The sequence below is a fragment of the Hymenobacter frigidus genome, assembly GCF_014640435.1.
Classification (GTDB): Bacteria; Bacteroidota; Bacteroidia; order Cytophagales; family Hymenobacteraceae; genus Hymenobacter; species Hymenobacter frigidus.
The window spans coordinates 1-49,970 of sequence record NZ_BMGY01000034.1; the positions used below are offsets into that span (position 1 = coordinate 1).

Below are 49,970 nucleotides of genomic sequence, written 5' to 3' on the forward strand. Positions count from 1 at the left end.
AGTAGCCCGACGAAAAAAGCGCCGACCTGCCGGCCGACGCTTTTTCAAAACTTGGGTAAGGACAAGGCCGCAAGGTGTGAGGTTTTTTGCTGGCCAACAACTCGGCCGGGTTTTCCGTTAGGGAAGAAACAAACTCTTCTATTTTCCTGCAAAACCCATGAAAGACGACAAAGGCAAAGTCATTTTCTCGCTCATCGCCGGAGCCACCGCCGGCATCGTGGCCGGCCTACTACTCGCTCCCGAAACCGGCGACGACACCCGTTCCAACCTGCGTAAGTCGGCTTCCAAGTGGGGCGGCGACCTCAGCAAACTGGTGAAGGACACCCTAGCCAAAGTGCAGGGACTCGATGCGGGCCATACCAACCCCGATGCCGACGTGAGCGAAGACAAACAAGCCGCCGACCGCCTGCTGGAAGGCTTGGGTGCCGGCACGCCCTCCACGGCCCACACCCACAGCCAGGACAACCCCGATTACGATGGTTTTGGCGACGACACCCGCCACCAGCCCAAGCTGTAAATCCAAGATAAAAAATATTCGCTTTGACGTAACCTACCAGTAGTACAAACGTATAGGACCTCACAACCGACTTGAAAGAAGGCCGAAACGTATTGTCAGTAAAATTGCCGGTCGTAGGAGCTTCTACTGAAATTGGTCAAACAACTCAGTAGCAAAATCAGACGGTCCCATCGCAAGCTTCTGAGAAAGTCAGCGGTTTGAAGGGTAGGAAGGTTGTAAAAAAGAAAAGCCCCGCACGATATTTCGTGTGGGGCTTTTCGATTTTTAACCGCTGGTCAATTTTTGACGCCTGTCATTTCCATCTGTCATCCTGAGCTTGCGAAGGACCTTATCACTGCTGAACGATTATGTTCCAACCTGATAAGGTCCTTCGCAAGCTCAGGATGACAGATGGAGGCTACAAGCAGCCGCTACTACTTTTCCTCTGTCTTCTCTTTCTGCACAGTCTCCGGCTTCATCTGCGGGAAGAACAGCACGTCCTGAATGGAGTGCGAGTTAGTCATAATCATGCTCAGGCGGTCGATGCCAATGCCCAGGCCGGCTGTGGGCGGCATGCCGTACTCCAGGGCGCGCAGGAAGTCCTCGTCTAGTACCATGGCCTCGGTATCGCCACGCTTGCCCAGTTCCAATTGGTCCTCGAAGCGTTGGCGCTGGTCGATGGGGTCGTTGAGCTCCGAGAAAGCGTTGCAGATTTCCTTGCCGTTGCAGACGGCCTCGAACCGTTCCACCAGGCCGGGCTGGTCGCGGTGCTTCTTGGCCAGCGGCGACATCTCCACCGGGTAATCAGTGATGAAGGTGGGCTGAATCAACTTGGGCTCTACGTGCTCGCCAAATATTTCGTCGATGATTTTGGATTTGCCCATGCTGGGGTCCAGCTTCACGTGCAGCTCCTGGGCGGTTTCGCGCAGGGCAGCTTCATCCATCTCACCAATGGCCTTGCCGGTGTATTTCTCGATGGCCTCGAACATGGTGTAGCGCTGCCAGGGCCGCTGGAAGTTAATAAGGTTAGCCCCTACCTGTACTTCGGTCTGGCCGTGCAGCGCCATGGCCACGCGCTCCACCATTTCCTCCACCAGGTCCATCATCCAGTTGTAGTCCTTGTAGGCCACGTACAGCTCCATTTGGGTGAACTCCGGATTATGAAAGCGCGACATGCCCTCGTTGCGGAAGTCCTTGCTGAATTCGTACACGCCATCGAACCCGCCCACGATGAGGCGCTTTAGGTACAGCTCGTTGGCGATGCGCAGGTACAGCGTCATGTCCAGCGTGTTGTGGTGCGTGGTAAAGGGCCGGGCCGCCGCGCCACCGTACAGCGGCTGCAGAATCGGGGTTTCGACCTCCAGGTAGCCTTTGTCATTCAGGAAGTTGCGCATCGACTGCACCAGCTGGGTGCGTTTGATGAACGTGTCGCGCACCTGCGGATTCACGGCCAGGTCCACGTAGCGCTGGCGGTAGCGCTGCTCGGGGTCGGTGAAGGCGTCGTAGGTTACTATTTCGCCGGTTACTTCGTCCTTTTGGGTTTTCACCACGGGCAGGGGGCGCAGGGCTTTGGCCAGCAGCTTCAACTCCGTGACGTGGATGGACGTTTCGCCCACCTGCGTCTTGAATACGCGGCCTTTCACGCCGATAAAGTCGCCCAAATCGAGCAGCTTCTTAAATACCACGTTATATAGCGTCTTGTCCTCGCCGGGGCAAATTTCGTCGCGGTTCACATACAGCTGAACGCGGCCTGACGTGTCCATCAGCTCCGCGAACGAGGCCTTGCCCATCACTCGCGACGACATTAGCCGCCCCGCCAGCGTCACTTCCTGGAAGTTATTCAGCTCCGGGTGGTAGTTGTCCTGAATCTCCTTGGCGTAAAACGTCACGTCGAACAGCTCCGACGGGTAGGGGTCAATACCCAGCTTTTCCAACTCTTCGAGTTTGTGGCGCCGCTGCTGTTCCTGTTCGCTTAAGTGTTGCATATAATAGGACCACGGATTTGGCCGGATTTCTCGATTTCCACAGATTTTGTGGCCGATTCCTCCTGTCAAATCAGCTTCTTCGCCGAGCCAAGAAGTGCATGGTAAATGAGAAGTGAGCCGCAAAAGTACGGCACGAAAAAGCCGCTCCGAAATGGGAGCGGCTTTGCAATCATAAAACCCAAATAATCCGGGCAAATTGGCGGGCCGTACCGCTACGCAATGGTGGGGGCACTACGCAGCCATGCGGTACTGCGGGGCCTCGGCGTTGAGGGCCGGAGCCGAGGGCGGCGTAGGCGCCAATACCGGCTCGACGCGGGTGCGCAGGCGCTCTTGCACAAAGCCCGCCTGCAGGTGTAGCGGCAACTCAGCCACTAGCTGGCGGTAGCGCTCCAGGCCCAGGGCTTTGGCCACGTAGGTTTCGTGCACGCCATTGAGGTAGCTCACAATGTTCAGCAACGAACCATGAAACAGGCGGAAGTCGATATCAGCCTCCACATAGCGCTCAATCTCGCGGCTGGTCTGCGAGATGCGCAGGCGACCCAACAGGTCGAAGATGGTGGTATAGCCCAAGCGCCAGGTAATCTGCTGCCAGTGCGCAGCGGTCCACTTGTCCAGCGGCCGGCCAGTTTTCTGGCTGCGAATGGCCGTGTTGGGGTTGGTCTGCACTTGGGCGCGGGTCCACTGCGCCTTCATCTTGCGGGTAGTGCGCAGAAACTGGCCAATCTGGGCCTGGGCATCAATCTCCTTGCTGGCGATGTGCAGCCCGGCTTTGTAGCCAGCCAGCGGCAAGCGGTGAATACTGAAGTCACCGTACGCCCCAGCCGCGTAAAACGACACCGGGCGCGGGTAGGCATTCTTCACCACCAACCGTCCTACCTCGCGGCGGATAAGCTGGCTGTTGCTGCTGCGCACGCCCGTGGTGTATAGGAAGGCCTGCATACCCGATAGAATGGCGTGGTAGGCCTGCGGAAACGTCCAGTGCAGGGCGTTGCGCAGGAAGTTCTCGTCGCCCAGTTCCGCCGTAGCGCGCAGCGCGTACTCCGTGCTCCAGCTAGTGTGCAGCAGCCTGGTGAGCGCGGCCACGTCACCGTCGTTCAGTTCAGCCGTGTGGTTGCGGAAAAACGGCAGGTTCTGCAAGCCACCCAGCACGTCATCATTTTCCTGAATGTGGTAGTTGATAGCAAAGAAATAGTTGAGAAAAACCTGCGCCGGAATAGACTTGCGCCAGGTTTCGTCAGCCAATTTCTGCTGTTGCTCATCGGCGATATTGGCTACCGACGGGTTGAGCGGGATAATGCGGGTTTCCTCTTGAGTCGTCATGCTAAGTAAACAGCAATAGACGGGCTTTTAGTTGCCTGAATACTAAATTTGTTGTCAATTTTCATGTATCATATTTCATTGTTTATAAAGTAGTTATGACGGTTATGGAATTGCATTTGTAAAATAAAAATTAACCAGGATTTACTAATGGGTTTGTCACGCTGCAAAAGTTACAAAAAAAGCCCCCGCACCGGAAGGTGCGGGGGCCCTGGCCAACGCTTTGAAGCAGTTATTAATTCTTCAGCTCATCCTGAATCACGGCTACGGCTTCGCCGATAGTTATGTCCTTCTTCAGGCTTTTGGTGAAGCGGGCAGCCCGGTTCATCTTCACCGTGTCGCCACCCAGGGCGCGTACATCGGCAGCCAGGGGGGAGAAAGCCAAGGCAGTGCTGGTTTTCTGAGCCTCTTCGTAGCGGTCCGAAATTACTTTGGCTTGCTGCTGCTCCGCCCGATAGGCACTCAGCTTGAGCGAAACGGTGGTTTCATCCTTGCGCTTGCGCATGCTCTTCACCATCTCATCCATCACTTTGAAGCTAGGATTGGTGGCAATACGGGCCTTGCTGCTGGCGCGTAGTTTATCAAGCGCCGGAGCGGCATCCCAGGTCCGGTAGCGGGCAGGCTGAATCTCATCCCACTTCAGGGGGTAGTCCTGCTCTTTCTCGCCTTGGTCGAGGTAGGAGTAAAGGTCGGGCACCACAATATCCGAAACAACGCCCTTGAATTGGGTGGAGCCGCCGTTGACGCGGTAGAATTTCTGGGTAGTGAGCTTCAGCGAGCCAATCGGCTTGATGCTGTTCAGTTCCGAAGGCAACGCTTCGTCGAGGTCGAGGATGCGCTGTACCGTGCCCTTGCCGTAGGTGCTGGTTGAGCCCATTACCACGCCGCGGTGGTAGTCCTGAATGGCAGCCGCCAGAATCTCGGAAGCTGAGGCGCTGTACTTGTTCACCAGCACCACCAGCGGGCCGCTGTATTGCACGCGTGGGTCGTTATCGGTCAGCACGTTGGTGCGGCCCTGGCCGTCGCGCACCTGCACCATTGGGCCGCTGCCCATAAACAGGCCGGCCATCGACACGGCATCGCCGAGCGAGCCACCACCGTTGAAGCGCAGGTCCATCACAATGCCCTTCACACCCTCGGCATTGAGCTTGGCCAGCTCCTTTTTCACGTCGTCGGAAGAACTCCGGCCGCCGTTGTCGTTGAAATCCGCATAAAAGCCAGGCAGGCGCAGGTAGCCAATTTTCTGGCCCTTGTCCATGATTACGGATGACTGAGCGTACTTCTCATCTACCACCACCACATCGCGAATAATGGGAATAACCTTGGTGCTGCCGTCGGGCTTCTTCACTGTAAGACGAACCTCCGAGCCTTTTTTGCCGCGAATCAGTGTGACCGCCTTCGCTGTGTGCCAGCCTTCAATACTGACCGGCTCGGCCGCGCCCTGAGCTACGCGCAACAGCGCATCGCCCTTCTTCAACTCGCCCTGACGCGCCGAAGCTGAACCGGGCATGATGTCATCGACGTAAATCAGGCCATCTTTCTCGCGCAGCGTAGCTCCAATACCCTCGAAGCGGCCGGTCATCTCGTAGTCGAAATCCTCTTTGGCTTTGGGCGCGAAATACTCGGTATGCGGGTCGTAGGTGTTGGCAATGGTGTTGGCGTAAGTCGCCAGCCGCTCATTAGCATCGGTCTCATTGATTTCGTCAAACTGCTCGTCGTAGTATTTCAGCACGCGCTTGCGGGCTTCGGCCTCCATCTGGGCAGGTGTGCGGGTGGGTTCGGCAGCAGTGGGCGCTTCGGTATTGGCGGCGCTGGGCGCGGCAGTAGCAGTGCTGGGCTTGGTATCTTTTTTGGCTTTCTCTTGCGCTTCCATCATTTCCGATACCCGGCTCAGGGTTTCGTACTTCATCAATTTGCGCCACAACTCACGCTGAGCAGCCTTGTCAGCCGGAAAGGCGGCCTTCTCAAAATCCGTCTGAAATGACTCGTCAACGGTGAAGTCGAAAGGTTTGGCTAGAATCTCGCGATAGAGGCCCTGCATTTCCTTGGTGCGTTCAGCCATCAGCTTGGTGCTGAGGTCGAGAAACTCGTGTGAGCCGCTTTTCACTTCGTCATCAATGCGCGTTTGGTACTGGCGCAGCTGTTCAATATCTGAGGTTAGCAAGAACTGCTTGCGGTAATCGAGGTGCTTCACATACAAGTCGAATACGCGCTTGGAAAAAACGTCGTCAATTTTTTCGGGTTGGTAATGTGCCTGCGTGAGGCCTTCCATCATAGTGCCAATCAGTACCTGGTCTTTGCTCGGCACGGCCGAATTGGTTCGGTGCAGCAAGCGGTAAGATGCCAGAACGAACACGGCTGCTACCAAAAAGGCATACAGACCAACTTTCAAGCGTGGGAATGACATCAGCGAAAAATATTATAGCAGGGATGAAAATCAAATATACGGCTTGGGGAAGGCATATTAAGCCCAGCCTGTCTACGTCAAAAACGTCACTATGGGTAAAATAAGTGCCCGCAGTAGCGAACCGTTTCTCAAGCGTTTCAGCCAAGGAAAAAGCCGAGCAGAAAGGGCACTACGTAGTAACAAAAAAAACCTCTCCCGGTTGGGAGAGGTTTTTTCGTAGTCACTCAGACTAAGACCTGACGGGCAGGCTAATATTTGTAAATCTTGTCGCCGCTGTGGCGACGGAACTCATCTTCGAAGTATTTAGCATCTTCGGCGTTGCGGGGCTTCACACCCATCACAATGCCGCCGCCCTTAATGCCACTTTCGTACTCGGTAGCGTGCTCCTCGGGGATGCCCGAGCCTACCAGGGCACCCACCAAGCCGCCCGTGAGACCACCTGCACCTGCACCGGCCAGTGCGGCTGCCAGCGGACCAGCGATAATCAGGCCCAAGCCGGGCAGGGCTACTGAAGTACCAATGGCGGCAATAGCACCAATGATGGCACCGGCGGTGCCGCCAATGGCCGAGCCTACGCCTGCGCCTTCCATGGCCTTATCGCCGAGGTCGGTGTCGGGCGTGTCATCACCAAAATGAGTCTTGCGGGTTTCGTCCGACATGAGCAGGTTCACGTCGTCTTTGCCATAGCCGCGCGAATGCAGCGACTCGTAGGCTTTCTCGGCGCTGTTGCGGTCGCGAAACATGCCGCTCATGCTACCACCATCGCGGTAAGGCTGGCCAGATACGGCGTGGGCCGCGCTGTCGGCAGTGTTCTGTACGCCATCAACGGCGCGACCTGCTACGGCACCGGGGGTGCCAGCAATTGCACCACCTTTAGCCGTCGCGCTGAAGTCATCACTATCAGCTGAATTGGTCGGCGAAGCACCCGTGCCAGCGTTGTAGCTAGTGCCTTCGTTGCTCAGGCCAGTGCTGTTGCCCATACCGGTACCAGTGTTGCTGGTACCATAGTTGGCGCCAGCGCCAGTACCGGAATTTTGCGGGTTGTTCGAATCGTTGGTATTCATGGGATGGAAAGAGAAGTGTGGATAAGAAGCCAACCTACAGGCTGGCTACAATCCTTAACGGTGCACGCTTAGTGGAGGTTACACTGCCACTTCGATTCCCGTCATTCTCCGTATTTACCACAAAGTCCCGGGTCGTTGTCGGACTTTATCCCAAATTACTCAGGCAAACTTTTGAAAATTAGGCTCGTCGCACCAGAAAGCTCGGCAGTCGCGAACAAGGTTTTTCATAAACTCTTCATCCTGCTTGAGAGTACGCCATTCACCCATGCCCATTTTTTCGCACAGCTTATAGAAGTTGTCGCCCTGGCCTTTGGAGCCCTGCACCTTCACCAAGGCACTCAGCGGGGGGCGGCCGGCTTCGTGTTCGGTCATCGAAATTTCGGCCAGCATCTCATTGAGCCGGGACTTTTCGTGGGAAATTTCCAGATTCAACCCCAGTTCAGCTTCCTGCACCAGCGTGAGGTAGCTTACAGTACCGGTTTGCAACCGGGAATAGCGAATTAAGTACGTGCGGATACGACCAGTCATGGCAGGGTTACAAGTGAGCTAAAAACCGTTTTGGGGGCTGAAAATTAGCAAATTTTGGCTGGACAGCACAGCTTATCCGCCGCGCCGCCGCTAGAAATTTCAACCTTTTGGGCGTACTCTCCACCATAATCGTTCCGAAAATTTTGCCGCCCAGAAATTGAATGTGCGGCAGAGTTGATTTCGGGGCGGTTTTGAGTGTGAGATGCGAGTTTCAAGGGGGTAAAATTAGCGCCCCTGCCGCCGCCGTATTTCTTTCTGAATCAGCAAAAATTCCCGGCTACTCTGGCCGGCGATGGCAGTGTTTTCATCGGCTCGGCGCAGAAGGTAGGGCATCACGGCGGCCACGGGGCCGTAGGGCAGGTACTTGGCGGTATTGTAGCCGGCGTTGGCGAGGTTGTAGGTGAGGTTGTCGCTCATCCCGTAGAGTTGGGCAAACCACACGCGCGGGTCGCTGGGGGCAATGTGGGCCTCCTGCATGAGTTGGGTAAGCAGTAAGGAGCTGGCTTCATTGTGCGTGCCGGCGCAGGTGCTGATGCGGTCGATGTGCTGCACGCAATAGCGCAGGGCTTCTTCGTAAAGGTCGTCGGTGGCCTGCTTGGTGGGGTTAATGGGGTTTTGCTGGCCGCGCTGCTTGGCTACGCGGGCCTCTTTTTCCATATAAGCGCCCCGTACCAGCTTCACACCAAAGTAGTAGCCGGTTTCGGTGGCCGTTTGGTGGGCGGTTTTGAGGGCTTTGAGCCGGTCGTGGCGGTAGAGTTGGTAGGTGTTCCAGACAATGGCTTTTTCCTGATTGTACTTGGCCATCATGTCGTAGGCCAGCAGGTCGATGGTATGCTGAAACCAGCTTTCCTCGGCATCGACGAATAGGCGCACGCCGTGCTGATGGGCGCGGGCACACAATGCCTCTACGCGGGCCACGGCGCGGGTGTGGGCGGCTTCTTCGTCGGCGGTGAGCAGCTGGCCGGCCTGAATTTTCTCCAGAATAGCCACGTTGGCCACGCCCGTCACCTTAAATACCGAGAAGGGAATGTGCGCCGAGCGGTGAGCCTCGTCGATAGTGGCCAGAATTTCGTCGCGGGTGCGGTCGTAGCTGCGGTCATTACCCTCGCCCTCCACCGAGTAGTCGAGGATGGTGCCGATGTTGTATTTGCCCAACTCAGCCGTGACGGGCCGGCATTCCTTAATGGTTTCGCCGCCGCAAAACTGCTCGAAAATGGAGTGCTTGACGAGGAACTGGGTACCGGGCAGGTTCCACTTCAGGGCCGCTTTCATGAGGCTGCTGCCGGTTTTTACCAGGCTCCCGTTATTCATGGCTGCAAACAGGGCGTAGACTTTGCGCAGCTGCGCATCGGTCTTGGACGCGAAGGCCACGCGAGTGTCTTCGAACGACACGGTGCGGGCCTGAGTAGGGGCGGGAGACAACATAATTGGGGCAGCTGGGATGTGGGAATTTGGGCAGTGCGAAATAGACCGCGAAGGTAACCGGTAAACAACGTTCCTGGGAAACGAGTTACGTTTGCCTTGATTTTCGGCCGTTGGCCGGGAAGCCATTCTTGCTTATCGCCCCCTGAAATGCCCGCTGCTCCCACTACATTCTTTACCCGACTGCTGGCCCAGAAGGGGCAACCCCTGCTCATCGCCGGCCCCTGCTCGGCCGAAACCGAAGAGCAGGTGCTCGCTACCGCCCACGGCCTGAAGGCTTTGGGCAACATCGACTTGTTTCGGGCCGGCATCTGGAAGCCGCGCACCCGGCCTGGCTCATTTGAGGGCATGGGGGCAGTGGCGTTGCCCTGGCTACAGCGCGTGAAGGCCGAAACTGGCATTCCCACGGCCATTGAAGTAGCCACGCCGCGCCACGTGGAATTGGCCCTGCGCCACGGCATCGACGTGCTGTGGGTGGGAGCCCGCACCACCGTGAACCCCTTCGCGGTGCAGGAATTGGCCGATGCCCTGGCCGGCACAGGCGTGCCCGTAATGGTGAAAAACCCCGTGAACCCCGACGTAGCCCTGTGGGCCGGGGCACTGGAGCGCCTGGAGCGCGCCGGCATTTACGATTTGGCGGCTATTCACCGGGGGTTTAGCACGTTTGCCCCCAGCCGCTACCGCAATGCGCCGACGTGGATATTGCCCATCGAGCTAAAAACACGCTTTCCGCACATTCCGCTCATCTGCGACCCCAGCCACATTGGCGGGCGGCGCGATTTGCTGCTGCCCATCGCCCAAAAGGCCCTCGACCTCGACTACGATGGCCTGATGATTGAAACCCACCCCGACCCGGACCACGCCCTCAGCGACGCTGAGCAGCAGGTAACTCCCCAACGCTTGGGCGAAATCCTGAGCGAGCTGAAATACCGCTACCGCTCTTCTGACAACGCCGAATACCTCAATAAAGCTGAGGAGCTACGCCAGAAAATGGACGAGGCCGACCGCGAAATTGTGGAAGCCCTGGCCCGTCGCATGGCTTTGGTGGAAGAATTGGCCGAATACAAAAAGGAAAACAACGTCAAAATTCTGCAGTTTGACCGCTGGCAGGAAATTTTCAGCACCCGCACCGAATGGGCCGGTAAGCTGAACGTGAACGACAAATTCGTGGCCGAACTTTATAAATTAATTCACGTGGAGAGCATCCGGAAACAAACCGAGGTGCTCAACGGCCGCCCGCAAGTGGACGGGGTGCAGCACCTCGGGCCAGGACTGTAGCGTGCCGGAGCCAGCGGTATTTCTCGTAGTAGCCGCCATTAATACCGGCCGCTTCGCCGGGAGTGTTCAGCAAAAAGACCAGAAAAAGATGCGGCAGAATTGGAAGGTACTTTTGGAGCTTACCGAATAAAGCAACCACAAAGTTCACCGGCCACGCTGCAAGGAAGTATACCTTGGGGCGTGGCACGGTGGGCTATTGCGCAACAGTGTAAGTGGAAACGTGGAGGAAGGAAAAAGTGTAAGGTGTGGTGCTTTACCGGGTGCCGCACCTGTCAAATGGTACGCGCTGGTAGGTGGCGCTGAAGCCGTCGGGGTTGTCGTCGCTAATCACGAGGGTAGTGGTAGAAACTTCGGCCAGATACTGGCGCAGGGTGGTGGCGGGCGCACCGTAGGCCACGAACGTTTCAGTCCGGTTGGTGTTATGGGCCAATGCTTGGGTCAGGGTAAACGTTGTGGAAGTAGCAGCAGCCCCGTTTAGTAAGAACTGTACCTGACCGTTGGGCTCAAACATGATTTCCTTTTTTTGAGTGGAATCGGCGGGCATGGTGCGTCCAGCGATGCCGCCCGACGTTTGGATAAGCTCCCAGCGGCCTTCCAGCAGCGAGGCGGTGGTGAGTTCGGGGGCGGGCAGTTCTTTCTGGCAGGCCGAAAGGCCGACTGTCGTGAAGCCTGAAATAACGAGCAGCAGCAGACGTAGCAGGCGATACATAGGGGAGAAGAATTAAAGTGCGGAAAGTATAACTCGTGACGTCCTGACCGGTCGCGTTTCGCAATGGTTGCGTGCGGGGTAAACTATTGGCGGTTTTTTGTGTCGACTTTTGCCCCATGGATAATTCCGTTATCATCGGGCCCAACGCCTTATCGGCCTTGGCCGAGTTTCTCTATCGCCCCGCAGTAAGCCGCGTGTTTGTACTGGTCGACAGCAACACGGCCCGTCTGTGCCTGCCCCTATTGGAACCGCACCTTCCTAATAATTACCACCTCATCGAAATACCGGCCGGCGAAGAATATAAAACCTTGGCCAGCTGCGATACCGTGTGGACCCAGCTAACCCAGCACCGGGCCGACCGCCACGCCGTGCTGGTGAACCTGGGCGGTGGCGTGGTCACCGATTTGGGCGGCTTTGCGGCGGCGCTGTACAAGCGCGGCATCCGCTTTGCGCAAGTGCCCACCACGCTGCTGGCGCAGGTAGATGCCAGCGTGGGCGGCAAAACAGGCGTCGATTTTCAGGGTTTTAAAAACCAGTTGGGGGTGTTTCAAGCCCCGGCCGCCGTGTTCATCGAGCCTCGGTTTTTGCAGACCCTGGACCCGCGCCAGCTCAAGTCGGGCTACGCCGAGGTCATCAAGCACTGGCTCATTGCCGATGCCGCCGCTTTCGAGCAGAACCGCCGCCTGGGCTGGCTCACCGACGACTGGACTGCCATTATCCGCGATTCCGTGGCCCTCAAGCAGCGCATCGTAGCTCAGGACCCACTCGAAGCCGGCCCGCGCAAGCTGCTCAATTTTGGTCATACCGTGGGCCACGCCCTCGAAAGCTACCTGCTTACCCAGCCCGGCCGCGAGGCTTTGCACGGCGAGGCAGTGGCCGCCGGCCTGGTCTGCGAAAGCTGGCTTTCGGTGCAGCGCGGCCTGCTAAGCCCGGAGGAATTGGACAAAATTGAAACCTTTGTATTCTCGGTGTTCGATAAGCTGTCGTTTGTGGGGCTGGAAACCGAAGCTATTGCCGAATTCGCATTGCAGGATAAGAAAAACGCGGGCAATACTATCAACTGCACCCTGCTGAATGGTATTGGCAGCGGCGTGTACGACCAGCCGGTGACACTAACTGAAATCGCTGAGGCGCTGCGGTATTACCATCGGCTGCAGTCGTAGAGCGCCGGTTCAGGCCTGATATTATAAATCCCTTAGTCAATGGCAGGTGCAAGCCTGCTACTTGGTTTTGCAACGACGGGCTGAGTCCCACCCTACCATTCTATGCATTTAATCTGGCTCGGCGGTCCGCTCCATGGCACTGCCCAACTCCCAGCTTCCAAAAGCGAAGCTAACCGCGCACTCATCTTGCAAGCCCTGGCTGGTGGCGGCAACTTAGGCAACCTTTCCGATGCCCACGATACCCAACTCATGCGCCGCCTGCTGGCTGCCGCGCCCGGCACCGATGTGCTTGATGCCGAGGATGCCGGTACTGTCATGCGGTTTTTGACTGCTTATCTGGCGGTTACGAATTGGCGCGGCCGTCTGGTGGGCACCGCCCGCATGCAGGAACGGCCCATTGGCGTGTTGGTGGAGGCCTTGCGGCAAGCCGGAGCCAGCATCAATTACCTCAACAACCAAGGCTACCCGCCGCTGGAACTGGCCGGCTTTGCCGCCACGAAAGAGGCGGAAGCGCCTACCGAGTTGGCCGTGCGTGGCGACATCAGCAGCCAGTACATTTCGGCCCTGCTGATGGTGGGCCCGCGCCTGCCCGGTGGCTTGCGTTTGCGCCTTACCGGCCACGTTGGCTCGCGTCCTTATATCGATATGACGGTGGCGCTGATGCAGCTTTTTGGGGCCAATTACACCGCTGAGGGCGATACGCTGACGGTGCGCCCCAGCCACTACCAGCCCACCGACTACACGGTGGAATCGGACTGGTCGGCCGCCAGCTATTGGTATTCGTTGGTGGCGCTGGCCCCAGCGGGTTCCGAAATCACGCTGCCCGGCCTGCGCCGCGAGTCGCTGCAAGGCGACCAGGCCATTGCCAAAATGATGACGCATTTTGGGGTGGCCACTACCTTTCTGCCCGATGGCATCCACCTGAAGCAGCAGCCGCTCGCGCCCCAAACAGAAGTCCTGACCCTGAATTTTACCGACTGCCCCGACCTGGCGCAAACCGTGGCCGTGGTCGCAGCCGCCCTCAACCGGCCAGTGGACCTGACTGGTCTGGAAAGCCTGCGCATCAAAGAAACCGACCGCATTGCAGCCCTGCAAACGGAGCTGGCCAAGTTCGGCGGCGACCTGCGCGAAGTGTCGGAAGGCCGTTTTCGGGCTGAATCGGTTGGATTTGCGGTCAATAATCAATCAATAGCTACTTACCATGACCACCGCATGGCCATGGCATTTGCGCCGCTGGCTATGCGCGGCCCACTGACGATGGAGTCGCCCGCGGTAGTAAAAAAGTCGTATCCGCAGTACTGGGTTGAATTAGCGAAAAGTGGATTCGTAATTAGCGAAGCTGACTGAAATAGGCGGCCGATTTACGGAGCCGGCTGCCGTACCAGCTGAATAATTCGCCGTCGACAATTTCAATTTTTGCGGCGGGGCAAATCGCTTGAAATTCGGCCAGATGCTTTTCGTTAAACGGGTACGGCTCGGAGGAAAGCAGGATGCGCTGGGGGGCGGCGGCAGCTAATTGTTCGGCGCTTATCTCCGGGTAGCGGGCTTGCCCGGCAAAGACGTTGCTAAAGCCGGCACGGAGCAGCATGTTGTCAATAAAAGTGCCTTTAGCGGCCGCCATATAAGGTTTACGCCAGATAAAATAGGCGGCTGAAATGGCATTTTTATCAGTTGCCAGCGCTGCAAATGATGCGTCAATTTCAGTTGCCATTGCTTCCGCTTTTTCTTTGGCCCCGGAAATAAAACCAACGCGCCGAATCATATCCAGCGCCTCGGGCAGGGTGCTGATGTCGCTCAGCCACACCGGGTAATTAGCAGCTAATTGCTCGATACCGGCCTGATAGTTTTCCTCTTTATTCCCAATTATTAAATCGGGCTTCAGCGCGGCTATCTTTTCAAAATTGAAATTCTTCGTGCCGCCAATGACAGTGGATTTTGCACGAGCCTCAACGGGGTGAATACAAAATTTGGTAATACCCACCACCTTTTCACCCAGTCCCAAATCAAACAGCAATTCCGTTTGTGAGGGTACCAAAGACACGATGCGCTGCGGCGAAAACGGCACCGCCACTCGGCGGCCCATCTGGTCGGTTACGGTTAGCGGCGGAAAAATGGGAGGAAGAATATAGTCCATGTAAAAAATAGCATCCTGAGCAAAGACGAAGGACCTTGTCATGCCTGAACGAACCGTTCGGGCATGACAAGGTCCTTCGTCTTTGCTTTAAACGCAAAATGCTCAGGATGACAAACGTTTTTTGAAAACTTACTTGAAATACCGGAAATCGTGGCCGTCTTCGATACGCAGCAGCGTTTCGTAAATGAGTTGAGTTACGCTTTCCACGTCGTCTTTGTGCACGGTTTCCACGGTGGTGTGCATATACTTCAACGGCAGCGAGATGAGGGCCGAAGCCACGCCGGAGCCGGAGTAGGCGAAGGCATCGGTGTCGGTGCCGGTGGCGCGGGTGGCGGCGGCGCGTTGGAAGGGAATATCAGCTTTCTTGGCAGTGTCGATGATGAGGTCGCGCAGGTTGTTCTGCACGGCGGGGCCGTAGGTAATAACTGGGCCTTTGCCGCAGGAAATGTCCCCGGCGGTCTTTTTCTCGTACATCGGCGACTGGCTGTCGTGCGTCACATCGGTGATGATGGCCACGTCGGGATTGATGCGGTGGGCCACCATTTCAGCCCCGCGCAGGCCGATTTCTTCCTGCACGGCGTTCACGATGTAGAGGCCGAAGGGCAACTTTTTCTTGTTCTCTTTCAGCATCCGGGCTACCTCGGCAATCATGAAGCCGCCCACGCGGTTATCCAGCGCCCGGCCCACGTAAAACTTGTCGTTGAGCACCGTCAGTTCGTCCTCAAACGTAACCACGGAGCCCACGTACACGCCCATCTCGGCCACTTCCTCGGCGCTGCTCGCGCCGCAGTCCAGAAATACGGTTTCGATGGTTGGCGCTTTGTCCTGCTCCACCTTGCGCACGTGGATGGCAGGCCAGCCGAAAATGCCTTTCACAATGCCTTTTTCACCGAAAATATTGACGCGCTTGCTAGGGGCTACCAACGGGTCGGAACCGCCGTTGCGCCGCAAATACAAATAGCCTTCTTTGGTGATGTAATTTACGAAATAGGAAATCTCATCGGCATGCGCTTCAATGACGACTTTGTATTTCGCTTTGGGATTAATCACGCCCACTACCGTGCCGTAAGTATCCACGAAATACTCGTCGATATAGGGCTTGAGGTATTCCAGCCACAGCTTCTGGCCTTCTTTTTCGAAGCCGGTGGGGGAGGGATTGTTGAGGTAGGCCTGGAGGAATTCGAACGATTCAGGGCGCATGATTTGGCAGGAATATGAACGTCATGCTGAGCTTGCCGAAGCATGACGTTCTAAGGGTTATAATTTATAGCGGAATGTTGCCGTGTTTCTTACGTGGCATGGTATCTACTTTATTCTCCAGCATTTTAAACGCCCGAATGAGCTTCTGACGGGTTTGGGAAGGTAGAATCACCTCATCTACGAAGCCGCGGTGAGCAGCGCGGTAGGGCGTGGCGAATTTTTCCTGGTACTCATCTACCTTCTCCTGAAGCTTGGCGGCGGGGTCGTCGGCCGCCGCAATTTCACGCTTGAAGATGATTTCGGCCGCGCCTTTAGCTCCCATTACGGCAATTTCGGCGGTGGGCCAGGCGTAGTTCATGTCGGCCCCGATGTGCTTGGAGTTCATCACGTCATACGCCCCGCCGTAGGCCTTCCGGGTGATGACGGTGATACGCGGCACAGTCGCTTCACAGAAAGCGTAAAGCAGCTTGGCCCCGTTCGTGATGATGCCGCGCCACTCCTGGTCAGTGCCGGGCAGGAAGCCGGGCACATCTTCCAGCACCAGCAGCGGAATGTTGAACGCGTCGCAGAAGCGCACGAAGCGTGCGGCCTTGGTACTGGCATTAATGTCGAGCACGCCGGCGAGCACAGCTGGCTGGTTGCCCACAATGCCAATGCTGCGGCCTGCCAGCCGCGCAAAGCCGACCACGATGTTCTCGGCGAAATTCTGATGGACTTCGAGGAAAGAATTAGGGTCGATAATGCCTTCAATTACCTCACGCATGTCGTAGGGCTGGTTGGCATTGTCGGGAATCAGCTTGTCGAGCACCGGGCGGCTTTCGTCGCCGCTGGCCTCGTAGGGCTGCGCGGGTGCAGTTTCTTCGCAGTTCTGCGGCATGTAGCTCAGCAGCTGCTTGACGTGGTTGATGGCCACCACTTCATTGGCGCAGCTGAAATGCGTGACGCCGCTTTTGGCCGAATGGGTGCTGGCTCCGCCCAGCTCTTCGCTGGTTACTTCCTCGTGGGTCACGGTTTTTACCACGTTGGGACCAGTCACGAACATGTAGCTCGTGTGCTCCACCATCAAAATGAAGTCCGTAATGGCCGGCGAATACACCGCGCCACCCGCGCACGGCCCCATGATGGCCGACAGCTGTGGCACCACGCCCGAGGCCAGGGTATTCTTGTAAAAGATGTCGGCGTAGCCGCCCAGGCTTACCACGCCTTCCTGAATCCGGGCCCCGCCCGAGTCGTTTAAGCCAATCACCGGCGCGCCGTTTTTCATGGCCAAGTCCATGATTTTTACGATTTTCTCAGCGTGGGTTTCGCTCAGTGAGCCGCCGAAAACGGTAAAATCCTGCGAGAAAACGTAGACCAGCCGGCCGTTCACCGTGCCATAGCCCGTAATTACGCCATCGCCGAGGTAATGCTCTTTGTCCAGCCCAAAGTCCTTGGAACGGTGCATCACGAACTTGCCAATTTCCTCAAACGAACCTTCGTCCATCAGCAAGTCAACCCGTTCGCGGGCGGTGAGCTTACCTTTTTTGTGTTGAGCGTCGATACGGGCTTGGCCGCCGCCGAGGAGGGCTTCTTCGTTTTTGCGGGCCAGTAAATCGGTTTTCGAAAGGTGGGCGTGGGCGTGCGGGTCGGGCATGAGCAGGGGTGAGCGCGCGGGTGGGAGGGTTGCGCGGGAATTGGAAACCAAAGGTAGGTTATGGGTAGATTACGGACGTAGGATTAGGAAATACAATCACCTGTCATGCTGAACGCAGTGAAGCACCTTATCGCGTTGGAACAAGTCATCCAAGTGTGATAAGGTGCTTCACTGCGTTCAGCATGACAAATATCTACTTCGACTGCCTACAAATTTTTGCCCAGCAACATTAGCATGAATGCGTACTGCCGTGCCGTGTCATCAATTGACTTGAAGCGACCCGAAGCGCCGCCGTGGCCGGCTACCATATCGGTATGCAGCAGCAGCAGGTTCTTATCCGTTTTCTGAGTGCGTAGCTTGGCTACCCACTTAGCCGGCTCGTAATACTGCACCTGAGAGTCGTGCAATCCGGTGGTGACGAGCAGGTTGGGGTAAGCCTGCGCCTTCACATTGTCGTAGGGCGAGTAGGAGAGCATGTACTTGAAATATTCTTCGTCGGCGGGGTTGCCCCACTGGTCGTACTCGCTGGTAGTGAGCGGGATAGTGGGGTCGGCCATAGTCGTGACAACATCCACAAACGGCACGGCTGCGATGACGCCTTTGTATAATTCGGGGCGCATGTTCAGCACGGCGCCCATGAGTAAGCCGCCGGCGCTGCCGCCCATCGCGAAGAGCTTATCCGAAGCCGTGTAGCGCTGCTGCACTTTGGCACTGCCCACAGTAGCCTCGTGCGGCTTGGTGAGGTACTCGGAGCAGTCAATAAAATCGTTGAAGCTGTTGATTTTGTGCAGCATCCGGCCGTCCTCAAACCACTGCCGGCCCATTTCCTGGCCGCCCCGGATGTTGCACAGCGCGTACACAAACCCACGGTTCAGCAAGCTTAGGCGAGCCGCGCTGAAGGTGGGGTCCTGCGAAAAACCGTAGGAGCCGTAGGCATATTGCAACAGCGGCGCGCTCCCGTCCAGCTTCGTGCCCTTCTTGTACACGATGGACATGGGAATGAACTTGTTATCGCGCGATTTCACGAACACCCGCTCCGTCACGTAGTCAAACTTATTGTAGTTGCCCAGCACGGACTGCTCCTTGAGTAGGGTGCCGACCCGCGTACTCATGTCGTACTCAAAAATGGAGGGCGGCGTGGTGAGCGAGGTGTAATTGTAACGCAGCACCGGCGTGTCCAGCTCCCGATTCACGCCAATGGTGGCCGTGTAAGCCGACTCGTCGAAGGGCAGGTAGTGTTCCTGCTTATCTTTCAGATTCACTACGTGCAGCTGTCGCAGGCCGCCCTTGCGCTCATTGAGCACGAAATACTCCTTGAATAGCTCGAAATTATCGAGAAAGATTTCCGGGTGGCGGGTCAGCGCATCGGTCCAGGTGGCTTTGCCGGTGGTGGCCACGGGCGTAGTCATCAGACGGTAGTTGGGAGCCAGCCAATTGGTCCGGATATAAAACTTATCGGCCAAGTGCTCTACCTGATAGAGGTGGTCCTTCTCGCGGCGCTGAAATACCTTAGGCTGCTCAGTGGGCGCACCAGCCTCTAGGTAGCGGTACTCCGACGACAGCGAACTGGCGAGTTCAATACCAATGTATTTTTTTGATTTTGAACGGTTTACCTGCACGTTAAACGTGTTGTCGTGCTCCTCGTACACCAGTGCATCGCCCTTGGGGTCGGTGCCTAGCGTGTGCCGGTACACCTGATAGGGCAGCAGCGTGGTCACGTTCTTTTTGGTGTAAAACACCGTCTTGTTGTCGGCCGCCCACACCACTTCGCCGCCCGTGTTGGCAATGCACTCCGGAAACAGCTTGCCGGTAGCAATATTTTTGAAGCGCAACGTATAAAGCCGCCGGCTCACGGTGTCCACCGAAAAAGCCAGCAGCTGATTATTATCGCTCACGGCCCAGTCACCAATCTGAAAATATTTCTTCCCAGTGCCCATCTCATCGCCGTTGAGCAACACTTCTTCCGTCCCGATTGCGCTACCCTTCTTGCGGCAGTAAATCGGGTATTCGGAGGCAAACTCAAAGCGCGAATAGTAGTAATAACCGTTGTCGCGGTACGGTTCAGTGGCGTCTTCCTGCTTGATGCGGTTCTTGATTTCGGCGGCCAGCTTCTTCTGCATGGCTTTCGCTCCGCTCATTTGCTGGTCGAAGTACCCATTCTCGTCGTTGAGGTACTTCAGAACGGCCGGTTCGGTGGGCTGGTTTAGCCAATAATAATTGTCGGTGCGCGTGACACCGAAATCGGTGAACACCTTAGGTTTGATTGGGGCCACCGGAGCCGACTGCGCCATGGCGCCGCTGGTGAGAGCCGCGCCGGCCCCAGCAAGGGCCGCTCTTTGCAGAAAATTCATGAAGCGAAGGTTAAAGGGATAATTATTTCAACACTAAGAGTTGAAATCAAGCCGCAAGTTACTAGGTAGATAGCAAAGAAGCCGGTCCCATTTCGGAACCGGCTTCTCATTCAGGATGCACCAGCTAATCGGTGCGCAATCTTACTTTTTTGCGTCAGAGTCGGGCGCTTCCGGCGTTTCGGCCGGCCGCTCGTCGCTGGCTAGTTTCTGGTCTTCACCGCTTTTGCTCACGGCAAAAGTCAGTTCGTCTTTGCCGTCCTCGTAATCGGCTGTGATGACATCGCCCTGCACCACTTGCGCTTTGAGGATTTCCTCCGCAATCGGGTCTTCGATGTACTTCTGAATGGCTCGGTTCAGCGGACGAGCACCGTATTTCGGGTCGTAGCCTTTGTCCGATACAAAGTCCTTGGCCTTTTCGGTCAACTCGACCCGGTAGCCCAAAGACCGCACCCGCGAGAGAAGCTTGGCCAGGCTGATGTCGATGATTTTGTGGATATCCGACTTGTCCAGCGAGTTGAAGACGATAACGTCATCCAAACGGTTGAGGAATTCGGGCGAGAAAGTCTTCTTCAGGGCGTTGGTAATGGTGCCCTTGGTCAACTCGTCCATGTTATCCTGCCGGGCTTTGGTTCCGAAGCCGATGCCAGCGCCAAAGTCCTGCAAGTCCCGCGCCCCGATGTTCGAGGTCATGATGATGATGGTGTTCCGGAAGTCCACCTTACGGCCCAGACCATCGGTCAGGATACCGTCGTCCAGCACTTGCAGCAGCAAGTTGTACACATCGGGGTGAGCTTTTTCAATCTCATCCAGCAGGATTACTGAGTACGGCTTACGACGAATTTTCTCCGTCAGCTGGCCGCCCTCTTCGTAGCCCACGTAGCCGGGAGGCGCGCCCACCAAGCGCGACACGCTGAATTTTTCCATGTACTCCGACATATCGACGCGCACCAGCGCATCTTCCTTGTCGAAGAGGTAGGTAGCGAGCACCTTGGCCAGCTCCGTCTTACCCACGCCCGTCGGGCCGAGGAATACGAACGAACCAATGGGTTTTTTGGGGTCCTTCAAACCAACCCGCGTGCGCTGAATGGCTTTCACGAGCTGCTTGATGGCCTTTTCCTGGCCAATTACCTTGCCTTGCAGCTCCTCATTCATGTTGAGGAGCTTTTGGCTTTCGTTCTGGGCCACGCGCGAAACGGGGATGCCGGTCATCATGGCGATAACCTCGGCCACGTTTTCCTCTTTCACCGTGTAGCGCTTCTTCTTGGTTTCCTCTTCCCAGCTCTTTTTAGCTGTTTCGAGTTGGTCAAGTAATTTCTTCTCGGTGTCGCGGAGCTTGGCGGCTTCCTCGTATTTCTGCGATTTCACCACGCGGTTCTTCTCGCCTTTGATATTCTCAATCTGCTCTTCGAGCGTGAGAATGTCCTCGGGTACCACGATGTTGTTGATGTGCACGCGGGCACCGGCCTCATCGAGAATATCGATGGCTTTATCCGGCAGAAAACGGTCGGACATGTACCGGTCACTCAGCAGCACGCACTGTTCAATGGCCTTATCGGTGTACACCACGTGGTGGTGGTCCTGGTACTTGTCCTTGATGTTGTGCAGGATTTCAATCGTTTCCTCCGGCGTGGTGGGGTCCACCATCACCATCTGAAAACGACGGGCCAAGGCCCCATCTTTCTCGATGTACTGACGGTACTCATCCAGCGTGGTGGCACCGATGCATTGGATTTCGCCGCGGGCCAGGGCCGGCTTGAACATGTTGGAAGCGTCGAGCGAGCCCGAAGCCCCGCCAGCACCCACAATGGTGTGCAGCTCGTCAATGAACAGAATCACGTCGGGCGACTTTTCCAGCTCGTTCATCACGGCCTTCATGCGCTCCTCAAACTGGCCCCGGTACTTGGTACCAGCCACCAGCGAAGCCAGGTCTAGCGTCACCACGCGCTTGTTGAAGAGCACGCGGCTTACTTTCTTTTGGATGATGCGCAGGGCGAGGCCTTCGGCGATGGCCGTTTTGCCCACGCCGGGCTCCCCGATGAGAATGGGGTTGTTCTTTTTGCGGCGGCTCAGAATCTGGGCTACGCGCTCAATCTCCTTTTCGCGGCCCACAATGGGGTCAAGCTTATCTTCCTCGGCCATCTTGGTGAGGTCACGGCCGAAGTTGTCGAGCACCGGGGTGCGCGATTTTTCGCCCGGCTTCTTGGTGGTACCGCCCGCACCGGCACCGCGGCCGGGGGTGCCACCACCGAAGAGTTTATCGTTATCGTCGTCGTCGGTATCAGGCGTGCGGCTTTGCGGAGCAGCACCGGCGTTACCATGATAATCCAGCGAGTCGCGCACAGTTTCGTAGTTCACGTTGAATTTGCTGAGAATTTGGGAAGAAATGTTGTCCTCGTCCCGTAGGATGGACAACAGCAGGTGCTCGGTACCGATGATTTCGGACTTGAAAATCTTGGCCTCCAGGTAGGTGATTTTCAACACCTTCTCGGTCTGCTTGGTGAGCGGAATCGAGCCGGTGATGCTGGTGCCCTGAGTAGCGGTGTTGCGAGTGGCCTGTTCGAGCGAGAATTTAAGCTCGTCGATGGACACGCCCAGCTTGCGTAGCAAGCCCAGGGCGGTGCCTTCGGCTTCGCGAATCATGCCGAGCAACAGGTGTTCGGTCCCGATGTAATCGTGGCCGAGACGGATGGCTTCTTCCCGACTGAGGGAAATAACCTCTTTGACGCGGTTTGAGAATTTAGCTTCCATGCCAATAAACGTAGTAAAAAAATCAAATAGCCCCGCGTCGGGCGAATACACGAATGACGGGTTGTGCCGGTGTCGCTTGAAAACAAGCAAATTCGGGTGAAGGTTCGGGCGATAACAAACCCGGTAAGCACTTAGGTGATACTAACGTCGGCAGAAATGCGCAGGTTACTGCAAAAAGCTGCCGGCAGCCGGACCTTGCGAAAATAATAAGTCCAGTACGCTGAGCCCCGGCTCAAAACCTGGGCCAAATACCTGCGGGTAGGGCCGCACCGAAGACTGCACTGCCGGAGTGTCAGGTTCAGGCGTTTTAGTGGCGATTTTAGGTGTCAGCCAGTCGCGTCGGTCCACCAGCGAATGAGTAGATGAGTGAATGAGTGAATGGATTTCGGTTGTGCCCAGTGGTTGCATGGCCGGATAATGGGCTCGGTATTCGGTGGTGCGGGCAGTGGGTAGTGGCAGGCGAAGGCACTTCAGCAACAAGTGCAGAAACTGTAAGTTCAGGTCGAACAGCAGCGCCGGCTTACTTACGTAAATATCGTGGAAGTAGTCGGCGTAGTATTCAAAGTACGGACTATTGCCGTAGGCAGTTTGCAGGGTGCGCCAATGCCGGTGAATCCAATTCTGGCGGTAGTCAATTTCGATGGCCTCTGCCGTCACTTTTTCGGCCCGGTTGCCGTCGATTACCGGGATGGTGAGGGGCTGCACGCCTTGCGCCGTGCGAATGAGGCAGCGGTTGCGGTAGGTTTGCTTGCGGTAGTGCTCCTGGGCTTCCAGCAGCAGGCCATCGGCCTGGAGCAGCTCGGCGAAGAGGGCGGCCGGTGGGTGGTAGTGAAGTTCGGTGAGAATAATCATTAGGATAGGATGGATACTCGCAATAATCTTTTTTCGTCAATAAGTGTCTGCACAAAATTAAACGAGGTATTAGGGCGTCATGCTGAGCTTGTCGAAGTATCTCTACCGCTTCGTTGAACGACCCTGATGAAGCGGTAGAGATGCTTCGACAAGCTCAGCATGACGTTCTGATTGCACGATTAATTTAGAACAAGCACTTAGATGTTTGCTGCCGCGAATCACATTGACGTATCAATTCAGTGAGGAGGCACAAATATGCTCCTTCCCTTCGCCATTGCCTGGGGCTTCGCCGCAAAGCAGCGCGACAACGGGTGAGCATGGTCCGGCCTTACTTTTGTTTACTATGCGTTTCCTTCTCCTCCTGCTTATTGCCCTGGGCCCGGTAGCGGCTCAGGCGGCCCCGCCCCAGATTCTGCTCGACGTGGCTCGTTTCCGAAACCTGAACAAGGTGGAGAAGGGCGGCGAGGTCGAAATCTACGTCACCGTGCCCACCCAGCCGCTTACCTACCGGCAACGGGCCCCCCGCTCGTTTCAGTCGGCCGCCACGGTCACCCTTGAGATTCTGAAAGCCGACGGCAAATCGGCTTACCGGGAGGTTATCACCCTCAGGCCGCCGGTACTGACTGACACGACCATTGCCATTAAAAACCCGCAGAGTTTTCTGAAGCGCATCATGCTGCCCGATGGCAAATACACGTTGCGTGGTACCGTGCGCGACCAGTACCGGGCTGCCAACGGCGAAACCACCGTGGAAAAACCGTTGGTGGTGGAAGCGCCGGCCGGCGTATTTCTGACTGATGTGGTGCTGCTGTCGCGTCCGGCCGCCCGGAGCGGGGGCGACGACAATTTTTCCCGTGGCGGCTACCGCCTCACCCGCGTGCCCGGTGGCGGCTACAGCCGCGGAGCCGAGAATATTTTCTTTTATACCGAGATGCATAATGCGCCGGCCGGCCAGCCGCTGCGCGTGCACTACCACCTCACCACCCCCGATGGCTCGGCCGCCGATGCCGACGCGACCCTGACGCCCCCGAGCGGCCGGCCGACTACCGTGGTGGGCCAGCTGCCCTTGGGGCCGTTGCCCGATGGGCCGTTCACGCTGTTTATTGAGGTATATGGTGGGCCGGGCAATAACAAGCTGCTGGCCGGGCACAGGGTCATTGGCGAGCGCAGCACCGCCGAATACGCGCCGGCCGGGGCCGCCGTGCCGCGATGAGCACGGCCCGCACCACCAAGTTGCCGGGCGCCAAACGCCCTTATGCCTGGTACTACGAGCCCCTGCGGTGGGGGATGTTGGGCCTGTCGCGCCTGCCCTTGCCGGTGCTGTATGGGCTGAGCGAAGGAATATACTTCCTGCTGGCCTACGTGGTGCGCTACCGCTGGCGGGTGGTGCAGCAAAACCTGAGCAAGTCTTTCCCGGAAATGAGCCCGGCTGAAGTAAGGCAAACCGGCAAAGCCTTCTACCGGCACTTTGCGCAGGTAGTAGTTGAGATTTTGAAAATGGCGACCATGAGCCCGGCTGAGCTGGCCCCGCGCATGCGCTTCACTAATCCTGAGCTGATGAGCCGGCCGTTTGCCGAGCAGCGGCTGGTGCTCTCCCTGGGCTCGCACATGGGCAACTGGGAATGGCTGCTGAACGGCGCGGCCCTGGAGTTTCCGGGCCGGGCGGCGGGCGTGTACAAGCCGCTGAATAATGCATTTTTCGAGTACTTCATGCGCCGGCTGCGCACCCGCTTGGGGGCCGATGCCGTGCCCATGCCGGCCACGCTGCGCTACCTGGTGGCGCGCAGATACGACGGCTGTACCCTCAGCCTGCTCACCGACCAGGCCGCGGGCCCCGAGGACCGACCTTACTGGACGACGTTTCTGAACCAGGACACCAGCTTTTATTCCAGCGCCGACCGGTTGGTCACGCAGTTCAATTGCGTCGTGCTTTATATTGGCCTGCGGCGGGTGCGGCGCGGGTACTACGAAGTAACCTTCACCGAACTGCCCGACAGCCGGATGGCAGCCAGTGCCCCACATGGCACCTTCCCCATTGCGGAAGCCTTTGCCCGCCAGTTGGAGAAAGACATGCGGGCCTCGCCCGAGCAGTACTTGTGGACGCACCGGCGCTGGAAGCATCAGCGCAGCCTGGGCGAATAGGAGCGGGGCTGGCGGGGCGGTCGGTAAGGAATAAGTCTTCGCTCACGAAATCAGGCCCAAAAAGTGCGACATTGTGTGTAGCTCGTATTCTTCCAAGGCCACGTCAAACACTTCGGCCACGGCCGCATAGTCTTGCCGCTGCAAGCCAAAGAGCAGCAGCCATTTCAATAGTTCAACGCGCCGGCCGGCTGTATACTGCGCGGCTGCTGCGTGCAGGAGCGCGGGCATGAGAATGCCGGCCGTGGCCAACAGCTGCCGGGCAACCAGGTACTCCAGCAGGTTTTCGTGGCTGAAGCGCACGTACACCGTCAGTTCCTCGAAGGCATTCAGGCCCCGCTCTTCGAGCAGAATGCTGTCGGCGAGCAGGGCGGCGTAGGCGGCGGGCAGGGCTGCGGTCGTGACCAGGCCCAAAAAACGCTTCAGGGTGCTGGGTGAGAGGCACTCGCCGGTGCGGCGCAGCACGTCGGCGGCCAGGGCCTCGGCTTCGCGCGGGTAGGTGAGCGCAGTGCCAAAAGTGTCGGCGACCCGCTGCCGCAAGTGGGCGCGCAGCAGGCTGTGGGTGGGATTCAACGGGTAGATGTTGGACAAATACGGACAAAGACCTCTGATGTCGTTTGGGCTAAAACGACCAAAAAAGTGGTTGGGGCATAAGGTGGCCGATTTTGGACGAATGCCGCATGCGGCGCGGGGAACTGGCCAAAGCCCGGTATTGCGGACCGTTCAAAAAGGCCGTGGTAACTGAACTAATTGAACTTTGGTGGGGGACCAGTTGGGCAGGTAGGTTTGGGGCATTGTTTCACACCTATCAACTGCAAGTCCCATGCTGTCCCGTTCCCATTTTCCATTCCGCCGCTTGCTTCTGGGAGTTGCGTTCACGGTTGTCATCGCCGCCTGTGGCGGGGCTGAGAAAGCCGAAATACCCGCTCCTCCTGCGTCCCTGAGCTTAACGGGCGAGGCTGCCGTAGCGGGCGAGTTGGCCGACTACCTGGCCATTGTGCCCGGCTCATACCAGGTAACGGTTTTGCCGAACGACTTGGGCTCGACAGGCGGCTACAAGTTGACGGCCAAAGTAAAAGTCCGGTTTACGAAGCCAAAGAACCTGGCTTCCAGCGACGATAACAGCTGCTGCGGCCCCGAGCTGGTGGCTCGTCTGCTCGATGCCAACGGTGCCCCGGTCACGGGCTTTGAGCGCCTCACCGACAATATCCGCCGCACAGAGCTGGCTGGCATGATGAAGCGCGGCACTGGCGAGGAATGGCTGACCTTTTCCATGCAGGATTCCTTTTTTGATAAGGAAACGGCCAACGAACAAGCTGCGCAATGGCTGAAGGCCTTGCAGCAGGCCCATAAAATCGGGCTTGTGTCCAGTGTCAGCGTGGCCGATGCGGCTGAAAAAGCAGAAATCTCCGCTACTGATGCGGCCGCGGTGATGGCCCAGGCAAATGCCGCCATTGCGGCGGCATCCGGCGAGACTACCGCCGCCAGCGCGACCTGGAGGACAAACGTGCCGCCGGCGGCGGCATCGTCGTCAATGCCGGGGGTATGGCTGCCGCTCCGGTAGCCGCCAGTCCTGCTGCCGATGACCTGATGGAGAAGCTCAAGAAGCTCAAATGATGCTGGATAATGAGCTACTAACCCAGGCCGAGTACGACGAGCGCCGGAATGCCATCTTGGCTTCTCTTCTAAGCAGTCGCGCACAAGTAACCGTAGTCAATCAAAAAGAACGTCATTCCGAGCTTGCCGAGGAATCTTGCCGGAGTCATCCGCGCCGCCCACTGGCGCGAGCGAGATTCCTCGGCAAGCTCGGAATGACGTTCTTCTTTATCCGGTTACTTGTGCGTGGGCACTTAAGAGGACTTTCCACCGATTATTTCACGCAGTGTACTACTGCCGCAGACACGACCCTGCTGCTGCGCGCCGAAGCACTATTACGCCAGGCTCGCACGCAGTTTCCGGATTCGGTGCTGAATCACGATAACCTGAATTTGTCCGAGAATTTTGGCTCGCGCCCATCGTTGGCTCTCCTAGGCAAAGAATTGTACCGCCTGATATCCGCCGCCAATGGTACAGCGCTGGTTATCGTGGACCATTCGTGCGGCGCCGCCGATTTGGGCGGCAATACCATCAGCACCAAACTGGAAATCAGCCCGGTGGGCGGGAGGGGCAACACCAATACCTATAAACGTCATCCGGCACCAGCCCGGAAAAAAAAGGTGGCTGCTCCGCTTCAATCGTGCCCGGCCGCAGAGCGGTAAGAAATAGTGGCGTTCAATTACCCCGAATAGTAAAAGACAAGCCCCGATACCTGCGCAGGTATCGGGGCTTGTCTTTTACTATTCGGGGCTAGTCGCTGAGACAGGATGGATTGACGCCGCTTGATGTGTGGAATGTCATGCCTCCTCGCAATAATAAACGCCTTACAAATACTGCTCGATGTCGCCGGCACCCTGGCGGATGAGCTCGAAGTCGTCGTTGGTGCAGTCGATAATGGTGCTGGGCACGTTGTTGCCGAAACCGCCGTCGATAACGAGGTCGACCAACATGCGGTATTTCTCGAAAATCAGGTCCGGGTCGGTCACGTATTCGTCGATGGTGTTTTCATCCTCGCGCACCGAGGTGCTCACGATGGGATTGCCCAACTCCTTCACCAATTGCAGGATAATCTGATTGTCGGGCACCCGGATGCCGACGGTCTTGCGCTTGGTACCGCCGAAGCGTGGAGCGTTGCTGCTAGCCTCAAAAATGAAGGTAAACGGGCCAGGCAGGGCTTTCTTGATGACTTTGTACGTTTCCGTGGTGATGCCGTGGGCATAGTCGGAAATATGTGACAAGTCGTGGCAGATGAAGCTTAGGTTGGCCTTTTCGGGGAAAAGCTTTTTGATGCGACACACCCTTTCTACGGCTTTGGCATTGGTTACGTCGCAGCCGATGCCGTACACGGTATCAGTAGGGTAAATGATGACTCCACCCTTGCGCAATACGTCGACAGCTTGCTGAATGCGGGCGTGGGGTGGGTTTTCGGGGTGAATGCGAAGAAGGGTGGCGGGCATATAAGGAGCTGGGGGATGATATAACAATGATGGGCAACGGCCGGCGGCCACCGGCAGGCCACCGCCTCAAGCTGGCGGCCGGCCCAAAGATGCGGGCAAGGTACTACGCCCAGCCGAAACGGAACAACTAGGACGCAACTTAGCCACGGGGTTGCGGCCGTTCGTACTTTTGATGCTGCCGTCCCGATATTCTCCCCATTCCCCATGTCCCAACCCGCCAAACTGTCGGTCATTGAACGCCGCGACCAAGCCCTGAAACGCCGCAGGCGCTGGGCCACCGTGAGCGTCGTTTTCACGCTCGCGCTGGTCTGCTTTTCCTATTATTTCTATCAGGTATTCTTCACCGCTAACATCGAAACCAAGGGCAAGCCCACCTACGTGGTGGTGCACCGCGGCGACGACTGGCAGGCGGCCCTGAAGACCATCGACGCTACCGGCGCGGTAGTCGATAAGCTCTCGCTGCACTTCGTGGCCAAGCTCATGAAGTATCCGGCTCACGTGAAGCCCGGCCGCTACGAGCTCAAGGAAGGCTATACCAACCGCCAGCTGGTCAACGTGCTCAAGGCCGGGCTGCAGTCGCCGCTCAAGCTCACGTTTACCAACGTGCGCCTGCGCCGCGAGCTGGCCGATAAACTCTCGAACCAGATTGACGCCCGCCCCAGCCAAATCGACTCGCTGCTGAGCAGCCCCAGCTACACCCGCAGCCTGGGTTTCGACACCACTACGGTGCTCAGCATGTTCATCCCGAACACCTATGAGCTGTACTGGAATACCTCCGCCGACAACCTGATGAAGCGGATGAAGAAGGAGTACGAGAAGTTTTGGACTCCGGCCCGCGACGCCCAGCGCGAGAAACTCAACCTCACCCGCGTCCAGGTGAGCACCCTGGCCAGCATTGTGGAGGCCGAGCAGCAGCAGCACGCCGACGAGCGGCCCCGCATCGCGGGTGTCTACCTCAACCGCCTCAAGCGCGGCATGAAGCTGCAGGCCGACCCCACCGTGGTCTACGCCAACCGCGACTTTACCATCAAGCGCGTCCTCAACGTGCACCTGCAGAAGGATTCCCCTTACAACACCTATAAATACGCCGGCCTGCCGCCCGGCCCCATCAACCTGCCCAGCATCGCCAGCATCGACGCGGTGCTGAAGCCGGAAAGCAACAACTACCTGTATTTCTGCGCCAAGGAGGATTTCAGCGGCTACCACGCCTTTGCCCCCAACGAGCGGGAACATATTATGAATGCGCGACGCTACCAGGCCGCGCTGAACCGGGCGGGCATCAAGTAACTTAACAGAACGTCATGTCGAGCGCAGCCGAGATATCTCGCGTGCTACAGTAATCCGGTTGATGCAACGATTCCAGCGAGATGTCTCGGCTGCGCTCGACATGACGTTTCAGCTATCAATATGTACACCTCCGACATTCAAATCCGCGTGCGCTACGCCGAAACCGACCAGATGGGCTACGTCTATCACGGCAACTACGCGGCGTATTTTGAGGTAGCCCGCACCGAGGCATTCCGCAAGCTGGGCATCAGCTACAAGGAGCTGGAGGCTGATGGCGTGGGCATGCCGGTAGGGGAGCTCCGCACCCGTTTCCGCCGCCCGGCCCGCTACGACGACCTACTGACCGTGCGCCTGCTGCTGCGCCAACCGCCCGAGGGCGCCCGCGTACTGTTTGAGTACGAGATTTATAACGAAGCCGGCCAGTTGCTCACCGAAGGCCACACGCTCATGGTGTTTGTGGCTACCAGTACCGGCCGGCCCGTGCCCATGCCCACCAACATTCAGGAGCGGCTGCTGCCGTATTTTAGTGAAGATGAATTTGATAGCCCCGTGCTACCCACGCCCGGGGCTATACCGCCGGATGCGCCTGCGCCGGCGGCGTTTAGCAAGTAACGATACTTGATAATAGAACGTCATGCCGAGCGGAGCCGAGGCATCTCGCTCGCATCGTCCTCACGATTGGATTACTACCCCACGCGAGATACCTCGGCTGCGCTCGGCACGACGTTCTATTCCGTATTTTACTGCCAATCAAAAAAAATGAAAACGCCCGCCCTTCGTCGTGCCCGCTTCCCCGATGTGCGCCAGCAACGGCCCTATCGGCAGATGATTGTGGGCCTGAAGCGGCTGCGGCTGCCCGGCGGCCAGGCCTCGCTCTACGATGTGCTCGACCGCATTCTGCACGAACTACGCCTCGATAGTCTGGAGAAGCGCGCCGCCTACATGGCCTTCAACCTCACGGTGGCCCTATTCCCGACCATCATTTTCCTGTTCACGCTTATTCCGTACATCCCCGTACCGAATCTGAACGTGGACATTCTGCAGTTTCTGGCCGATTTTATGCCGCGCGAGCTATACGCGGCCACAGCTTCCACCATTGAGGATATCGTGAACATCCCGCACGGCGGCTTGCTGTCCTTCGGTTTCGGTACGGCCTTGGTCCTCAGCTCCAATGGCATCATGGCCTTGCTCGATGCCTTCGAGAAGAAGTACCCGTGGTTTAAGCATCGCAGCTACCTGCGCAAGCGCATGATTGCCACCGCTCTTACATTCGTGCTCTCGCTGATTTTGGTGCTGGCCATCGCCGGCATTTTCTTCGGTACTTACCTGATTGATGGGTTGGTGTTTTATGAAATCGTGCCCGAGCGATTCACCGGCCTGGTGCTGACGCTCGTCCGCTACGGCTCGCTGGTGGGGCTATTTCTGAGCACTACGTGCGTGATTTATTACTTCGTGCCGCCCGTGCACGACAAATGGCCGTTGGTATCGGCGGGAGCCATTGTGGCCACGCTGCTCATCTTCCTGGTGTCGTTTCTGTTCACGCTCTACGTGCGCATTTTTGATTCCTACAACACGTTTTACGGCTCTATCGGGGCGCTGGTGGGCTTTATGGTCTGGCTCGAGTTCGTGTGCATGACCCTAATCATCGGCTTCGAGGTGAACGTGAGCATGGACGCCGTCACCGGTCGTCGCCGCCTGATGATGCAGGAAATGCTTCGCGCAGAGAAGAATGAGAAATAAAAATGAGGAATTGATTGTGAATGCGATAGCAGAAAAATTGCGAAAAATTCTTCATTCATCGTTTTTCATTCCCTGTTTCTCGCTACTTTTGCACTCCCCAATCACTCGGGGAGCCTGTTAGAGAGGTGGCAGAGTGGTCGAATGCGACGGTTTCGAAAACCGTTATACCGGCAACGGTATCGGGGGTTCGAATCCCCCCTTCTCTACGCTTGTTTAGGTATGAGCTAAAAATTATGAGTTGTGAGTTGTTTCTTCTTCAACTCACAACTCATAATTTTTAGCTCATAACTGGTTCCAGAGAGCTGGCAGAGTGGTCGATTGCGGCGGTCTTGAAAACCGCTGACTGTAACAGGTCCGGGGGTTCGAATCCCTCGCTCTCTACTAAAACCCCCATTTCCGGCCTGGAAATGGGGGTTTTGTTTTTGTGGCGAAAAATTAAGGAACCGTACCAAGAAGGCCTGGAATGGCGATAAGCCCATACTTTTACAGCAGCCTTCTCAAACGTCCCTTTTATGAGCGAAACCATTCCCAGCATCTTCGACAAAGCCCGGATGGGGTTGTGGACCAGTTTGCAAAAGCACCTGGCCACGGTGTACGCCGCCGAATCGGCCTTTGTGGGAGCAGTAGCATTTGCCGAAGGGACTTTCCCGTTTGCCGCTTCGGCGGCCAGCGCCGACCAATTGCAGGAGTACGGACAGCACCGTCGCGCCCTGCGGGATTTGTTCACCGACGAAACCACGCAGCTCGACACGCTCACCAAGGCTATTCGGGTTAAAGGATACGCGGAGGACGAGAAGAAACAGCTGTACCTGCTACTGCTCGGGTACATGGATATTGCCGCCTCCGTCTTTGAGCGGCTGCTGACCCAAGTGCCAACTCCGCTGCCTAAAGATGAAGAACTGGAGGAAGCAACAGCCAAATTTGCTCGCGTGCAGAAGTTTGCCCGGCTGAACATCAAAGGCATTGCGGGGCTGCTTTAAGCCGGTGAAAGTGGCTAGCGGGCAGGCCGGGTGCCCGGGCGCAACGGTGAAGACACGTTTGCCGTTGCAAACAGCCAAAGCTGTGCTTATTCCTTATTCTATGCTACGCTTTCGTTCCTTTTTGCTGGTGGTGCTATTGGCACTGGCGGCCCGTCCGGCCGCTGCCTATTCGGTACTCACTCACCAAGCTAACATTGATTCGACTTGGGAGCGCTGCCTGGTGCCGGCCATTCAGCAGCGCTACCCCGGCACCACGCCCGAGCAGCTCATCGACGCCAAGGCCTATGCCTACGGTGGGGCCATTGTCCAGGATATGGGCTACTATCCATTTGGTTCTAAGTTGTTTACTAACCTGACACACTATGTGCGGTCGGGTGATTTTGTGCGTAACCTCATTCGGCAGGCGCAGGACCGCAACGACTACGCTTTTGCCCTGGGCGCCCTGGCTCACTATGCAGCAGACCTCAGTGGCCACCCCGAGGGCACCAACCGGGCCATGGCATCAGTGTACCCGGAGCTGCGGGCCAAGTTTGGCGATATTATTACCTACCACCAAGCCCCCAAGGAGCACACCCAGCTCGAATTTGCGTTCGATGTGGTGCAGCTGGCCAGCGGCAAGTACCACACCCAGGATTACCACCAGAAAATCGGGTTTCAGGTGAGCAAGGCGGTGCTGGAGCGCGCCTTTCTGCAAACCTATGGCCTGGAGTTGGGCCAGGTTATCGTGAACGTGGACCTGAGCATTGCCAGCTTCCGCTTCGCGGTGAGCCAGCTGATTCCGACGGCGGCCCGCTCGGCCTGGCACTACAAGCGCAAGGATATTCAGAAGCTGAGCCCCGGCGCGCGCCGCCGCGATTACCTGCAGCGCAACAGCCCCCGGCAGTTCCGCAAAGAGTACGGCAATGAGTATGAGAAGCCCGGCTTCGGGGCCCGCATCATCTCGTATTTCATTCGGGTGCTGCCCAAAATTGGGCCACTCAAGCCGTTCGCCTTCAAGCTGCCCACGCCCGAGGCGCAGCAGTTCTTCCGGAGCAGCTTTCGCACGGTGATAACGAACTATTGCGCCGACGTAGCCCGCCAGCCCGCCGATACCGCCGCCGCGCCCCTGGCTCTGGCCAATGAGGACTTCGATACCGGCCACCCTACCCGGGCGGGCGAGTACCCGCTGGCCGACGAAACCTACGGCGAATGGGTGCGCAAGCTGGCCGCTCAAAAGTTTGAGAACCTCAACCCGATTGCGCGGCAGAATATTCTGACCTTTTATGGTACCCAACCCAAAAATTCGGCCTCGGCCGAAGAGTTAGAGCGGAATAAACCCAAGGAAACCCAGGAAGCTCTGGACCAACTGCGGGCGCTGAAGTAGCGTGGTAGCCGGTGAGGAAGTGAAACTTTTAGAGGGTACCACAGCCGGACTTTTTATTCTTATGGCCAGAAACGCTTATCTTGTAGCGTGATTTTCGGGGGGTAATGCTTATTTCGGGGTGCTATTGCAAGAAATAATGTTTGTATTACCTCTAAAATCTTTTAGTGGTAGTTACTGCGGGGATATCTCATTCCAGCTCTGTCTTTTTTTCTCACTCTAACATTTGGTGTATGCTAAAAAATTACAAGAGAGGACAGCCGTTCCGCTGGGTACGGCTGTTGACTTTGGTGACGTTGTTTCTGCCCCTAGTGGGGCGCGGGCAGGGCGTAGCTCCCACGCCTGTAAGCATCACGGCCGCTGGGGCAGGGCCTTCCGAGAATTTTTCCACGCTGGCTTCTACGTCAACTTCTGGCGTCGTGCCGGCTGGTTTCGGTTTTGCTGAAGCAGGAACAGGCAGCAATAGCGTGTACACTGCGGGTCCGGGCAGTGGCGCCGGCGGCGATACGTACAGTTTTGGAGCTACTGGCTCTATAGAGCGAGCCTTCGGGGGGCTGCAAAGCGGGACGTTGACACCCACGATTGGGGCGGCGTACACCAACAACACGGGGACGGTCATCACCAGTATGACCATCACTTACACCGGCGAACAATGGCGGCTGGGCGCCACCGGCCGCGTCGACCGGCTGGATTTTCAGTACAGCACCACGGCCACCACGCTGGGGGCAGCGACCGGATACGTCGATGTTAATGGGCTGGATTTCACTGCACCGATTAGCACGGGCACCGCTGGGTCTTTAGATGGCAACGTAGCGGCCAACCGCACCGTGGGCATCACCGGCACTATCACTGGCCTGGCCCTGGCCAATGGCGGCACAATATATATTCGGTGGAGTGACTTCAATCCCACCGGAGCCGATGACGGCCTGGCCATAGACGACTACAGCGTGAGCTTCACCACGCAGGCCCCGGCGGCACCCACGCTGGCCGTGAGCCAGGCTGGCACCGGCTACGCCAACAATGGTACTGCGTTCGACTTTGGTACCCAGACGGTGACTACCAGCAGCGCGCCAGTTGCTTTTACGCTCACCAACAGCGGCCCCGACCCGCTCACTATCAGCACCATTGCTGCCACCGGCGATTATGCCGTGAGCGGCGCAACTCCCGGTACGGTAGCGGCTGGCGGCACTGCCACGGTGAGCGTCGTATTCACCCCAACGGTGGCCGGCACCCGTGCCGGCACCCTGGTTATAACCTCGAACGCCACCACCGGAACCACCTACACCGTGAACCTAACCGGAACGGGTATTGGTGCCACGCCCAATCCGGAAATTAACGTGCAGCAGGCGGGCACCACATTCCTCACGGGCAGCACGTATTCCGCATTCGCCAACACGGCCGTGGGCGCATCGGGCGCGGCCCTGACCTTCACCATTCAGAATACCAGCAGCACCGATGCCCTCAATATCAGCAGCGTGGCAACAACGGGTGATTTTGCGGTTTCGGGCCTGACCACGCCCGCCACCGTACCCGCCAATGGCTCGGTGACGGTGAACGTGGTGTTTTCGCCCACGGCTACGGGCACCCGCTCGGGTACGCTCGTCATCAACAACAACGACCAGGATGAAGCTATTTATACCATCAACCTGCAAGGGGAGGGGGTGAATCCGGTTCCGGTCATCAGTACGCTGGCACCCGCATCGGCCACGGCCGGCGCCCCCGGGTTCACGCTCACCGTGAATGGCAGTGGCTTTGTGTCGGGCGCGGTGGTGAGCTTCAACGGCACGAACCGGGTTACCACATTTGTGTCGGCCGCGCAGCTCACGGCGGCCGTTCTGGCAGCCGATGTGGCTACGGCGGGCCCTTACAACGTCATCGTCACCAACCCGGCACCGGGCGGCGGGGCCTCGGCGGCGGCCGTGTTCACGGTGAACCCGCCCCCGGTACCCACACTCACCAGCATCAACCCCAGCTCCATCGTGGCTGGGCAGGCCACTACGGTCACTTTCACCGGCACTGGTTTTGTGAGCGGTGCCACGGTGAGCTTCAACGGTAATACGCTGGCTACCACGTTCGTCAACAGCACCACCCTCACGGCCAGCATTACGCCGCCGGCGCAGTCGGCCACCGCCACCTACCCGGTTTCGGTGACTACGCCCGGGGGCACCAGTGGGCCTCAGACCCTGACGGCTACTGGCGTATTTGTGCTCACGCCTGTTAGCATTGCCGCCGTCAACACGCCCGCTACGCAGGATTTCAACAGCCTTGCCGCTACGGGCACAGCACCCAAAACGACTTTGCCCCCCGGTATTGACTTTTCAGAAGCCGGTGGAGATGCCAATTATACGGCGGGCACTGGCTCGGCGACTTCGGGCGACACGTACAGCTTTGGAGCAACCAGTAATACCGAACGAGCGTTGGGCACTCTGCTCAGCGGTTCGATAACGTCCACGATTGGTGCCCAATACAGCAACAACACCGGCCAGACCATCACCAGCCTGGCCATCAGCTACACCGGCGAACAATGGCGGCTGGGCACCACCGGCCGCGTCGACCAACTGGACTTTCAGTACAGCACCGCCTCTGGGGTCACCCTGAGCACCGGCATTTATTCGGACGTGAACGCGCTGGACTTTGTGGCCCCCGTAACCTCGGGCACGGTGGGAGCCCTCAATGGCAACGTAGTGCCCAACCGCACGGCCGTTTCGGGTACCATTACTGGCCTTTCGATTCCGGTTGGGGCCACGTTTTTCATCCGGTGGAACGACCTCAACGCCACAGGGGCTGACGATGGCCTAGCCGTGGATGACCTGTCGCTAACGGCCAACCCGGCAGTGGCCTGTAACGCCCCCACGGCCCTGGCCGCCAGCGGCGTGACCAGCAACGCGGCTATGGTGAGCTTCACGGGCAGCGCCTCAGCGGTAAATGGCTACACTGTAACTACTGTGCCGGTTACGACTACCCAGACCCTGGGGGCAGCCGCTACGTCGGTGAGCTTCACGGGCCTGACGCCCGGCACGGCTTACACGGTAAACATCGTGAGCAACTGCGCGGCTGGAGCTACTTCAAGTGCCGCCAGCATTGGCTTCATAACTCTCGCGGCGGCTCCGGCCCTGACCGTGACCCAGGGCACTACGCCCATTGCCAACGGGGCCAACCCCAGCTATAGCTTCGGCAACCAGACGACCGGTACTAAGCAATCAGCCACATTTACGCTAACCAATAATGGCCTCGACCCGCTCACCATCAGCGGTATCAGCGCCACCAACCCGGCAACGTTCACCTTCAATACCTTGCCATTGCCCGCCACGGTGGCGGCCAACGGCGGTACTGTTTTGCTCACGGTTATCTACAACGTGGGCACCGGCCCGGAAACCGGCACTATTGGCATCACGAGCGACGCGGCCAACGGCAACGCTAGCTTCCAGCTCAACCTGAGCGGTACGGGCGTGCCGGTTGCCGCCAATCCGCTGATTGCGGTGACCCAGGCTGGGACTGCCATTCCAAACGGCGGTACGTACAGCGGTTTTTCCAGCCCGGTATCCACCGCTTCGAGCTCGGTTACGTTCACTATTTCAAATCCCAGCACCACCGATGCGCTTAGCCTCGGCACGTTTGTTCTCACGGGGCCATTCTTCCTGAGTGGTACGCAGCCCGCTACTGTAGCCCCCGGCGGCACGGCTGATTTCGGTCTCACGTTCCTGCCCTCGGCCGTCGGAACCTCCACGGGCAGCATTAGCATTCCGAACAACAGCCAGGCTAATAACCCTTACATCATCAACCTGAGCGGCCAGGGTACGCCTGCTGATTTGGTGGTGGGCACCGCCCAGAATGTGAGCGGTACCTATAACAACGTGACGGTGACCAGCGCCGGCATCGCCACCCTCACGGGCGTTCTCACCGTCAACGGTACGCTCACGGTGGCCGGGGTGCTCAGCGGCAATTGCCAGAGCGTGACCACCAACGTCAAAGCGGTGAACGGCCCCGGCAGCTTCATACTGCAAGCTGGCGGCCGCCTCGATATCTGCGATGCGGCGGGCATTACGGCTAGCGGAGCTACCGGCCTGATTCAGGTGGCCGGCACCCGCAGCTACAGTCCCGATGCCACCTACGCTTACCTCGGCGGACTTGCGCAGGTGACGGGCAGCGGCCTGCCCAGCCAGGTGCGTGCCGTGGTGGTGAATAATGCCAATGGGCTGACGCTGAGCCAAGCCGCAGCGGTAGCCCAAACCCTGACCCTGACCGCTGGCAACCTAACCACCGCTGGCAACAGCCTCACGCTGCTGTCGTCCGCGGCGGGTACGGCCGTGGTGGTCAATACCGGCGGCGTGGTAGTGGGCACCGCCACCGTGCAGCGCTACATCAGCAGCACCAACGCCATTGGCTACCGACATTATTCGGCCCCGGTGAGCAATACCACGGTGAACGACCTGAATACGACGGGCTTCACACCCACCTTCAACCCGACGTATAACACCAGTGCCACGCCCAGCCTCGTCACGCCGTTCCCCACGGTGTTTGGCTACGACCAGAACCGGGTGGGGACGGTGACTTCTACCTGCGGTCCATTCAATAAAGGCTGGTTTTCGCCCGCCGCCGGCGATGCCATGGCGGTGAACCGGGGCTACACCGTGAACGCACCCAACAGCGCGCTGGTCGACTTTGTGGGCACGCTCAACAACGGCACTCAGAACTCGGGTGCTTTGGCTTACTCCGGCACGGATGGCGGCTGGCAGTTCCTGGGCAACCCGTACCCGGCCCCGCTGAACTGGAACACCGTGACGCCGGCCCAGCGCCCCGGCATGGACGCTGCCATGTACGTGTTTCAGAGTAGCGGCCAGTACGGCGGCAGCTACCGCACCTTCGCCAACGGCATCGGGGAGTCGTCGTTGGTGCCCACGGCCGCTGGCTACTTCGTGCGGGTGGCGGCAGTTGGTGCTAATGGCTCAGTGAACCTGACCAATGCCAACCGCGTCATCACCTTCGACCCGGAGCCCATCTTTGGCCGTGGCACGGCCGATGCCCGCCCGCAGCTGCAATTGCAGCTACGCGGCACCGCCGCCGGCCGGGATGAAACCTACGTGTACTTCGAAGCCGGAGCCACGGCGGGCCGCGATGTGGAATACGACGCCACAAAGCTGGCCAACCCCAGCGGCCTCAACGTAGCCTCGCTGGCCGCCAGCCAGGAAATGGCCATCAACGGCTTGCCGGTGCTGGGCAACAGCGTCGTGCTGGTTCCGCTGGCCGTGACCGTGCCGCAGGCTGGCACCTACACCCTAGAGGCGGCCAACGTGGCCAATTTCACCGGCACCGTCACGTTGATTGATGCCCTGACCAGTACCCGCACGGTGCTCACCACGGGCAGCACGTACGCTTTCACCCTGGGTGCAACCACGGCTCCGGGCCGTTTCACCCTGGAGTTCCGCGCCGCCGGTGTGCTGGCCAGCAGCGCCGCCCAGGCCCTGGCTGCCCAGGTTCAGTTGTTCCCAAACCCCACTTCGGGTTTGTTCCGGGTGCAGCTGCCGCTGCTGAGCAGCAAGTCGGCCGTAGCGGCTACGCTCTCCAACTCGCTGGGCCAAACGGTGCAGACCCGCACGCTGCGGGCCCCGGCCGGCCAGGGCATCGATGCCATGTTTGATGTGCGTGACCTCGCGGCGGGCGTGTATACCCTGCGCCTGAACGTGGACGGAACCCCCGTAGTGCGCAAAGTGGTAGTGGAGTAGCCAGTGCACCCCGCTAACTAAAAGAGGCCGGCCCCGGTGGGGTCGGTCTCTTTTGCGTTTCTATACTGCCTGTGTTGCGGCCGGGTCAGCCCTTGCTACCCCCGCACCAATCCGCCGCTCAAACGGCGCAGGGCTATTTCGGCTTGTTTGGCCGAGTAGCGGATATCCAGCAGGCGGGTTTCGGCGGCCAGCTCGTTGCGCTGGGCCTCGCGGAGGGCCAGGGGCGTGAGCAGGCCGAGGCGATAGCGCTCCAGGGCAATGTCCACGTTCTGGCGGGCCAGCTGGATGTTGGTTTCTTCAAGGTCGAGTAGCTGCAGGAAATTCTGGTACTGGGCAAAAGCCGTGGCGGCATCGGCATCGAGTTGCAAGGTCGTTTGGTCGAGGCTGAGCTGGCTTTGCTCTTCCACCACGCGGGCGTTTTGCTCAAGGCGGCGCAGGTTGAAGCCGTCGAAAATGGGCACTGAGGCCGTAATTCCGTAGTTCAGACCCTGCACCTGGTTGGTGCTGGTGGTGAGGACGGTGCCCGCGAAAGCAGCGTTGTTAATGTTGCGGTTGAGGCCGTAGCCCGACACGATGCCTACCTGCGGAAAGCGTGCGGCCCGGGCAAGCTTGCGGTTGTACGTGGCCACATCGGCACCCAGCCGGGCCTGGGCCAGGCGCGGGTTGTTAGCCTTGATACCGGCCGTCATCACATCCTCACGCAAGTCGCGCGTTACTACTAAGCTGTCAGAAGGCGCAAAGTCGAGGCGTGGCGTCCGGCCGAGGAGATTGTTCAGCGTGATTTTGGCGGCTGTCAGCGCCTGTTGCTGTTGCAGCAGCAGGCTGCGGTCGGCGTTGTAGTCCACGCGGGCCGTGAGGACTTCGACCTTGGCGCTCACGCCCACTTCAACCTGCGCCTGGGTGAGGTCGATGCGGGCCTGTCCGATTTTGAGGGCTGCTTCCAGCGAGGTGATTTTGCCGGCCTGGCGCACCACGTCGTAGTAGGCGTTGGTCACGTTTTCCACGGTTTCTTCCACCGTGGCGCGGGTTATTTGCTGTTGCTGCTGGCGCAGAGTCTTCAGCCGGTCGTAGGCGATGAACATGCCGAAGCCGTCGAAAATCGTCCAGCCCAGCGTCACATTCGTGTTGAAGATGTTGGACGTGGCCCCGTTGATAACGCGCGGGTCGTTGCCGCCAAAGCGCTGGTTGATGTTGTTGTTATTGAACGTCCGGGTGAGATTGCCGGTGAGGGATGGTAGCTGGCCGGCGTTACCGCGGGTCACGTTGTTGCCCGCAATCTGCTCATCGCGGCGCGAAAGCAGGATGCCGTAGTTGTGTTGCAACGCCGTGGCAATGGCCTCCTGCAAGGAAAGTGGCGGCGCGGCGGGCACCGTGGCCGGTTTAGTCAGCTGTTGCCTGGTGAGCTGCTGCGGCCGCGCCGGAGCACGCTGACCCGGGCTGAGGAGCGGTAACAGAAGGAGGAAGAGAAAGAAAAACGATTTCATGCGAATGGGTCAGAACATCAAATTGCCCTCCTTACCAAGGAGAGGATGTTCGCGCTTCAGCGCGAACGGGGGTGGTGCTACCGGAGGGCGTTGAACGACTTGCAGCCGCTTCGTTCGGGTATCGTTCAACGAGTGGCACCACCCCAGCTGACGCTTCGCGCCAGCGTCCCCACCTCAAATGAGGAGGAGAGTTACGCTACGGCTGCCTCGGTTGCCTTGGGCTTGTGCTTTTTGGCGGTGGCGAAATACGAGTACATAACCGGCACCACGTAGAGCGTGAGGCCGGTGGCGAAAAACAGGCCGCCCACCACGCCAATGCCCATGGCCCGGCGGCTAAGGGCGCCTGCGCCCGTGGCAATGGCAATGGGCAAAATGCCCAGAATGGCGCACAGTGACGTCATCAAAATGGGCCGGAAGCGCGCCGTGGCCCCCTCAATCAGGCCCGTCATGTAATCCACGTTGTGTTTCTCGACGCGCTGGTTGGCGAATTCCACGATGAGAATACCGTTTTTCGTCACCAAGCCAATTAGCATGATGATGCCGATTTGCGAAAACAAATTTAGCGTTTGGTTGAAATACCACAGGCTAAGCAATGCACCGCTCAAGGCCAGCGGCACCGTGACCATAATGATGACCGGGTCGCGGAAACTCTCAAATTGCGCGGCCAGCACCAGGTAAATCAGCACCAGGGCCAGGCCGAAGGCGAAGAGGAGGGAAGATGAGCTTTCCTCAAAGTCGCGTGAAGCCCCCGATAGCTCGGTCGAAAAGGTGTCGTCGAGACTCTTGTCGGCAATGGCGCGCATGGCGGCGATGCCATCGCCCAGCGTCTTGCCGGGGGCCAGCGAGGCCGAGAACGTGGCCGAGTTGTAGCGGTTGAAGCGGTAGAGCTGGGGCGGCGTGCTGCTTTCTTCCAGGCGAATAACGTTGTCGAGCTGCACCAGCTCGCCGGCCGTGTTTTTCACCGACAGCAAGCGCACGTCCAGCGGCTGGTTGCGGTCTTCGCGGGCCACCTGGCCGATAATCTGGTACTGCTTGCCGTTGCGAATAAAGTAGCCGTAGCGCTGCCCGCTCAGGCCGGATTGCAGCGTTTGCGAAATGCTTTGCACGCTCACGCCCAGGCTTTGAGCTTTCTCGCGGTCAATATTCACGCGCAGCTCGGGCTTGTTGAACTTCAGGTTCACGTCCACGAACTGAAAGGTGGGGTCTTGGCGGGCCGCGTCCAGGAACTTGGGCACGGCGGCGCGCAACTTCTCAAAATCCTGGGTTTGCACCACAAACTGCACCGGCAGGCCGCCCCCGCCGCCCGAGCCAATGCTCTGGTCCTGCGATACCGAGGTGCGGGCCGCCGTGAGGCGCTTCACGCCGTTGGTCATGGTTTTGGCCACGTCGTCTTGGGTGCGGGTGCGCTCGTCGGCATTGGTGAGCAGCACCCGGGCGATGCCCGAGTTGGAGCCCCCGGCAAAGCCCGGCGAGGTCACGGTGAACACGCTGCTCAGGCCCGCGCCGGTCGAGTCGAGCGCCAGCTTGGTCACCTGCGCCATGTAGGCATCCATGAACTCGAACGAGGCACCCTCGGGGCCGGTGGCGCTGATGCTCACGCGGCTACGGTCCTCCACCGGGGCCAGCTCGGCGGGGATGGCGCGCATGAAAAACCAGATGCCGCCGCCCGTCACGGCTATCATCACCCAGGCCAGCCAGCGGTTGTTCAAAAAGGTCTTTAAACTGTTTTGATACGCGTCAATCAGCCGCTCAAAATACGGTTCAGTCTTGCGGTAGAACCAGTTGTGGGTTTCCTGGCGCTTCAGCAGCTTTGAGCACATCATGGGGGTGAGCGTGAGCGACACGAAGGCCGAAATCAGTACCGAGCCCGCCACCACAATACCGAACTCGCGGAACAGCCGCCCCGTGATGCCCGTGAGGAACACCACCGGCAGAAACACCGCCGCCAGCACCACCGTGGTGCTCACCACGGCCACCAGAATTTCCTCGGTGCCCTTGGTGGCCGCCGTTTTGGGGTCCTCGCCGGCCTCAATGCGGCTGTATATATTCTCCAGCACCACAATGGCGTCGTCCACCACCAGGCCAATTGCCAGCACGATGGCCAGCAGCGTGAGCACGTTGATGGAGAAGTCGAGTAGGTACATCACGAAGAAAATGCCCACCAGCGACACCGGAATGGCCACCACCGGGATGAGCGTGGAGCGCCAGTCGCGCAAAAACAAAAAGATGATGACCACCACCAGCACAAAGGCCTCGATGATGGTGTGCTCCACCTCGCGAATGGAGTCGCGGATGAAGATGGAGTTGTCGATGGCCGGCTGCAGCTTCAGGTCGGCCGGCAGGTCCTTGCCGTACTCTTTCAGCCGCTTGTTGAAGGCATCGGCAATGTCAATCTGGTTCGAGCCGGGCTGCGGAATCACGGCCAGGGCCACGCCCGGCGTGCCGTTTACCCGGAAGATGGTCTGGTCGTTTTCAGGATATAATTCCGCGTAGCCGATATCGGACAAGCGAATCAGCGACACCTCATCTTTGCGGATAATGAGGTTGTTGAAGTCCGCCACCGAGCTCAGCCGGCCCATGGTGCGCAGCGTGAGCTGGGTGGCTTCGCCGGACACCGCGCCGCTGGGCAGCTCCACGTTCTCGCGCGTCAGGGCGGCCTGCACATCCACCGGGCTCACGCGCAGGGCGGCGAGCTTCACCGGGTCCAGCCACAGGCGCATGGAGTACTTGCGCTCGCCGTACACCCGCACTTCCGACACGCCGGGAATGGTCTGAATCCGCTCCTTCAGCGTGTTGTTGGCGTAGTCGGTCAGTTCCAGCAGGGTGCGCTTGTTGCTGTTCAGGTACGTGATGACGATGGGCTGCGAGTCGGCATTGGCCTTGCTCACCACGGGCGGGTCAATGTCGCGCGGCAAGCGGCCCTGGGCCCCCGACACCTTGTCGCGCACATCGTTGGCGGCGCTTTCCAGGTCGGCATCGAGGTCGAACTCGACCGTAATCTGGGTGCGGCCGTCGCGGCTGTTCGAAGTCAGGTTCTTGATGCCGGCAATGCCGTTCAGGGCTTCCTCCAGCGGCTCGGTTACCTGGCCCTGCATCACGTCGGCCGAAGCCCCGGTATAGTTGGCCGACACCGTAATGATGGGCGGGTCCACGCTCGGGTACTCCCGAATGCTGAGGTACCGGAAGCCGATTACACCAAAAATGATGATGACCAGGCTCATCACAATGGCTAAGACCGGCCGGTTAATACTGGTTGACGATAAACTCATTTGTTAATTAACAATTAATAATTAAGAATTAATAATTGGGTACTTCAGGTTTTGAGGAGCGGATGATGGCCGTCAGGATTTTCAACAACTCTTCGCAGTCGGTCAGTAGGGATTCGGCTTGGGTGCTTTGCAAATAATTCGTGTCACGCAGCAGGCGCAGCCAGTAGTGGGTTTCGCGGGCTTCTTTGTACGCAATGCTGCATTTTGAAACAAAGTCCTTGCGCGACTGCCCGCCAACAGCTTCCTCCACATTAGCTCCAATGGAAGTTCCACTGCGACGAATCTGGTCAGCCAACTGAAAGGCTTGTTTTTCTTTCACCAAAAACTGGCTGAGCCGCACGATGCGAACCAAAAAAGCATAGCTTTTTTGAAGAATTATATTTCCCTCTTTCATTAGCCACCCCAATTTTTAATTACTAATTATTAATTAGTAATTAAAACGCCGTCGCCGGGCTTCACCTGCAAGATGCCGGTGCGTAGCACCGAATCACCCACGGCCAGGCCGCTGATAATCTGAATAACCTTATCGGAACGGATACCGATTTTCACCTTCTTCGGCACCATCTTGTTGTTCTTCACCGTGTATACGCTGTAGCCGCTGGCCTCCGGAATCACCGATTCGGTGGGGATTTGGAGCGCCGACTCGGTTTCGCCCAGTTGCAGGTTCACGCGCACGAAGGCCCCGGGGCGCAGCTCGTTGTTGCGGTTGGCAAAGCGGGCGCGCACCGGCTGGGTGCGGCTCACGGGGTCAATTTGCGGGTCGATGGCGTAAACCTTGGCTTCGTAGTTCTTATTGTTGGCTTCGTCGAGCACGCTCACCACGTCGCCCACCCGTACGTTGGAGGCGAAGCGGCCGGGCACGGCAAAGTCGATTTTCACCGGCCGCACTTTCGAAAGGGTCGTGATTTCGGCTCCGGGACTCACGTAGGTGCCCACGGTGGCAGTGCTCAGGCCCAGCACGCCCGCGAAGGGGGCCCGCACGTAGGCTTTGGCTAAGGTGGCGCGCAGGGCTTGTAAGTCGGCCTGGGCCGTGAGCAGTTGATTATTCGACGTTTCGTATTCCTGGGCGCTGATGTACTCCTTGTCTAATAGCGTGCGCTGGCGCTTTTCCTGGTTGCGGAACAGTTTGATGTTGTATTCCTGCTTCCGAATGCCGGCCTGCGCTTCATCGGCATTGATGCTGAACAGTAGCTGGCCCTTACTCACGGCCTGTCCTTCCTTGATATTAAGGCTGGTGATTTTGCCCGACAACTCACTTTTGATAATCACCGATTCTTCGGCCAGTACCGAGCCGGTGGCGGCCACTTCGTCGGTCAGGCTGGTAGCGCGTACCACGTATACTTGTACTGCCAGGCGCTGCCCACCACCTTTGCCTCCGGGGCCGCCTTTGGCAGCTCCGCCTTTGCCACCGCCGCCACCTTTCTTATCGTCGGCCGTGGTGCTGGGGAAGTACTTTATTTTGACAAAAACCAGCCCGGTAATCAGCACCGCCGCAATCAGCCAGCCCAGCCAGCCGCGGCCCCCGGAAGCCGGGGTTTCCGGGTCCGGTGGCGTGAGCGGCACGGGGGCGGCGGTAGGGGCAGGCGTGGAGGTGGTGTCCCAGGTAGTGGGAGGTGCAACGGGTGTTTTTTCCAAGTTCATAACTGGGGAGAACGCACGAACGGCGATAGATGTTAGAGCGCTTTTCCATCGCCGTAAACAATACGGCCGCGTGATTGGGCAAATAGCGCTTCTATAGTCAGATTTTGGGGTTAAAGGTTGCGCAAATCTCCCGAAAACTAGACGTAAGGCACCATCACATAGACCGGCCCTATCTTCGTCCCGATGAAGCCAACTGCCCCCAACTCTCCCGAGCCTCGCAATCTTTTTCAGGATGTGCATGAAGTTGTGCGCCTTATCCCGGCCGGCCGCGTGAGCACCTACGGCACCATTGCCCACTACCTGGGAGCCCGGCACGGGGCGCGCACCGTGGGCTACGCCATGATGGCCGCCCACACCGCCGGGCAGTACGTGCCCGCCCATCGGGTGGTCAATCGCCTGGGCCACCTCACCGGGCGCCTGCACTTTGCCACCCCCGATGCCATGCAGCAAGCCCTGGAAGCCGAGGGCGTGCGCGTGGTAGAAGACCGGGTGCAGGATTTCGGCCAGCTGCTCTGGGACCCGGCCGTGGAGCTGGTCTGAGGCTAATCAGTTAAAAGTAAAGCTGCGGTTTAACGCCACATTTTTAACTGATTTTACTTGCCTGCCGCGGTCAGGCGCTGGATGCGGCGCAACTCAAACAACCCTTCTTTGGCCGGTATCAGGCGCAGGGCGGGAGCACTGCCGTCGGTTGGCACCACGCACTCCAGGTAAGTGGGCTGCGAAAAGTTGGGCACGAAGGAGCGACAGACCTCAGGCCCGGAGCCCGTTTGCACGCAAATTTTCAGGTCGTGGCGGCGGTCCTGCCACGTTAGGACCGCCCATTGGCGGGTGCGAAGCGGGCGGGTTGGCTGGCCGCTGGCGCTGAAATTCACGGGCTGGTCTTTGGCGGCATCGGCCCGGCGGTACACGTACACGCGGGCCGAGTCGACGGCTTTGGCAAAGCCGTCGGCATCGGTCTGGCCGGTGTTCTGCGCCGCCACTACCCGGCCTGAGGCGAGGTGCAGTTCGTACACGTCCATGGGGGCCGCACTGTTGGCGGCGCTGGCAATGGCAGCACCCAAAAGGCCCCCCACAGCCGCAGCCCCCGCCATGTTGGCCGCTGCTTTCTCATCGAACACCGGCGGACCGGTGAAGGTGAAGTTCCGGCTGTCGGCAGCGGGCATCAGCTTGTAAAAGTGGTTTCGATACACCATCAGCAGCTCTTGGCCGTCGCTCAAGCCCCAGAGGCCAGCGGTGTTCACGGGTCGGGTGGGGTGCCTGTCATCGGTGCCCAAGTAGTTGGCCTGCACCTCGTCGGTGCCGACCCAGCGCTTGCCGGGGTGGGCAATGTGCTCAATTGCGAACGGAAACTCCGGCTCGCTCGGCGCGTTGTTTTGAAATTCCTGCAAACTGCGGTACAGGCCGCGCTTGGGAGCCGCGCCGGCTGCCTGAATGGCAAAGTGCGGGTTGGCCGCGCCGCCGCGGCCGGCCAGGGCGTCGGCACGGGTCAGGGTTTCGGATGGGATGGTTGGTGCGGGCAGGGCGGCAAGCTTGCGCAGCGCCTGTTGCAGCAGCAACGCTAGGTTGGTGGCGTGGCGTTTAGTTACTTCCAGCCCGCTGCGGCGCGTGGTTTCGCCCACGGTTAGCAGCACACGGAAAGTGCTGTCGGGTTGCGGCTCCAGGAAATCGGCCACCAGTTCGGCCTCGGCGATTTCGGCACTGGCTCGCATTTCCTCGGTCAGGGCCAGCGTGAACACGCGTAGCACTACCGGCCGGGCACCCGCGACGGCCGGCAGCTGCGTGCGGAAAAACTGCGTCAACTCCGCGGTTAGGGGTTGGACAAAATCGGCCGAAACCGTTTCGTTGGCCATGCCGCGGTGCACCGTGCCCAGCTCGCTGCGGTCGGAGCGCAGGTCCAGCACGCGCGTCACCTGCCAGGGGCCAGCGGGCACTTCGAGCTTCTCTGCATTCAAGCTGAGGCGGTAGGTTTGGGCGCGGCCCGAATGAGCAGTTAGGATTAACCACAGGCAGGCCAGAGAGAAAGTTAGCGGGCGATTCATTCACCAAAGCTACAGCCATTGATGCAGCCTAAAAAACCGAAAAGGCGTTGCTATGCCCCAAGCATGGGCAGTGGTGCATTCTTGATTAAACCATTATCTATCAGGTTGAACGCATTCAAATTGGGGCCATTTTAGCCAATACGGTCCTCAAATACTCATCGTTCCATCCCGCCATTTTCTGTCGATTCTTGGTGCTATTCGCGTCTTGGACTTGGTGAAGTGCTTGCAGGACCAACTGGCGGGCGGTGGCCAGGTTCAGCGGCCCGTCGTCGAGGCGGGTGCGTTGCCGGTCCTCGCGAAAGACCACATCGGGTTTCTAAGGCAGCCGGCCGCAGCGCAACTGACCAGGTTTTGCTGTAAGTCCAGGGCCCGCAGCAGGTCGGGAATGGCCGTTTTCCGGGTGCTTCTGGTCGCCGCTTTTTCCTGACTCAGCACCAGCGAATGCGTCGAGGCCCACGCGCTGACGATACAGATGCCGCTTTTTTGGCCCCGGCCCGCGCCGTCCCCCGCAACACGTTGCCGTCCACGCTCACCGCTTGCAACGGCTCCTCAACACCGGCCAGCACCTGCGCCGACCAAGCGTAAAGACAGCGCCCGAAAGCGTCGGTGTCCTGCGCCGGAAAACCCGTGTGAACGTGTCGTGCGACGGAATTCCGGTGGATGAGTCCAAAAACGTGCGTAAAAAATGCTTCCTCGCGGCGGCCGTACGCTCCAACTTCCTCGAAATCGTCCGCTCCGCTAATGAGCGCGCACAAGGCGATGACGAGAATATCCACCAAATGGTGCTTTTTGCACCGATTTGCTCGATAATCAGGCATCTCCGCAAAGAAAGTGCGCCAGTTCATGCTCCAAAGGTCTGACCCATTTTAAATGCGTTCAACCTGCACCAACGAAGGCGATGTGCCCGTGTACCTCGACGGCGTGCACGTGGGCGATGCCGCTCAGAATCAGTTTCAGCTGGGTCTGCGCTACGAGCCGTTCCGTGGCGCTTATATCCGTCCCTCGTTCCTTCTCTTCACCAAGTATTACTCGGCCTTCAACCCCGACCTCATCCGCGACCCCGCATCCAGTACCGACTCGTATCGGCTGCCTACTTCGCGCAACCTCGACCTGCACATGGGCTACGATTTCAAGCCCGTGTATAAAGACCGGGTGCTGTGCCTGGGCATTAGAGGTTCCATTCTGAACGTGCTGAACGAATTCTACTTCACCGACGTGTCGAATCAAGCCAATTTCAATACCAGCGGCCTCGACCAGTTGCAGGCCTTCTTCAACCGCGGCCGCACCTTCACGGTGGGCCTTTCGGCCACGCTGTAAAGCCAGCGCCGGTTTTCGGACTATTACACTCGTTACGAAATGCTTCGCGAAAAGTAAGCGACTGTAGAGCCGCAATCCACTTTGTGATGAGTACAGCTCGTAAGTAAAGCCCCACTTCCTGCGCGTCAGGAGGTGAGGCTTTACTTACGATTTGGGGAAAGAATCAGCCCACTACCGGGCCCCGGCGGCGGCGGCGGCGGCCAGTACGGCGCTGCGCATTTCTTCGGGTGAGGTGTTTTTGACGAGGTAGCTGTGGGCCCCCTCGGCCAGCACGGTACTCACCAGCGAAGGGTCGTCGTGCATGGAAATGATGACCACGCGCACCGCGGGGAACTGCGTGCGGAGCAGGCGGGTCGTTTGCAGGCCGTCGAGGATGGGCATTTGCATGTCCATCAGCACCACGTTGGGGCTGCTGCCCTGGTCCAGGAGCTCCAGGAGCTCCTGGCCGTTGCCAGCTTCGCACACCACTTCAATGCCCGCGTAGCCGCTAAGCAGCGCCCGCAGGCCTTTGCGAAAGAGAATGTGGTCGTCGACGATGGCCAGGCGGACGGGGCCTGCTGCAGTAGCAGAAGTAGGGTTGGGGGTCAGAGCAACCGCACTATGTGGTGGGCTGGCAAAGTGCTGCCAGGAGGCGTTCGAGAAAGGGTTCGT

Annotated in this window: 38 protein-coding genes and 2 tRNA genes; 18 read left to right on the forward strand and 22 right to left on the reverse strand. The window is 58.5% G+C overall.

Annotation, left to right across the window (positions count from 1 at the left end; all coding sequences use genetic code 11):
* Positions 1-157: 157 nt before the first annotated feature.
* Positions 158-517, forward strand: coding sequence for a YtxH domain-containing protein (locus tag IEW17_RS15375; protein WP_188562947.1), 360 nt, complete (start codon positions 158-160; stop codon positions 515-517).
* Between the two features lie 413 nt (positions 518-930).
* Here IEW17_RS15375 and lysS read toward each other — a convergent pair whose 3' ends face one another.
* The 6 genes from lysS to IEW17_RS15405 all read right to left on the reverse strand — a co-directional run bounded on the left by lysS (position 931) and on the right by IEW17_RS15405 (position 9,222).
* Positions 931-2,481, reverse strand: coding sequence for a lysine--tRNA ligase (gene lysS / locus IEW17_RS15380; protein WP_188562948.1), 1,551 nt, complete (start codon positions 2,479-2,481; stop codon positions 931-933).
* Between the two features lie 231 nt (positions 2,482-2,712).
* Positions 2,713-3,801 carry a hypothetical protein gene (locus tag IEW17_RS15385; protein WP_188562949.1) on the reverse strand — a complete coding sequence of 363 codons (1,089 nt, stop codon included), beginning with the start codon at positions 3,799-3,801 and terminating at the stop codon, positions 2,713-2,715.
* A gap of 232 nt (positions 3,802-4,033) precedes the next feature.
* Entirely contained in the window at positions 4,034-6,205 is a 2,172-nt protein-coding gene (locus IEW17_RS15390) for a carboxy terminal-processing peptidase (protein WP_188562950.1), read from the reverse strand.
* 248 nt (positions 6,206-6,453) lie between these two features.
* Positions 6,454-7,269, reverse strand: a complete 816-nt coding sequence (locus IEW17_RS21360; RefSeq protein ID WP_308420627.1) for a hypothetical protein — start codon at positions 7,267-7,269, stop codon at positions 6,454-6,456.
* A 159-nt stretch (positions 7,270-7,428) separates the two neighbouring features.
* Positions 7,429-7,797: a hypothetical protein gene (locus IEW17_RS15400; RefSeq protein ID WP_188562951.1), complete on the reverse strand. Its 369-nt coding sequence runs from the start codon at positions 7,795-7,797 to the stop codon at positions 7,429-7,431.
* A 225-nt stretch (positions 7,798-8,022) separates the two neighbouring features.
* Complete coding sequence (locus tag IEW17_RS15405) at positions 8,023-9,222, reverse strand: proline dehydrogenase family protein (protein ID WP_188562952.1); 1,200 nt, start codon at positions 9,220-9,222, stop codon at positions 8,023-8,025.
* A 147-nt stretch (positions 9,223-9,369) separates the two neighbouring features.
* Between IEW17_RS15405 and IEW17_RS15410 the strand changes: the two genes are divergently transcribed.
* Entirely contained in the window at positions 9,370-10,497 is a 1,128-nt protein-coding gene (locus tag IEW17_RS15410) for a chorismate mutase (RefSeq protein WP_188562953.1), read from the forward strand.
* A 253-nt stretch (positions 10,498-10,750) separates the two neighbouring features.
* Here the strand turns inward: IEW17_RS15410 and IEW17_RS15415 are convergent, their stop codons facing one another.
* Positions 10,751-11,206, reverse strand: a complete 456-nt coding sequence (locus IEW17_RS15415) for a hypothetical protein (protein ID WP_188562954.1) — start codon at positions 11,204-11,206, stop codon at positions 10,751-10,753.
* Positions 11,207-11,322: 116 nt separating this feature from the next.
* On the opposite strand from IEW17_RS15415, the gene aroB reads away from it, so the two are divergent.
* Both aroB and IEW17_RS15425 read left to right on the forward strand, forming a co-directional pair.
* Positions 11,323-12,369 (forward strand): 3-dehydroquinate synthase, encoded by a 1,047-nt coding sequence (gene aroB, locus IEW17_RS15420; protein ID WP_188562955.1) that lies wholly within the window; start codon positions 11,323-11,325, stop codon positions 12,367-12,369.
* 102 nt (positions 12,370-12,471) lie between these two features.
* Entirely contained in the window at positions 12,472-13,716 is a 1,245-nt protein-coding gene (locus IEW17_RS15425) for a 3-phosphoshikimate 1-carboxyvinyltransferase (protein WP_188562956.1), read from the forward strand.
* Here IEW17_RS15425 and IEW17_RS15430 read toward each other — a convergent pair.
* The 6 genes from IEW17_RS15430 to IEW17_RS15455 all read right to left on the reverse strand — a co-directional run bounded on the left by IEW17_RS15430 (position 13,700) and on the right by IEW17_RS15455 (position 23,287).
* On the reverse strand, positions 13,700-14,503 hold the full coding sequence (locus IEW17_RS15430) for a helical backbone metal receptor (protein ID WP_229749039.1): 804 nt from the start codon (positions 14,501-14,503) through the stop codon (positions 13,700-13,702). The two genes, IEW17_RS15425 and IEW17_RS15430, sit on opposite strands and share 17 nt — an antisense overlap.
* Before the next feature lie 129 nt (positions 14,504-14,632).
* Positions 14,633-15,703: a M42 family metallopeptidase gene (locus IEW17_RS15435; protein WP_188562957.1), complete on the reverse strand. Its 1,071-nt coding sequence runs from the start codon at positions 15,701-15,703 to the stop codon at positions 14,633-14,635.
* 64 nt (positions 15,704-15,767) lie between these two features.
* On the reverse strand, positions 15,768-17,336 hold the full coding sequence (locus IEW17_RS15440) for an acyl-CoA carboxylase subunit beta (RefSeq protein ID WP_188562958.1): 1,569 nt from the start codon (positions 17,334-17,336) through the stop codon (positions 15,768-15,770).
* Between the two features lie 206 nt (positions 17,337-17,542).
* Complete coding sequence (locus tag IEW17_RS15445; RefSeq protein ID WP_229749040.1) at positions 17,543-19,687, reverse strand: S9 family peptidase; 2,145 nt, start codon at positions 19,685-19,687, stop codon at positions 17,543-17,545.
* A gap of 141 nt (positions 19,688-19,828) precedes the next feature.
* Entirely contained in the window at positions 19,829-22,435 is a 2,607-nt protein-coding gene (locus IEW17_RS15450; RefSeq protein WP_188562959.1) for an ATP-dependent Clp protease ATP-binding subunit, read from the reverse strand.
* 165 nt (positions 22,436-22,600) lie between these two features.
* Positions 22,601-23,287, reverse strand: a complete 687-nt coding sequence (locus IEW17_RS15455; protein ID WP_188562960.1) for a WbqC family protein — start codon at positions 23,285-23,287, stop codon at positions 22,601-22,603.
* 343 nt (positions 23,288-23,630) lie between these two features.
* On the opposite strand from IEW17_RS15455, the gene IEW17_RS15460 reads away from it, so the two are divergent.
* The gene (locus tag IEW17_RS15460) at positions 23,631-24,500 is read left to right on the forward strand and encodes a hypothetical protein (protein ID WP_188562961.1); all 870 of its coding nucleotides are present in this window, start codon (positions 23,631-23,633) and stop codon (positions 24,498-24,500) included.
* On the forward strand, positions 24,497-25,429 hold the full coding sequence (locus IEW17_RS15465; protein ID WP_229749041.1) for a lysophospholipid acyltransferase family protein: 933 nt from the start codon (positions 24,497-24,499) through the stop codon (positions 25,427-25,429). The genes IEW17_RS15460 and IEW17_RS15465 overlap by 4 nt, the downstream gene beginning before the upstream one ends.
* Positions 25,430-25,471: 42 nt before the next feature.
* Here IEW17_RS15465 and IEW17_RS15470 read toward each other — a convergent pair whose 3' ends face one another.
* Positions 25,472-26,017: a hypothetical protein gene (locus IEW17_RS15470; RefSeq protein WP_188562962.1), complete on the reverse strand. Its 546-nt coding sequence runs from the start codon at positions 26,015-26,017 to the stop codon at positions 25,472-25,474.
* Positions 26,018-26,282: 265 nt separating this feature from the next.
* On the opposite strand from IEW17_RS15470, the gene IEW17_RS15475 reads away from it, so the two are divergent.
* Together IEW17_RS15475 and IEW17_RS15480 are read left to right on the forward strand one after the other, a co-directional pair.
* Positions 26,283-26,990, forward strand: a complete 708-nt coding sequence (locus IEW17_RS15475; protein ID WP_229749042.1) for a hypothetical protein — start codon at positions 26,283-26,285, stop codon at positions 26,988-26,990.
* Positions 26,991-27,039: 49 nt separating this feature from the next.
* Positions 27,040-27,684 (forward strand): hypothetical protein, encoded by a 645-nt coding sequence (locus IEW17_RS15480; protein ID WP_188562964.1) that lies wholly within the window; start codon positions 27,040-27,042, stop codon positions 27,682-27,684.
* Positions 27,685-27,846: 162 nt separating this feature from the next.
* Here IEW17_RS15480 and IEW17_RS15485 read toward each other — a convergent pair whose 3' ends face one another.
* Positions 27,847-28,479 carry an L-threonylcarbamoyladenylate synthase gene (locus tag IEW17_RS15485; RefSeq protein ID WP_188562965.1) on the reverse strand — a complete coding sequence of 211 codons (633 nt, stop codon included), beginning with the start codon at positions 28,477-28,479 and terminating at the stop codon, positions 27,847-27,849.
* Between the two features lie 204 nt (positions 28,480-28,683).
* Between IEW17_RS15485 and mltG the strand changes: the two genes are divergently transcribed.
* The 8 genes from mltG (at position 28,684) to IEW17_RS15525 (ending at position 39,569) form a co-directional block, all read left to right on the forward strand.
* Positions 28,684-29,766 (forward strand): endolytic transglycosylase MltG, encoded by a 1,083-nt coding sequence (gene mltG, locus IEW17_RS15490; RefSeq protein ID WP_188562966.1) that lies wholly within the window; start codon positions 28,684-28,686, stop codon positions 29,764-29,766.
* A gap of 120 nt (positions 29,767-29,886) precedes the next feature.
* Positions 29,887-30,378: an acyl-CoA thioesterase gene (locus IEW17_RS15495; RefSeq protein WP_188562967.1), complete on the forward strand. Its 492-nt coding sequence runs from the start codon at positions 29,887-29,889 to the stop codon at positions 30,376-30,378.
* A 147-nt stretch (positions 30,379-30,525) separates the two neighbouring features.
* Entirely contained in the window at positions 30,526-31,506 is a 981-nt protein-coding gene (locus IEW17_RS15500) for a YihY/virulence factor BrkB family protein (protein WP_188562968.1), read from the forward strand.
* A 119-nt stretch (positions 31,507-31,625) separates the two neighbouring features.
* Positions 31,626-31,712, forward strand: a tRNA-Ser gene (locus tag IEW17_RS15505).
* 90 nt (positions 31,713-31,802) lie between these two features.
* A tRNA-Ser gene (locus IEW17_RS15510) sits at positions 31,803-31,887 on the forward strand.
* Positions 31,888-32,018: 131 nt separating this feature from the next.
* Entirely contained in the window at positions 32,019-32,486 is a 468-nt protein-coding gene (locus IEW17_RS15515; RefSeq protein ID WP_188562969.1) for a hypothetical protein, read from the forward strand.
* 100 nt (positions 32,487-32,586) lie between these two features.
* Positions 32,587-33,849 carry a zinc dependent phospholipase C family protein gene (locus IEW17_RS15520; RefSeq protein ID WP_188562970.1) on the forward strand — a complete coding sequence of 421 codons (1,263 nt, stop codon included), beginning with the start codon at positions 32,587-32,589 and terminating at the stop codon, positions 33,847-33,849.
* A 566-nt stretch (positions 33,850-34,415) separates the two neighbouring features.
* The gene (locus IEW17_RS15525) at positions 34,416-39,569 is read left to right on the forward strand and encodes a choice-of-anchor Z repeating domain-containing protein (RefSeq protein WP_188562971.1); all 5,154 of its coding nucleotides are present in this window, start codon (positions 34,416-34,418) and stop codon (positions 39,567-39,569) included.
* A gap of 95 nt (positions 39,570-39,664) precedes the next feature.
* Here IEW17_RS15525 and IEW17_RS15530 read toward each other — a convergent pair whose 3' ends face one another.
* From IEW17_RS15530 to IEW17_RS15545, 4 genes are all read right to left on the reverse strand, one after another.
* Positions 39,665-41,053, reverse strand: a complete 1,389-nt coding sequence (locus IEW17_RS15530) for a TolC family protein (protein ID WP_188562972.1) — start codon at positions 41,051-41,053, stop codon at positions 39,665-39,667.
* A gap of 191 nt (positions 41,054-41,244) precedes the next feature.
* Positions 41,245-44,322: an efflux RND transporter permease subunit gene (locus IEW17_RS15535; RefSeq protein ID WP_188562973.1), complete on the reverse strand. Its 3,078-nt coding sequence runs from the start codon at positions 44,320-44,322 to the stop codon at positions 41,245-41,247.
* A gap of 28 nt (positions 44,323-44,350) precedes the next feature.
* Positions 44,351-44,716 carry a four helix bundle protein gene (locus IEW17_RS15540; protein ID WP_188562974.1) on the reverse strand — a complete coding sequence of 122 codons (366 nt, stop codon included), beginning with the start codon at positions 44,714-44,716 and terminating at the stop codon, positions 44,351-44,353.
* 29 nt (positions 44,717-44,745) lie between these two features.
* On the reverse strand, positions 44,746-45,963 hold the full coding sequence (locus IEW17_RS15545; RefSeq protein ID WP_188562975.1) for an efflux RND transporter periplasmic adaptor subunit: 1,218 nt from the start codon (positions 45,961-45,963) through the stop codon (positions 44,746-44,748).
* A gap of 183 nt (positions 45,964-46,146) precedes the next feature.
* Between IEW17_RS15545 and IEW17_RS15550 the strand changes: the two genes are divergently transcribed.
* On the forward strand, positions 46,147-46,503 hold the full coding sequence (locus IEW17_RS15550; protein ID WP_188562976.1) for an MGMT family protein: 357 nt from the start codon (positions 46,147-46,149) through the stop codon (positions 46,501-46,503).
* A gap of 53 nt (positions 46,504-46,556) precedes the next feature.
* Here the strand turns inward: IEW17_RS15550 and IEW17_RS15555 are convergent, their stop codons facing one another.
* Together IEW17_RS15555 and IEW17_RS15560 are read right to left on the reverse strand one after the other, a co-directional pair.
* Positions 46,557-48,002: a hypothetical protein gene (locus tag IEW17_RS15555; RefSeq protein WP_188562977.1), complete on the reverse strand. Its 1,446-nt coding sequence runs from the start codon at positions 48,000-48,002 to the stop codon at positions 46,557-46,559.
* Between the two features lie 428 nt (positions 48,003-48,430).
* On the reverse strand, positions 48,431-48,847 hold the full coding sequence (locus IEW17_RS15560) for a transposase family protein (protein ID WP_188562978.1): 417 nt from the start codon (positions 48,845-48,847) through the stop codon (positions 48,431-48,433).
* 25 nt (positions 48,848-48,872) lie between these two features.
* Here IEW17_RS15560 and IEW17_RS15565 point away from each other — a divergent pair, with 25 nt between their 5' ends.
* Positions 48,873-49,319: a TonB-dependent receptor gene (locus IEW17_RS15565; protein WP_188562979.1), complete on the forward strand. Its 447-nt coding sequence runs from the start codon at positions 48,873-48,875 to the stop codon at positions 49,317-49,319.
* Between the two features lie 171 nt (positions 49,320-49,490).
* On the opposite strand, the gene IEW17_RS15570 is transcribed toward IEW17_RS15565, so the two are convergent.
* The coding region (locus IEW17_RS15570; RefSeq protein ID WP_188562980.1) for a response regulator at positions 49,491-49,970 on the reverse strand (480 nt) is incomplete at its 5' end.

Bases quoted from the DNA above. Each gene is read 5' to 3' on its own strand.
- IEW17_RS15520 (WP_188562970.1), top strand. From the start codon at position 32,587: ATGCTACGCTTTCGTTCCTTTTTGCTGGTGGTGCTATTGGCACTGGCG.
- IEW17_RS15565 (WP_188562979.1), top strand. From the start codon at position 48,873: ATGCGTTCAACCTGCACCAACGAAGGCGATGTGCCCGTGTACCTCGAC.
- IEW17_RS15430 (WP_229749039.1), bottom strand. From the start codon at position 14,503: ATGGACTATATTCTTCCTCCCATTTTTCCGCCGCTAACCGTAACCGAC.
- IEW17_RS15375 (WP_188562947.1), top strand. From the start codon at position 158: ATGAAAGACGACAAAGGCAAAGTCATTTTCTCGCTCATCGCCGGAGCC.
- IEW17_RS15405 (WP_188562952.1), bottom strand. From the start codon at position 9,222: ATGTTGTCTCCCGCCCCTACTCAGGCCCGCACCGTGTCGTTCGAAGAC.
- IEW17_RS15530 (WP_188562972.1), bottom strand. From the start codon at position 41,053: ATGAAATCGTTTTTCTTTCTCTTCCTCCTTCTGTTACCGCTCCTCAGC.
- mltG (WP_188562966.1), top strand. From the start codon at position 28,684: ATGTCCCAACCCGCCAAACTGTCGGTCATTGAACGCCGCGACCAAGCC.
- IEW17_RS15460 (WP_188562961.1), top strand. From the start codon at position 23,631: ATGCGTTTCCTTCTCCTCCTGCTTATTGCCCTGGGCCCGGTAGCGGCT.
- IEW17_RS15440 (WP_188562958.1), bottom strand. From the start codon at position 17,336: ATGCCCGACCCGCACGCCCACGCCCACCTTTCGAAAACCGATTTACTG.
- IEW17_RS15455 (WP_188562960.1), bottom strand. From the start codon at position 23,287: ATGATTATTCTCACCGAACTTCACTACCACCCACCGGCCGCCCTCTTC.
- IEW17_RS15435 (WP_188562957.1), bottom strand. From the start codon at position 15,703: ATGCGCCCTGAATCGTTCGAATTCCTCCAGGCCTACCTCAACAATCCC.
- IEW17_RS15555 (WP_188562977.1), bottom strand. From the start codon at position 48,002: ATGAATCGCCCGCTAACTTTCTCTCTGGCCTGCCTGTGGTTAATCCTA.
- IEW17_RS15390 (WP_188562950.1), bottom strand. From the start codon at position 6,205: ATGTCATTCCCACGCTTGAAAGTTGGTCTGTATGCCTTTTTGGTAGCA.
- IEW17_RS15465 (WP_229749041.1), top strand. From the start codon at position 24,497: ATGAGCACGGCCCGCACCACCAAGTTGCCGGGCGCCAAACGCCCTTAT.
- IEW17_RS15410 (WP_188562953.1), top strand. From the start codon at position 9,370: ATGCCCGCTGCTCCCACTACATTCTTTACCCGACTGCTGGCCCAGAAG.
- IEW17_RS15545 (WP_188562975.1), bottom strand. From the start codon at position 45,963: ATGAACTTGGAAAAAACACCCGTTGCACCTCCCACTACCTGGGACACC.
- IEW17_RS15515 (WP_188562969.1), top strand. From the start codon at position 32,019: ATGAGCGAAACCATTCCCAGCATCTTCGACAAAGCCCGGATGGGGTTG.
- aroB (WP_188562955.1), top strand. From the start codon at position 11,323: ATGGATAATTCCGTTATCATCGGGCCCAACGCCTTATCGGCCTTGGCC.
- lysS (WP_188562948.1), bottom strand. From the start codon at position 2,481: ATGCAACACTTAAGCGAACAGGAACAGCAGCGGCGCCACAAACTCGAA.
- IEW17_RS15485 (WP_188562965.1), bottom strand. From the start codon at position 28,479: ATGCCCGCCACCCTTCTTCGCATTCACCCCGAAAACCCACCCCACGCC.
- IEW17_RS15425 (WP_188562956.1), top strand. From the start codon at position 12,472: ATGCATTTAATCTGGCTCGGCGGTCCGCTCCATGGCACTGCCCAACTC.
- IEW17_RS15415 (WP_188562954.1), bottom strand. From the start codon at position 11,206: ATGTATCGCCTGCTACGTCTGCTGCTGCTCGTTATTTCAGGCTTCACG.
- IEW17_RS15500 (WP_188562968.1), top strand. From the start codon at position 30,526: ATGAAAACGCCCGCCCTTCGTCGTGCCCGCTTCCCCGATGTGCGCCAG.
- IEW17_RS15450 (WP_188562959.1), bottom strand. From the start codon at position 22,435: ATGGAAGCTAAATTCTCAAACCGCGTCAAAGAGGTTATTTCCCTCAGT.
- IEW17_RS21360 (WP_308420627.1), bottom strand. From the start codon at position 7,269: ATGAATACCAACGATTCGAACAACCCGCAAAATTCCGGTACTGGCGCT.
- IEW17_RS15560 (WP_188562978.1), bottom strand. From the start codon at position 48,847: ATGAACTGGCGCACTTTCTTTGCGGAGATGCCTGATTATCGAGCAAAT.
- IEW17_RS15480 (WP_188562964.1), top strand. From the start codon at position 27,040: ATGATGCTGGATAATGAGCTACTAACCCAGGCCGAGTACGACGAGCGC.
- IEW17_RS15535 (WP_188562973.1), bottom strand. From the start codon at position 44,322: ATGAGTTTATCGTCAACCAGTATTAACCGGCCGGTCTTAGCCATTGTG.
- IEW17_RS15445 (WP_229749040.1), bottom strand. From the start codon at position 19,687: ATGAATTTTCTGCAAAGAGCGGCCCTTGCTGGGGCCGGCGCGGCTCTC.
- IEW17_RS15540 (WP_188562974.1), bottom strand. From the start codon at position 44,716: ATGAAAGAGGGAAATATAATTCTTCAAAAAAGCTATGCTTTTTTGGTT.
- IEW17_RS15385 (WP_188562949.1), bottom strand. From the start codon at position 3,801: ATGACGACTCAAGAGGAAACCCGCATTATCCCGCTCAACCCGTCGGTA.
- IEW17_RS15495 (WP_188562967.1), top strand. From the start codon at position 29,887: ATGTACACCTCCGACATTCAAATCCGCGTGCGCTACGCCGAAACCGAC.
- IEW17_RS15550 (WP_188562976.1), top strand. From the start codon at position 46,147: ATGAAGCCAACTGCCCCCAACTCTCCCGAGCCTCGCAATCTTTTTCAG.
- IEW17_RS15400 (WP_188562951.1), bottom strand. From the start codon at position 7,797: ATGACTGGTCGTATCCGCACGTACTTAATTCGCTATTCCCGGTTGCAA.